This window comes from Micromonospora sp. ATLC16, assembly GCF_057196645.1.
In genome coordinates this window covers 1-56,229 of record NZ_JBXUOW010000004.1, presented here as the reverse complement: position 1 = coordinate 56,229, position 56,229 = coordinate 1, and the positions used below count along the sequence as shown (strand labels likewise).

The 56,229-nt window shown below is 71.8% G+C and carries 56 protein-coding genes and 1 pseudogene (1 of these 57 only partly in view); 33 read left to right on the top strand and 24 right to left on the bottom strand.

Annotated features, from left to right (window positions below; all coding sequences use genetic code 11):
* A protein-coding gene (locus AC2CHE_RS03070; protein ID WP_484503345.1) for an FAD-binding oxidoreductase crosses the window boundary here: on the bottom strand, positions 1–499 show its 5' portion. 902 nt of this gene lie to the left of the window's left edge; only the first 499 of its 1,401 coding nucleotides appear in the window; the start codon lies at positions 497–499; its stop codon lies beyond the left edge, outside the window.
* A 66-nt stretch (positions 500–565) separates the two neighbouring features.
* Here AC2CHE_RS03070 and AC2CHE_RS03065 point away from each other — a divergent pair, with 66 nt between their 5' ends.
* Complete coding sequence (locus tag AC2CHE_RS03065; protein WP_484503344.1) at positions 566–937, top strand: DUF4031 domain-containing protein; 372 nt, start codon at positions 566–568, stop codon at positions 935–937.
* A gap of 12 nt (positions 938–949) precedes the next feature.
* Here AC2CHE_RS03065 and AC2CHE_RS03060 read toward each other — a convergent pair whose 3' ends face one another.
* Positions 950–1,588, bottom strand: coding sequence for an HD domain-containing protein (locus AC2CHE_RS03060; RefSeq protein ID WP_484503343.1), 639 nt, complete (start codon positions 1,586–1,588; stop codon positions 950–952).
* Positions 1,589–1,703: 115 nt separating this feature from the next.
* Here AC2CHE_RS03060 and AC2CHE_RS03055 point away from each other — a divergent pair, with 115 nt between their 5' ends.
* Complete coding sequence (locus tag AC2CHE_RS03055; protein ID WP_484503422.1) at positions 1,704–2,921, top strand: FUSC family protein; 1,218 nt, start codon at positions 1,704–1,706, stop codon at positions 2,919–2,921.
* A gap of 56 nt (positions 2,922–2,977) precedes the next feature.
* On the top strand, positions 2,978–4,465 hold the full coding sequence (locus AC2CHE_RS03050) for a PrsW family intramembrane metalloprotease (RefSeq protein ID WP_484503342.1): 1,488 nt from the start codon (positions 2,978–2,980) through the stop codon (positions 4,463–4,465).
* A gap of 75 nt (positions 4,466–4,540) precedes the next feature.
* Here the strand turns inward: AC2CHE_RS03050 and AC2CHE_RS03045 are convergent, their stop codons facing one another.
* Positions 4,541–4,708 (bottom strand): hypothetical protein, encoded by a 168-nt coding sequence (locus AC2CHE_RS03045; protein WP_484503341.1) that lies wholly within the window; start codon positions 4,706–4,708, stop codon positions 4,541–4,543.
* Positions 4,709–4,796: 88 nt separating this feature from the next.
* Positions 4,797–5,135, bottom strand: a complete 339-nt coding sequence (locus AC2CHE_RS03040) for a GroES family chaperonin (RefSeq protein ID WP_484503340.1) — start codon at positions 5,133–5,135, stop codon at positions 4,797–4,799.
* A gap of 165 nt (positions 5,136–5,300) precedes the next feature.
* Between AC2CHE_RS03040 and AC2CHE_RS03035 the strand changes: the two genes are divergently transcribed.
* Positions 5,301–6,599 carry an AI-2E family transporter gene (locus AC2CHE_RS03035; protein ID WP_484503339.1) on the top strand — a complete coding sequence of 433 codons (1,299 nt, stop codon included), beginning with the start codon at positions 5,301–5,303 and terminating at the stop codon, positions 6,597–6,599.
* Between the two features lie 33 nt (positions 6,600–6,632).
* Here the strand turns inward: AC2CHE_RS03035 and AC2CHE_RS03030 are convergent, their stop codons facing one another.
* Positions 6,633–8,783, bottom strand: coding sequence for an ATP-dependent DNA helicase (locus AC2CHE_RS03030; protein ID WP_484503338.1), 2,151 nt, complete (start codon positions 8,781–8,783; stop codon positions 6,633–6,635).
* 139 nt (positions 8,784–8,922) lie between these two features.
* On the opposite strand from AC2CHE_RS03030, the gene AC2CHE_RS03025 reads away from it, so the two are divergent.
* The 4 genes from AC2CHE_RS03025 (at position 8,923) to AC2CHE_RS03010 (ending at position 12,212) form a co-directional block, all read left to right on the top strand.
* On the top strand, positions 8,923–9,429 hold the full coding sequence (locus tag AC2CHE_RS03025) for a DUF402 domain-containing protein (RefSeq protein WP_484503337.1): 507 nt from the start codon (positions 8,923–8,925) through the stop codon (positions 9,427–9,429).
* An 82-nt stretch (positions 9,430–9,511) separates the two neighbouring features.
* Complete coding sequence (locus AC2CHE_RS03020; RefSeq protein ID WP_484503336.1) at positions 9,512–10,426, top strand: PPK2 family polyphosphate kinase; 915 nt, start codon at positions 9,512–9,514, stop codon at positions 10,424–10,426.
* Positions 10,427–10,576: 150 nt separating this feature from the next.
* Positions 10,577–11,203: a DUF47 domain-containing protein gene (locus tag AC2CHE_RS03015; protein ID WP_093403380.1), complete on the top strand. Its 627-nt coding sequence runs from the start codon at positions 10,577–10,579 to the stop codon at positions 11,201–11,203.
* Between the two features lie 4 nt (positions 11,204–11,207).
* Entirely contained in the window at positions 11,208–12,212 is a 1,005-nt protein-coding gene (locus tag AC2CHE_RS03010) for an anion permease (RefSeq protein WP_484503335.1), read from the top strand.
* A gap of 44 nt (positions 12,213–12,256) precedes the next feature.
* Here the strand turns inward: AC2CHE_RS03010 and AC2CHE_RS03005 are convergent, their stop codons facing one another.
* Positions 12,257–13,225 (bottom strand): Gfo/Idh/MocA family protein, encoded by a 969-nt coding sequence (locus AC2CHE_RS03005; RefSeq protein ID WP_484503334.1) that lies wholly within the window; start codon positions 13,223–13,225, stop codon positions 12,257–12,259.
* A 68-nt stretch (positions 13,226–13,293) separates the two neighbouring features.
* Here AC2CHE_RS03005 and AC2CHE_RS03000 point away from each other — a divergent pair, with 68 nt between their 5' ends.
* A complete protein-coding gene (locus tag AC2CHE_RS03000; RefSeq protein ID WP_484503333.1) occupies positions 13,294–14,124 on the top strand; it encodes an NUDIX hydrolase in 831 nt (276 codons plus the stop codon).
* Between the two features lie 5 nt (positions 14,125–14,129).
* Here AC2CHE_RS03000 and mshD read toward each other — a convergent pair whose 3' ends face one another.
* From mshD to AC2CHE_RS02985, 3 genes are all read right to left on the bottom strand, one after another.
* Complete coding sequence (gene mshD, locus AC2CHE_RS02995) at positions 14,130–15,056, bottom strand: mycothiol synthase (protein ID WP_484503332.1); 927 nt, start codon at positions 15,054–15,056, stop codon at positions 14,130–14,132.
* A gap of 57 nt (positions 15,057–15,113) precedes the next feature.
* Entirely contained in the window at positions 15,114–15,989 is an 876-nt protein-coding gene (locus tag AC2CHE_RS02990; protein ID WP_484503331.1) for a polysaccharide deacetylase family protein, read from the bottom strand.
* A 68-nt stretch (positions 15,990–16,057) separates the two neighbouring features.
* Positions 16,058–16,795 (bottom strand): winged helix-turn-helix transcriptional regulator, encoded by a 738-nt coding sequence (locus AC2CHE_RS02985; protein ID WP_484503330.1) that lies wholly within the window; start codon positions 16,793–16,795, stop codon positions 16,058–16,060.
* A 253-nt stretch (positions 16,796–17,048) separates the two neighbouring features.
* On the opposite strand from AC2CHE_RS02985, the gene AC2CHE_RS02980 reads away from it, so the two are divergent.
* From AC2CHE_RS02980 to AC2CHE_RS02960, 5 genes are all read left to right on the top strand, one after another.
* Positions 17,049–18,077: a hypothetical protein gene (locus tag AC2CHE_RS02980; RefSeq protein WP_484503329.1), complete on the top strand. Its 1,029-nt coding sequence runs from the start codon at positions 17,049–17,051 to the stop codon at positions 18,075–18,077.
* A 107-nt stretch (positions 18,078–18,184) separates the two neighbouring features.
* Positions 18,185–18,970: an LmeA family phospholipid-binding protein gene (locus AC2CHE_RS02975; RefSeq protein ID WP_484503328.1), complete on the top strand. Its 786-nt coding sequence runs from the start codon at positions 18,185–18,187 to the stop codon at positions 18,968–18,970.
* A gap of 72 nt (positions 18,971–19,042) precedes the next feature.
* Positions 19,043–19,120 (top strand): Ms5788A family Cys-rich leader peptide, encoded by a 78-nt coding sequence (locus AC2CHE_RS02970; protein ID WP_311202345.1) that lies wholly within the window; start codon positions 19,043–19,045, stop codon positions 19,118–19,120.
* A gap of 209 nt (positions 19,121–19,329) precedes the next feature.
* Positions 19,330–20,178, top strand: a complete 849-nt coding sequence (locus AC2CHE_RS02965) for a sulfurtransferase (RefSeq protein WP_484503327.1) — start codon at positions 19,330–19,332, stop codon at positions 20,176–20,178.
* A gap of 1 nt (position 20,179) precedes the next feature.
* Complete coding sequence (locus tag AC2CHE_RS02960; protein WP_484503326.1) at positions 20,180–20,515, top strand: DUF1416 domain-containing protein; 336 nt, start codon at positions 20,180–20,182, stop codon at positions 20,513–20,515.
* 128 nt (positions 20,516–20,643) lie between these two features.
* Here the strand turns inward: AC2CHE_RS02960 and AC2CHE_RS02955 are convergent, their stop codons facing one another.
* Complete coding sequence (locus AC2CHE_RS02955; RefSeq protein WP_484503325.1) at positions 20,644–25,023, bottom strand: S8 family serine peptidase; 4,380 nt, start codon at positions 25,021–25,023, stop codon at positions 20,644–20,646.
* A gap of 289 nt (positions 25,024–25,312) precedes the next feature.
* On the opposite strand from AC2CHE_RS02955, the gene AC2CHE_RS02950 reads away from it, so the two are divergent.
* Both AC2CHE_RS02950 and AC2CHE_RS02945 read left to right on the top strand, forming a co-directional pair.
* Entirely contained in the window at positions 25,313–25,852 is a 540-nt protein-coding gene (locus AC2CHE_RS02950; protein WP_484503324.1) for a winged helix-turn-helix domain-containing protein, read from the top strand.
* A 12-nt stretch (positions 25,853–25,864) separates the two neighbouring features.
* A complete protein-coding gene (locus tag AC2CHE_RS02945; protein ID WP_484503323.1) occupies positions 25,865–26,725 on the top strand; it encodes a hypothetical protein in 861 nt (286 codons plus the stop codon).
* Between the two features lie 36 nt (positions 26,726–26,761).
* Here AC2CHE_RS02945 and AC2CHE_RS02940 read toward each other — a convergent pair whose 3' ends face one another.
* The 3 genes from AC2CHE_RS02940 to AC2CHE_RS02930 form a co-directional block, all read right to left on the bottom strand.
* Complete coding sequence (locus tag AC2CHE_RS02940; RefSeq protein ID WP_484503322.1) at positions 26,762–28,813, bottom strand: amylo-alpha-1,6-glucosidase; 2,052 nt, start codon at positions 28,811–28,813, stop codon at positions 26,762–26,764.
* Positions 28,810–29,190, bottom strand: coding sequence for an SCP2 sterol-binding domain-containing protein (locus AC2CHE_RS02935; protein WP_484503321.1), 381 nt, complete (start codon positions 29,188–29,190; stop codon positions 28,810–28,812). The genes AC2CHE_RS02940 and AC2CHE_RS02935 overlap by 4 nt, the downstream gene beginning before the upstream one ends.
* A gap of 94 nt (positions 29,191–29,284) precedes the next feature.
* Positions 29,285–29,659 (bottom strand): DsrE family protein, encoded by a 375-nt coding sequence (locus AC2CHE_RS02930; RefSeq protein ID WP_484503320.1) that lies wholly within the window; start codon positions 29,657–29,659, stop codon positions 29,285–29,287.
* Between the two features lie 12 nt (positions 29,660–29,671).
* Between AC2CHE_RS02930 and mtfM the strand changes: the two genes are divergently transcribed.
* Both mtfM and AC2CHE_RS02920 read left to right on the top strand, forming a co-directional pair.
* Positions 29,672–29,776: a small membrane protein MtfM gene (gene mtfM, locus AC2CHE_RS02925; protein WP_046570768.1), complete on the top strand. Its 105-nt coding sequence runs from the start codon at positions 29,672–29,674 to the stop codon at positions 29,774–29,776.
* Positions 29,777–29,898: 122 nt separating this feature from the next.
* Entirely contained in the window at positions 29,899–30,501 is a 603-nt protein-coding gene (locus AC2CHE_RS02920) for a heme-binding beta-barrel domain-containing protein (protein WP_282236701.1), read from the top strand.
* A 74-nt stretch (positions 30,502–30,575) separates the two neighbouring features.
* Here the strand turns inward: AC2CHE_RS02920 and AC2CHE_RS02915 are convergent, their stop codons facing one another.
* Entirely contained in the window at positions 30,576–31,424 is an 849-nt protein-coding gene (locus AC2CHE_RS02915; RefSeq protein WP_484503319.1) for an aminotransferase class IV, read from the bottom strand.
* A gap of 68 nt (positions 31,425–31,492) precedes the next feature.
* Here AC2CHE_RS02915 and AC2CHE_RS02910 point away from each other — a divergent pair, with 68 nt between their 5' ends.
* The 4 genes from AC2CHE_RS02910 to AC2CHE_RS02895 are packed head-to-tail and all read left to right on the top strand — an operon-like array spanning position 31,493 to position 34,907.
* A complete protein-coding gene (locus AC2CHE_RS02910) occupies positions 31,493–31,921 on the top strand; it encodes a Fur family transcriptional regulator (protein WP_210941211.1) in 429 nt (142 codons plus the stop codon).
* On the top strand, positions 31,918–33,030 hold the full coding sequence (gene ygfZ, locus AC2CHE_RS02905; RefSeq protein WP_484503318.1) for a CAF17-like 4Fe-4S cluster assembly/insertion protein YgfZ: 1,113 nt from the start codon (positions 31,918–31,920) through the stop codon (positions 33,028–33,030). Before AC2CHE_RS02910 ends, ygfZ begins: the two co-directional genes overlap by 4 nt.
* A gap of 39 nt (positions 33,031–33,069) precedes the next feature.
* Positions 33,070–33,897 (top strand): beta-keto acid cleavage family enzyme, encoded by an 828-nt coding sequence (locus tag AC2CHE_RS02900; RefSeq protein ID WP_484503317.1) that lies wholly within the window; start codon positions 33,070–33,072, stop codon positions 33,895–33,897.
* 50 nt (positions 33,898–33,947) lie between these two features.
* Positions 33,948–34,907 (top strand): asparaginase, encoded by a 960-nt coding sequence (locus tag AC2CHE_RS02895; RefSeq protein ID WP_484503316.1) that lies wholly within the window; start codon positions 33,948–33,950, stop codon positions 34,905–34,907.
* A 156-nt stretch (positions 34,908–35,063) separates the two neighbouring features.
* On the opposite strand, the gene AC2CHE_RS02890 is transcribed toward AC2CHE_RS02895, so the two are convergent.
* Entirely contained in the window at positions 35,064–35,861 is a 798-nt protein-coding gene (locus AC2CHE_RS02890; protein ID WP_484503315.1) for an alpha/beta fold hydrolase, read from the bottom strand.
* 111 nt (positions 35,862–35,972) lie between these two features.
* Here AC2CHE_RS02890 and AC2CHE_RS02885 point away from each other — a divergent pair, with 111 nt between their 5' ends.
* The 5 genes from AC2CHE_RS02885 to AC2CHE_RS02865 all read left to right on the top strand — a co-directional run bounded on the left by AC2CHE_RS02885 (position 35,973) and on the right by AC2CHE_RS02865 (position 39,897).
* A complete protein-coding gene (locus tag AC2CHE_RS02885; protein WP_484503314.1) occupies positions 35,973–36,683 on the top strand; it encodes a helix-turn-helix domain-containing protein in 711 nt (236 codons plus the stop codon).
* Between the two features lie 2 nt (positions 36,684–36,685).
* Positions 36,686–37,534, top strand: coding sequence for a hypothetical protein (locus tag AC2CHE_RS02880; protein WP_484503313.1), 849 nt, complete (start codon positions 36,686–36,688; stop codon positions 37,532–37,534).
* Positions 37,535–37,604: 70 nt separating this feature from the next.
* Positions 37,605–37,919 (top strand): DUF2516 family protein, encoded by a 315-nt coding sequence (locus AC2CHE_RS02875; protein WP_484503312.1) that lies wholly within the window; start codon positions 37,605–37,607, stop codon positions 37,917–37,919.
* Positions 37,916–38,803 (top strand): alpha/beta fold hydrolase, encoded by an 888-nt coding sequence (locus tag AC2CHE_RS02870; RefSeq protein ID WP_484503311.1) that lies wholly within the window; start codon positions 37,916–37,918, stop codon positions 38,801–38,803. The genes AC2CHE_RS02875 and AC2CHE_RS02870 overlap by 4 nt, the downstream gene beginning before the upstream one ends.
* A 179-nt stretch (positions 38,804–38,982) precedes the next feature.
* A complete protein-coding gene (locus AC2CHE_RS02865; protein ID WP_484503310.1) occupies positions 38,983–39,897 on the top strand; it encodes an SDR family oxidoreductase in 915 nt (304 codons plus the stop codon).
* Positions 39,898–39,955: 58 nt separating this feature from the next.
* Here AC2CHE_RS02865 and AC2CHE_RS02860 read toward each other — a convergent pair whose 3' ends face one another.
* The 6 genes and pseudogenes from AC2CHE_RS02860 to AC2CHE_RS02835 all read right to left on the bottom strand — a co-directional run bounded on the left by AC2CHE_RS02860 (position 39,956) and on the right by AC2CHE_RS02835 (position 44,238).
* A complete protein-coding gene (locus AC2CHE_RS02860; RefSeq protein WP_484503309.1) occupies positions 39,956–40,336 on the bottom strand; it encodes a WYL domain-containing protein in 381 nt (126 codons plus the stop codon).
* Between the two features lie 148 nt (positions 40,337–40,484).
* Positions 40,485–40,553, bottom strand: a pseudogene (locus tag AC2CHE_RS02855) (HTH domain-containing protein); the annotation flags it as partial.
* 57 nt (positions 40,554–40,610) lie between these two features.
* Positions 40,611–41,261 carry a response regulator gene (locus tag AC2CHE_RS02850; protein WP_484503308.1) on the bottom strand — a complete coding sequence of 217 codons (651 nt, stop codon included), beginning with the start codon at positions 41,259–41,261 and terminating at the stop codon, positions 40,611–40,613.
* The gene (locus AC2CHE_RS02845) at positions 41,258–42,580 is read right to left on the bottom strand and encodes a sensor histidine kinase (RefSeq protein WP_484503307.1); all 1,323 of its coding nucleotides are present in this window, start codon (positions 42,578–42,580) and stop codon (positions 41,258–41,260) included. Before AC2CHE_RS02845 ends, AC2CHE_RS02850 begins: the two co-directional genes overlap by 4 nt.
* Before the next feature lie 4 nt (positions 42,581–42,584).
* Complete coding sequence (locus tag AC2CHE_RS02840; protein ID WP_484503306.1) at positions 42,585–43,319, bottom strand: ABC transporter permease; 735 nt, start codon at positions 43,317–43,319, stop codon at positions 42,585–42,587.
* Positions 43,320–43,329: 10 nt separating this feature from the next.
* Positions 43,330–44,238: an ABC transporter ATP-binding protein gene (locus AC2CHE_RS02835; protein WP_484503305.1), complete on the bottom strand. Its 909-nt coding sequence runs from the start codon at positions 44,236–44,238 to the stop codon at positions 43,330–43,332.
* 161 nt (positions 44,239–44,399) lie between these two features.
* On the opposite strand from AC2CHE_RS02835, the gene AC2CHE_RS02830 reads away from it, so the two are divergent.
* Positions 44,400–45,191 carry an EI24 domain-containing protein gene (locus AC2CHE_RS02830; RefSeq protein ID WP_484503304.1) on the top strand — a complete coding sequence of 264 codons (792 nt, stop codon included), beginning with the start codon at positions 44,400–44,402 and terminating at the stop codon, positions 45,189–45,191.
* Positions 45,192–45,248: 57 nt separating this feature from the next.
* Here AC2CHE_RS02830 and AC2CHE_RS02825 read toward each other — a convergent pair whose 3' ends face one another.
* The gene (locus AC2CHE_RS02825; protein WP_484503303.1) at positions 45,249–46,178 is read right to left on the bottom strand and encodes a GNAT family N-acetyltransferase; all 930 of its coding nucleotides are present in this window, start codon (positions 46,176–46,178) and stop codon (positions 45,249–45,251) included.
* Between the two features lie 307 nt (positions 46,179–46,485).
* Here AC2CHE_RS02825 and AC2CHE_RS02820 point away from each other — a divergent pair, with 307 nt between their 5' ends.
* Positions 46,486–47,715: a ricin-type beta-trefoil lectin domain protein gene (locus tag AC2CHE_RS02820; protein WP_484503302.1), complete on the top strand. Its 1,230-nt coding sequence runs from the start codon at positions 46,486–46,488 to the stop codon at positions 47,713–47,715.
* A 97-nt stretch (positions 47,716–47,812) separates the two neighbouring features.
* Positions 47,813–49,417: a hypothetical protein gene (locus AC2CHE_RS02815; protein ID WP_484503301.1), complete on the top strand. Its 1,605-nt coding sequence runs from the start codon at positions 47,813–47,815 to the stop codon at positions 49,415–49,417.
* Here the strand turns inward: AC2CHE_RS02815 and AC2CHE_RS02810 are convergent.
* Positions 49,390–51,354, bottom strand: a complete 1,965-nt coding sequence (locus tag AC2CHE_RS02810; RefSeq protein WP_484503300.1) for a hypothetical protein — start codon at positions 51,352–51,354, stop codon at positions 49,390–49,392. The two genes, AC2CHE_RS02815 and AC2CHE_RS02810, sit on opposite strands and share 28 nt — an antisense overlap.
* 244 nt (positions 51,355–51,598) lie before the next feature.
* Between AC2CHE_RS02810 and AC2CHE_RS02805 the strand changes: the two genes are divergently transcribed.
* The gene (locus AC2CHE_RS02805) at positions 51,599–53,086 is read left to right on the top strand and encodes a S8 family serine peptidase (protein ID WP_484503299.1); all 1,488 of its coding nucleotides are present in this window, start codon (positions 51,599–51,601) and stop codon (positions 53,084–53,086) included.
* A gap of 81 nt (positions 53,087–53,167) precedes the next feature.
* On the opposite strand, the gene AC2CHE_RS02800 is transcribed toward AC2CHE_RS02805, so the two are convergent.
* Entirely contained in the window at positions 53,168–54,814 is a 1,647-nt protein-coding gene (locus AC2CHE_RS02800; RefSeq protein WP_484503298.1) for a ricin-type beta-trefoil lectin domain protein, read from the bottom strand.
* A gap of 391 nt (positions 54,815–55,205) precedes the next feature.
* Between AC2CHE_RS02800 and AC2CHE_RS02795 the strand changes: the two genes are divergently transcribed.
* A complete protein-coding gene (locus tag AC2CHE_RS02795; RefSeq protein WP_484503297.1) occupies positions 55,206–55,772 on the top strand; it encodes a sigma-70 family RNA polymerase sigma factor in 567 nt (188 codons plus the stop codon).
* 71 nt (positions 55,773–55,843) lie between these two features.
* Positions 55,844–56,229 (top strand): zf-HC2 domain-containing protein (locus AC2CHE_RS02790; RefSeq protein WP_484503296.1); only part of this gene is annotated, 386 nt, incomplete at its 3' end.

Here is a 56,229-nt window from a genome sequence, read left to right as displayed (position 1 = left end):
CGAGCACGTACTCGCTGGTCACGCCGTACTTGACGCAGCACATGCCGCCCGCGTTGGTGGCGACGTTGCCGCCGATGGTGGACGACTCCCAGGAACCGGGGTCGGGCGGGTACCACAGACCGTGCTCACCCACTGCGACGGTGAGCACGGCGTTGATCACCCCCGGCTGGACGACCGCGATCCGACTGACCGGATCGATCTCCAGGATCGCGTCCATCGCGGTGGTGCTGATCACCACCGCGCCGGCGACGGCGTTCGCAGCGCCCGCCAGCCCGGTGCGGGCACCCTGCGGCACCACCGGTACGCCGTGCTGCCCGGCCGCCCGGACCACCGCGACGACCTCTGCGGTGCTGCGCGGGCGGGTCACCACCAGCGGCGTCGCCGAGGCACAGAGGTCGGCCTCGTCCCGCTCGTGCCCACGCAGCAGGTCAGGATCGGTGAGCACCGCGTCCCGCCCGAGGGCGGCACGCAGGTCGTCGAGGAGCGGGGAGGTGGCCATGGGGCCGAGGTTACGACCGGCCACTTGTGATCATCAACCTGGGTCGACGCCCGGTACGGTGGCTGAGTGATCTACGTGGACCGGCCGTCCTGGCCGAGGCGCGGCCGGCTCTGGTCGCACCTGATCAGTGACGTCTCCCTCACCGAACTGCACGCCTTCGCCGAGATGCTGGGTGCCCCCGCGAGAGGCTTCGACCGGGACCACTACGACATTCCCGCCGAGCGCTTCCCGATGGCCGTCTGGCTCGGTGCGCAGGTCGTACCCAGCCGCGACATCGTCCGCCTCCTGCGCGCCGCCAACCTCCGCCGCCCCAAACACCTCTTCCGCCCCTCCCGCGCCCTCCCGCCTCGACCCCCGATCTCCCCCACCGCCGATCAGGCAGTAGTGGCCCGTATCAAAGCGGATAAGAGGCCCGTGACGCCTGGCACAACTGCATGATCGCCGGGCATGTCAGGAAGTGATGCGGGTCAGCTCGCGGGTGAGGTTGGTGTGGGCGGGGTGGGTCCAGCGGGTGGCCAGGGCGGGGATGCGGTACAGGGAGGGCAGGGCGAGCAGGCCGGCGAGCACCCGGGCCCGGCCGGCCCGGTAGTCCGGCTCGGGCACGTGGGCGTACTCCCGGCGGATCGCGGCGGCATACCTGTCGTACTCCGGTGGTGACGCGGCCAGCACGGCCAGGTCGGCGTCGCAGAGCAGCGCGCCGTCGGCGTCCGCCGGATCCACCAGGTGACCGGCGGTGAGCAGGACCAGTCGATTCACCTCGGCCACCTCGGCCGGAGGCAGCCCCAACCTGGTGAGCAGGTCGTCGGCGAGCGCCGCGCTGTCGCGCTCGTTCCGGTCACCCGCCGCGCGGGGGTCGTACACCGCGTCGTGGCACCACGCCGCGAGTCGCACCAGATCGGGTCGTGACGCGGTCGAGGCGTACCGGTCGATCACGTCGAGCACGGCGCCTAGGTGCGCGATCGTGTGATAGTGCCGGTGCGGCTCCCGCCACCGTTCGAGCAACTCCGCGCCGGCGGCGTCGACCGACGCCGGGTCACCTGCTCCGGCTGCCCGGGCGGCGGTACGCCATCGTGCGATCAACCCCGTCACCGGCCCGAGTCTGCCTGATCCGGCGACGAGCCGTGATCCGGTGCCGGCCGCCCGCAGCGATGTGCCGCTTCGGCGGGAATGTCCGGGCGTCAGGTGGGTAGTCCCGGCCATGGCGGTGGCCCGGCGCGGACTTACCCGGCTGCTGCGCCGAGACGGCGAGCGCGACGGCCGGTCCGACGTGGACAAGGCCCGGATCGCCGGGACGGTGGCGCAGCTGCATGACCGGAGCAAGGCGACCCTGCGCGACCGCCTGCACCGGGTGCGCCTGTCACTCGGCCTGGCCGCCCAGGCGGGTCTGGCCGCCGGGTTGTCCTGGGTGGCGGCGCATGAGCTGCTGGGAAATCCGCAACCGGTCTTCGCCCCGATCTCCGCCGTCGGCACCCTGGCCGTCTCGGTGGGTCAGCGGTTACGCCGGACCGTCGAGCTGATCCTCGGGGTGGGCGTCGGGGTGTTCGTCGGCGACCTGCTGATCTATCTCCTCGGTACCGGGCCGTGGCAGCTCGGGCTGGTGGTGACCTCCGCCATCGTGCTGACCGTCTTCGCCGGGGGCAGCGTCGCCATCGTCATCCAGGCTGCGGCGACCGCGGTGCTGATCGCGACGCTCAGCCCGTCGGTGGAGGACCTGGAGATACCTCGGTTCATCGATGCACTCGTCGGCGGCAGCGTCGCGCTGCTGGTCACCGCGATCCTGCTGCCGCTCAACCCGCTGCGGGTGCTCAACCGGGCGGCCCGGCCGGCGCTGGACCTGCTCGCCGGCCAGCTCGATCTCGCCGCCGTCGGGCTGCGGGAACGCGATGCGGGCAAGATCCAGAGTGCGTTGGACCGGCTACGCGACAACAAGGAGGAGTTGGCCGCCTTCTCCGAGGCGATCGAGGGTGCCAAGGAGACCGCGCTGCTCTCCCCGGCGCGGTGGCATCGGCGCAGCGAGCTCACCCACTACGCGGAGGCGGCCGACCCGATCGACCGGGCGATGCGCAACAGCGGCACCCTGATCCGGCGGGCGGTGACCCTGGTGGAGGACGACGAGCCGATCCCGGAACCGATGTTGGACGCGGTCGTTCACCTGGCCGAGGCGGTGCGCCAGCTCCAGACGGAGTTCGCTCTGGGCAAGGAGCCCGAACAGGCCCGGCAACGGCCGCTGCGCGCCGTGAGCGAGGCCGGCCGGGCGTACGCCGAGGGGGTCGGGTTCTCCGGCAGTGTGGTGGTGGCTCAGGTGCGTACCACCGCCAGTGATCTGCTGGTGGCCTCCGGCATCAGTCAGGAGGAGGCGAACCGGCTGGTGCGCCGCTCCTTCGGTGAGCTGGACCGGCCGGCGACACCGGCCAAGCCGTAACCGGCTGTGCAGCGGCCCACCGCACCCCCGGTCGGCTGAGTCCTCCGGGGCGGCCCATGCGCCCGGCCGGGCGGGCCGGGCATGACTACGCTGACCGCATGGCCGTCACCCCGTCCGGCGGATCGCCGCCGCCGTCGCCGTCCGTGCCCGTCGCCCCCGGCGCGGGTGACGGCGTACCCGGAATGCCGCGACGCCGTCTCAGCTGGCGACGGGCGCTGGTGCTGATCGGGGTGATCATTCTGATCGCGGCCTGCGCGATCTTCATGCTCTTCACGCTCGGCACCAGCCTCGGTCCGGAGGCGCTGCTGGTCGGTACGGCCGCGGCGGTGCTGCCGGTCCCGGTGCTGGTGGCCTGCTTCCTCTGGCTCGACCGCTACGAGCCCGAGCCGTTGAAGTATCTGGTCTTCTGCTTCGCCTGGGGCGCCTTCGTCTCCACCGCGGCGTCCCTGACGGTGAACGAGACGGCGGCCGGCTGGTTCGAGGACCAGGGCCTGCCCGTTGCGCTCACCGCCGTGCTGGTCGCGCCCTTCATCGAGGAACTGACCAAGACTCTCGGCCCGATCCTGCTGCTGATCTTCCGACGGCGGGAATGGTCGGGCATCACCGACGGCCTCGTCTACTGCGGGCTGTCCGCGATCGGCTTCGCCATGGTGGAGAACATCCTCTACCTGGGCGGGTACGGATACGCCTCGGGGGTCGAGCAGTACGGGCCGGCGACCGGGACGCAACAGGTCATCGCCATCTTCATCGTCCGGATCCTGCTCTTCGGGTTCGCCCATCCGTTGTTCACCTCGATGGCCGGTATCGGGCTCGGTATCGCCGCACGGTCGGCGGACCGTCGGGTGCGGTTCTTCGCCCCGGTCGCCGGCCTGCTGCTGGCGATGATGCTGCACGGCACGTGGAACCTGCTGCCGACGCTGACCCAGGCCACCGGTCAGGTGCTGATCTCACTCTTCGGCTTCGTCGGCGTGATGGTCCCGATCTTCTTCGGCATGGTCGGCCTGGCGGTGTGGCTACGGGCCTGGGAGGGACGGCTCACCGAGCGGGTGCTGCCGGACTACGTCCGGGCCGGGTGGCTCACGCCGCCGGAGGTGGCCGCGTTGAGCAGCCTCGGCCGCCGACACGCGGCCCGGGCGTGGGCCCGGCGGGTGGCCGGCGACGCCGGTCTGCGGGCGATGCGTGGTTATCAGTTCGCGGCGACCCGGTTGGCGCTGCTGCGGGACGGCGCCACCCGAGGTCTGGACCGCCGCCCCGCCGACCGGGACCGGACGGCCCGGGAGGAACAGGAACTGCTGCACTCCATCGCCGCGTACCGGTCGTACTTCGTGGGCCGGGATCCGCAGTCGCCGGTAGGCGTCTGGGACGGGCACCGCTACCACCTGCGGTTCCCGGACGGCTCGCAGCGGGCGGTGGCGGCCCCCGAGGAGCCGGTGGTCCCGATTCCGGTGGTGCTCACCCCGCCACCCGGATATCCCGCCGGCTACGGCCAGCCCGGCTGGTACGGCCCACGTCCCGCCGCCCCCTGGCCACCCGGTCACCGCTGACCGCTCCGGCCACCGGTCACCGTTGATCCCGACCCGACCAGCCAGCCGGCGACCGGAAGCGGCCGGCCAGTGGGCTCAGGTCATCAGGCTGGTGAGGAAGTCCCCGAGCCCCTGGGCCATCATCATCAGGGCCGCACCGATCGACTTGAACATCTGTGCGGCGCCCTCCGGCCGGAACGCCACGAAGTAGATCAGAAACGCGAGGCTTCCCCAGGCCAGCACCTTTTTCACGAATACCGGCATCGTCCCTCCCCAGGCCGGTGGTGCGGCTGGCTTCCCGTCGGGGAGCGCGACAAACGAGGCGCGGACCGGTCGAGCGTCCCGAAGCCGGTCAGAGATAGAGGCCGGTGGCGTTCTCCTCGATCCGCTCGGCGGCCACCGCGTGCACGTCGCGTTCGCGCAGCAGCACGTAGCCCTCGCCGTGCAGCTCGACCTCGGATCGGTCATCGGGGTCGAAGAGCACCCGGTCGCCGGAGACGATGGAGCGTACGTTGGGGCCGACCCCGACAGCGGTGGCCCACGCCAGGCGTTTGCCCACCGCCGCGGTGGCGGGAATCACGATGCCGGCGCTGGAACGCCGCTCGCCGTCGCTGCCCTCCATCCGCACCAGCACGCGGTCGTGCAGCAGCCGGATGGGCAGGCCGAAGTCGAGGTTCGGATCGGCGGTCACGCCGCAGACGCTACCGTGTCGTCCCTGCCGGGCCGCCGGTGGTCACCGGGTTAGCGACCGGTCGGGCGGGGCACTGTGGGTGGCGAATCCGTCCTACCGTTGCCTGGTCGGGCGTATCCTGTCCGACCTGACGCAGTGCGCAGGCCGATCTGCCGGGAGGTGCGCTTGAGCCGCTTCGAGCGGATACGCGGACGGCTGCGTCGCGCGTACGAGTCGGGCAAGGCATCGGTCAACGCGGGTCGTCAGACTCCCGCCGATGCCGTGGAGCCGCCCGGCCTGGCCTCGCCGTCGAGCCCTGGGCCGGTGGCACCGGAGGCGGCGACCGTGGTCGGTGTCGACACACCCACCCCACTGCACAACTCCACCTCCAGTCGCGACGACGCCGACGTGCCGCACGCGCTGCGGATCGCCGCCGCCTGGTGCTGGCGGCTGATCGTCATCGGCATCGTCTTCTGGGCGCTGCTGAAGCTCGTCGGCACGATCAGCATCGTGATCATCCCGTTGGCGGTGGCGCTGCTGCTGTCGGCGCTGCTGGCACCCGCGGTCGGCTGGCTGTTACGGGCCCGCCTGCCGCGATCACTGGCAACCGCGGTGGTACTGGTCGCGGGCCTGGCCGCGGTGATCGGCACGTTCACCCTGGTGGTCAACGAGTTCATCAAGGGCGTTCCGGAACTGACCGCGAAGTCAACCCAGGGCCTACAGCAGATCCAGCAGTGGCTCAAGACCGGGCCGCTGCACCTGTCGGACAACGACCTCGACCGGTACATCGAGGAGACCCAGCGGTGGGTCGACAACAACACCGAGCGGTTCACCAGCGGCGCTCTCTCCACCGCAGCCACCCTGGCCGAGGTGCTGACCGGCACGGTGCTGGTCCTCTTCGCCACCTTCTTCTTCCTGCGCGACGGCAGCATCATCTGGCGGTTCCTGGTCCGGCTGCTGCCCGTCGCCGCGCGCTGGAAGGTCGACGACGCCGGCCGGGCCGCCTGGGCGACGCTTGGCGCCTACGTCCGGGCGACGGTGCTGGTCGCCTTCATCGACGCCGTCGGCATCGGCATCTTCCTGGTCATCTTCGACATCCCGTTCGCCTTCCCGCTGGCCGCCCTGGTCTTCCTCGGCGCGTTCATCCCGATCGTCGGCGCGACCCTCTCCGGGGGCGTGGCGGTGCTGGTGGCGTTGGTCGACAGCGGCCCGGTGACCGCGTTGATCATCTTGGGCGTGGTGATCGGCGTACAACAGGTGGAGGGCCACATCCTCCAGCCGTTGATCATGGGTAGGGCGGTCGCGATCCACCCGCTCGCAGTGATCATCGGTCTGGCGGCCGGCGTGGTGCTCGCCGGGATCACCGGCGCGCTGGTCGCGGTGCCCATCATCGCGGTGCTCAACACGGCCGTGCGCCGCCTCGCCGCCCGGCGCGTTCCGGACACCCCGCCCGACGCCGTCGTCGTCGCCTCCCGGGCACCCTGAGCCGGACCGCCTGCCCGTGGGACGCCAGCCGGCTCAGCCCGCGGCGAGGCGGGCCAGCGCGCCTCGGGCCACCTCCGGACGGGTCGTGTACCAGAACGGAGGCAGCGAGCGACGGAGGAACGAGCCGTAGCTGCGGGCCGTCTCCAGCCGGGAGTCGAGTACCGCCACCACGCCCCGGTCACCGCTGGCCCGGATCAACCGGCCCACGCCCTGTGCCAGCCGAACCGCCGCGATCGGGACGCTCACCGCGGCGAAGCCGGAGCCGCCCTGCGCGTCGACCGCCGCAGCCCGGGCCGCGGCGAGCGGTTCGTCGGGGCGGGGAAACGGAAGCCGGTCGATCACCACGAGTTGGCAGGCGTCGCCCGGCACGTCGACGCCCTGCCACAACGACATCACCCCGAATAGGCAGCTCGACCGCTCCTCGCGGAAACGTCGGACCAGCAGTGGCAGCGTCTCCTCACCCTGGAGCAGCACCGGCAGGTCGGTCCGGGCGCGCAGCAGCTCCGCCGCCTGCTGCGCGGCCCGGCGGGAGGAGAAGAGCCCGAGCGTACGCCCGCCGAGCGCGGTGACCAGCGCGAGCAGTTCCTCCCCGGCGGCCTCGGGCAGCCCGGAGGCCCCCGGGCGGGGCAGGTGCGCGGCCACGTAGAGGATGCCCTGCCGGGGATAGTCGAACGGCGAGCCGACGTCCAGTGAACGCCACCCGAGCCCGGAGTCCGTCAACCCGCCCGCGTCGTCCGGCCGGGGCGGTGCGGTGCCACCGGCCACCTCATCGGGACCGGACGGCCGCCGGGTGGCCTCGGCGAGGGCGGCGGCGGCCGGTGACGGTGGGCCGGGCGGGGGCGAGTCGAGGCCCAGTGCCCGGGCGACCGTGTCGAACCGCCCACCGAGCGCGAGCGTGGCCGAGGTGGCCACCACGGTCCGCTCGTCGTAGAGGTGGGTGGCCAGGGTGCTGGCGACCGAGAGCGGCGCCACCACAAGTGCCCGCCGTCCGGTCACGTCGTTGCGCTCCACCCAGGCCACGTCGTGCTCGGCCTCCTCCAGCAGCCGCTGAACGGTGGTGGACAACTCGTCGAGGACGGCCTTGGCCTGCTGCTTGCGTACCGGGTCGGTGTCGTCGGCCTTGACGTCGCCGATGCTGTCCAGGGCGGTACGGGTGGCGGCGTCCAACAGCGTGCACGCCTCCCGCAGCGGGCCGGGCAGCCCGCTCGTGATCCGTCCCGCCGGGGCCTCGGCCAACCCGACCGCGAGGGCGTCACCCGACGCGGTCAGCGCTTCGGCCGTCTCCGGGCGCAGCAGTGGCCGGGCCCGCCGGGCGGACCTGTCGATCAGCTCCGGGGTCAACTCCGCCTGGGCTGCCGAGGAGACCCGGTCCGCCAGTTCGTGGGCCTCGTCGACGACCAACAGCCGGTGGGGCGGGACGATGTGTCGGCCGGCGAGCATGTCGACCGCGAGGAGGCTGTGGTTGGTCACCACGATGTCCGCCTCCCGGGCCCGGGCCCGGGACGCCTCGGCGAAGCACTCCGCACCGTACGGGCAGCGGGAGGCGCCGACACACTCGCGGGCGGGCATTGAGGCCAGCCGCCATGTCTGGTCGTCGACGCCCGGGTCCAACTCGTCGCGGTCACCGGTGTCGGTCTCCAGGGCCCAGTCCCGCAGACGCTGGATCTGCTTGCCCAGCCGGCCGGCCTCACCGAGCCAGCGGGTGCCGCCGGGACGCTCGGCCGGGGCGTCGAAGAGGGTGTCCTCCGGTTCGTCCGCCGTGGAGTTCTCCAGCCGGGCCAGACAGAGGTAGTGGTGGCGGCCCTTCAGCACGGCGAACGTGGGGCGGCGGCGGAGCAGCGGTTCGACGGCGTCGGCCAGCCGGGGCAGGTCGTGCTCCACCAGCTGGGACTGCAACGCCAGGGTGGCGGTGGAGACCACCACAGGTCCGTCCACCGTCAACGCCGGGGCGAGGTACGCCAGGGACTTGCCGGTGCCCGTGCCGGCCTGCACCAGCAGGTGGTCCCCGGTACCGACGCATTCCTCGATCGCCGTGGTCATCCGTTGCTGGCCCGGACGGGCCGTACCGCCGGGCACGGCACCGACCGCAGCGGACAACAGCTCGGCTCCGCCCGGCCGGTCGCCCCGCCGACGTGCCTTGTCGCGGGCGGTGCCGGTGCCGATGGCGGTGCGGGGCGGGGTCACCGTGGCACGGTACCCGCCCGGGCGGACGTGGTCGGTACCGAGCGGGCCGTGTCGCGGGTCGCGCGGCGCGGAATATCGCCCTGTCGTCCGGTAACTTCCCGACGGCGAGCCGTGGGCGGAATCGGCTAGGGTGCGACTCATGCCGAGCGACGTGATCCGTGTGATCTACCGCAAGTTCGACGGCAGCGCCCACCGCGACTACCCGGCCCGCCGGTTGGCCGAGGACGACCTCGGCATCTGGCTCGGCGTGTCGGCCGGCACCAGCTCGGTCTATCACGGCCGACCGTCGGTCGAGCAGATTCCCTTCGTGTTGCTGGTGCCCCACCACGCCTGGTGGACCGGCATGTTCAACCCGCCGCCCCGCACCAGCGAGGTCTACTGCGACATCGCCAGCCCGGCCCGCTGGGAGGGTGAGGACACCGTTCATCTGATCGACCTCGACCTGGACGTGGTCCGTCGTCGCGAGACCGGCCTGGTCGAGCTGCGCGACGAGGACGAGTTCGCCGAGCACCGGGTCCGCTTCGGGTATCCCGACGACCTGGTGGTGGAGGCCGAGGCGGCGGCGCGCTGGTTGTTCGGCGCGCTCGGCGACGGCACCGAGCCGTTCGCCACCTCGTACCGCAAGTGGCTGGCCCTGGTGGTCTGACGCTGCCCGCGCCCGCGGGCCTCAGCCCGGTCTGATGCAGCTCCGTCGCGCGGACCGGCGGCGGACGGGTGATGATGCTCCGATGGTGGACGACTATGGCTTCGACGTGGTGGCGCCGAACGGCGGCGCGGTACGCGACCTGCTCCGGGTACGGCCCGGTGGACCGGTGGACCTCGCGGAGATCGATCCCCGCTCGACTCCGGGGCTGCCCGGCCCGGAGGTGACCTGGCCGGACCGCAAGACCTGGGCCCGCCGGCAGCTGACCCGGCTGGGTGCGGGGCTGGCCGGGCAACAGGAGATGCTGTTCGCGGGCGCGAAGGCCGAACCCGGTGCCGGCCGGCGGGTGCTGCTGGTGCTCCAGGCGATGGACTGCGGCGGCAAGGACGGCACGGTCAAGCGGGTGGTCGGGGCGATGAATCCGCTCGGCGTGCACATCCGGGCGTTCGGTCCGCCGACCGCCGAGGAGCTGCGGCACCACTTCCTGTGGCGGATCCGCCGGGCCCTGCCGCCGCCGGGCAACCTGGGGGTCTTCAACCGCTCGCACTACGAGGACGTGCTGGTGCCCCGGGTCCAGGAGCGGGCGCCGGAGGACCTCTGGCGGCCCCGGTACGCGGAGATCGACGAGTTCGAGCGGGAGTTGACCGACGCCGGGGTGACCCTGGTCAAGGTCTTCCTGCACATCTCCAACTCCGAGCAGGCGAAGCGGCTGCTGGCCCGCCTGGACGATCCGACCAAGCACTGGAAGTACCACCCGTCCGACGTCGACGCCCGGGCCCGGTGGGACGACTACCAGGCCGCGTACGCCGAGGTGCTCGCCACGTGCGGTACGGACCAGGCACCGTGGTACGTGGTGCCGGCGGACCGCAAGTGGTACCGCGACTGGGCGGTGGCGCACCTGCTGCGTGAGACGTTCGACACTCTTGGTCTGGGGTATCCGCCAGCCGACTTCGACATCGAGCGGGAACGGGAGCGGCTGATGGGAACCACGGGACGGTGAAGGTGAACGGAAGTTGAACGAGCGGTGAATGCCATCTGGCCAGGGGTGGGCCGAATAATCGCCGATCTGACGGTTCCCTAGCATTCCCCTCAGCAGTGCGCCGGAGCTACGGCCGCCACCCCTTCCACCCGACACGACGAGGTCCGTGCTGTGAGGTTTTCCTTCCGCCCCAACGAGGGCGCTTTCTACGAGCTCTTCACCAGGGCCGCGCAGAATCTGGTCCGGGGTACCGAGCTGCTCAACGAGCTGGCCCTGCCCGATGTCGAGGTGCAGTCGGTGAGCGAGCGACTCACCGAGGTGGAGCACGACAGCGACCAGATCACCCACGACCTGTACAAGAAGATCAACTCTACCTTCGTCACCCCCTTCGACCGAGAGGACATCTACCGGCTCGGTTCCCTCCTGGACGACGTGATGGACCACCTGGAGGCGGTGGGAAACCTGCTCTACCTCTACGGGCTGACCAAGCTGCCGTCGCTGCCCCGGGAGATGCACGAGCTGGTGCACGTACTCGACCAGCAGGCGAAGCTGACCGCCGACGCGATGCCTCGACTCAAGTCGATGAAGGATCTCGAGGACTACTGGATCGAGATCAACCGGCTGGAGAACGACGGCGACCAGGCCTACCGGATGCTGCTGGTACGGCTCTTCTCCGGTGAGTACGACGCGTTGACCGTGCTGAAGATGAAGGAGGTCGCCGACGAGCTGGAGGCCGCCTGCGACGCCTTCGAGCACGTCGCCAACACGGTCGAGACCATCGCGGTCAAGGAGTCCTGATCCTGTGAGTCCCGAGCTCATCGCCGTGCTGGCGGTGATCGGGGTGGCCCTGGTGTTCGACTACACCAACGGCTTCCACGACGCCGCCAACGCGATCGCGACCAGTATCTCCACCCGGGCGCTGACACCCCGGGTCGCCCTGGCCATGGCGGCGGTCGGCAACTTCATCGGCGCCCACTTCGGCGCCGAGGTCGCCAAGACCGTCGGCAGCGGCCTGGTCGAGCTGCCCACCGGTGTCTCCAGCCTCGGCATCGTCTTCGCCGGGGTGATCGGCGCGATCACCTGGAACCTCGTCACCTGGTACTTCGGCCTGCCGTCGTCGTCCTCGCACGCCCTGATCGGTGGCCTGGTCGGCTCGACCGTCGCCGCCTCCGGCACCGTGCTCTGGAGCGGCATCGGCAAGAGCGTGATCATTCCGATGATCCTGTCGCCGATGGTCGGCTTCATCCTCGGCTACATCGTGATGATCGCGGTGCAGTGGATCTTCCGGAACGGGCACCCGGGCAAGCTCAACCGCGGCTTCCGCTGGGCCCAGACCGCCTCGGCGGCGGCCATGTCGGTCGGCCACGGCATGCAGGACGCCGCCAAGACCATCGGCATCGTGGTGCTCGCCCTCTTCGTCGGTGGCTACCAGGACGATGCCACCTACATCCCGGAGTGGGCGTTCTGGACCTCGGCGGCCGTGCTGGCGGCCGGCACCTACGCCGGCGGCTGGCGGATCATCCGGACCTTGGGCCGGAAGATCATCGACCTGCGTCCGCCGGAGGGTTTCGCGGCCGAGACCGTGGCCAGCGGCGTGCTCTACTTCAACGCCCTGGTGCTCGGTGCGCCGATCTCGACCACGCACACGATCACCTCAGCGATCATGGGTGTCGGCGCCACCAAGCGGCTCTCCGCCGTGCGCTGGAGCGTGGCCGGCAACATCATCGGTGCCTGGATCCTGACCTTCCCGGCGGCCGGCTCGATCGGTGCCCTGATGTACTTCCTGGTCCGTCCGGTGTTCAGCTGACCTGTGTCGAAGGGCCCCCGGCGTCCCAGGGGCCCTTCGACCTGTCAGATGTAGGAGACGCCGATCTGGGCGCGGATGGCGTCCAGCAGGCCCATGATCTCCAGGGTGGCCGAGTGCGGTACCAACGGGCTCTCGGTCAGCCCCTCGGCCAGGCACCGCTGCACCTCGATGGCCTCGTGCTGGTAGCCCGAGCCGACCAGCTCCTCGCTGATCGTCTCCGGTGCCGCGTCGGCGCGGTACAGGGTGAACCGGTCGGGTCGGAAGAACGGCTCGGGTAGCTCGATCCGCCCGGTGCTGCCGGTGATCGAGGCGGTGAGCCCGGTGGCGCCCACCATGCCGCAGCTCAACGTGGCCACGGCACCGGAGTCGTAGCCGAGGATCAGGCCGGTGTTCTCGTCCGTGCCCTCCGGGCCCAGCTTCGCCCACGACCGTACGTGCTGCGGCGTGCCCAGCAGCAGGTGGGCCAGGCTGATCGGGTAGACGCCGAGATCCAGCAGCGCGCCACCGCCCAGCGCCCGGTCGCGCATCCGGTGCTCGGGCGGGAAGGGGCCGGCGACGCCGAAGTCGGCCCGGACCCCGGTCAGGGCGCCGATCGCGCCATCGGCGATCAGCTGGCAGACCCGCCGGATGAGTGGGTTGCACCGCATCCACATCGCCTCCATGAGGAAGACGTCGGCGGCGCGGGCGGTGTCGACGAGTTCGGTGCTGGTGGTCAGGTCGAGGGTGAACGGCTTCTCCACCAGCACCGGCCGGCCGGCGGTGAGGCAGGTCAGGGCCGCCTCGTGGTGGGCGGCGTGCGGGGTGGCGACGTAGATCACATCGACGTCGGCGTCCGCAGCCAGTTCCGGCCAGGAGCCGTACGCCCGTGGTACGCCGTGCCGTTCCGCGAAGCGTTCCGCGGTCTCGGCGGTGCGGGAGCCGACCGCGACGAGTTCGGCCCCCGGCACCAGCCGGAGGTCCTCGGCGAAGCGGGCGGCGATGTGGCCGGTGGCCAGGATGCCCCAACGAGTCATGGCGCGACGCTACCGAAGGTCAGCTGAGGGCTGTACTGGGCATCCAGGATCGGGACTAGTCTCGGCGCATGACGATCGACCGTGACTTCTCGGCGCCGCCCGCGCTGGTGGAGCACGCCCGCCGGTTCCGGGAATCCGGCGCGGTGCCGGCGGTGCCCAGGGTGGCCGCCACCGTGCTGCTGCTCCGCCCGGCCGACGACGGCTTCGAGGTCTACCTGATCCGCCGGGTCGCGGCGATGGCGTTCGGTGGCATGTACGCCTTCCCAGGTGGTGGAGTGGACCCCTCGGACTCCACGACCCACCTGGACTGGGCCGGCCCGACACCGACGGACTGGGGGGTACGCCTCGGGCTGGCCCCGAGCGCGGCGCAGGCGGTGGTCTGCGCGGCGGCCCGCGAGGTCTTCGAGGAGGCGGGAGTGCTGCTCGCCGGGCCGGACGCGACGCGGGTCGTCGGCGATGTCAGCGACGACGGCTGGGAGGCTGCCCGGGTCGACCTGGAACAGCGGCGGACCGGGTTCGCCGACCTGCTCGCCGGGCGGGGGCTCACGCTCCGGTCGGACCTGCTGCTGCCGTGGAGCCGATGGGTGACCCCGGAATTCGAGCCGCGTCGGTTCGACACGTACTTCTTCGTGGCGCTGCTGCCCGAGGGACAGCGGACCCGCGACGTCTCCGGTGAGGCCGACCACACGCTGTGGATCCGGCCCGTCGAGGCGGGCCGGCAGGCAGCGGCCGGGGACCTGACCATGCTCCCGCCGACCCTGGTCACCCTCGGCGAGGTGGCCGCCTGCACCGACCTCACCGCGGTGGCAGCGGGGGCGGCGGACCGCGATGCGGTCACCCCGATCACGCCCCGGCTGGATCTGTCCGACCCCGACCGGCCCCGGTTCTACCTGCCCTGACCGGATCAGCCGAGCTGGTAGTTGACGTGGGCGGACCAGCGGGCGAAGCCGAGCCGCTCGTAGAGCGCCACCGCGCCGGTGTTCGACTCGTCGACGTAGAGCATCACCCGGTCCAGCCCGCGTCGGTCGCGTAGGTACGCGAGGCCGGCCATGGTCAGGGCCCGGCCGAGCCCGCCGCCGTGCGCGGCGGGCTCCACCCCGAGCACGTACACCTCACCGATGCGGGCGGAGCCGGGTCGCTCGTGCACCTTGGTCCAGTGGAACCCGAGCAGCCGGCCGGTCGCCGACTCGACGGCGAGCAGGAAACCGGCCGGGTCGAACCACGGTTCGGTGAGACGTGGCCGCAGGTCCTCTGTGGTCCATCGGCCCTGCTCCGGATGGTCGGCGAAGGCTCGTGCGTTCAGCGTCAACCAGGCTTCGTCGTCGCTGCCGGGGCGGAATGCGCGCAGCGTCACCCCCTCGGGCAGGCGCGGCTCGGGCAAGGGGGCGGCGAGCGGTCGACGTAGCTGCCAGAGGACCCGGGCGCGATGGAATCCGAGGTCGACCGCGAGGGCGGCGGCCGAGGGGTGGTCGCCGTGCGCCCACGCCCGCAGTGGCCCGGCGGCGGTGGCCAGCACCCCCCGGGCCAGCGCCCGTCCGGTACCGCGCCGACGGTACGCCGGGTGCACCATCAGCTCCACGCCGACGCCGCTGTCCGGGTCGGTCGTGTCGAGGTGCGCGTACCCGGTGAGCTTGCCGTCGGCGGAGCGGGCAACCAGGTGGCTCGCCGCGGCGCGGTCGTCGCGCAGGCGGAGCAGCACGTGCTCGTCCATCGGGTCCGCCCCGTCGGCGTCGCCGGCCGTCCGGGCGAGCGCCAGAACTTCGGTGATCTCCGCCGGGCCGAGTCGGTCGACGCGGCTGACCTGGTCGATGCCCGCCTGGGTGCTGCTCATCGCATCACCGTAACCGTGCCGAAGGTGAGCCGCGCGGAGGGACGGTTGCTGCCCCCGTCACAGTCCGCTCGGTGGCAACGCCTGAACGTCGAACCGGCCCGCCAGTTCGGGGAGGATCCGGTACAGCGAGTTGACGGTGCCCTGACGGTCGCCGCCCGCGTCGTGCAGCAGGACGATCGAGCCGGGCCGTATCCCGTTGATCACGGAGTTGGCGATCCGGGTCGCGCCCGGCGCTCGCCAGTCGGACGGGTCCAGCGTCCAGTGCAGCGGTGCCATGCCGAGGTCGCGGGAGACGGAGATGACCGAGTAGGTCCAGGCGCCGCCGGGCTGCCGGTACCAGGCGATCGGCGCGTCGGGCACCGCGGCGCGGATCGCCTCGCTGGTTCGCATCAGGTCGGCGCGGATCCAGTCGGACGACCGGGCACCCAGGGCGACATCGTGGTCCCAGCTGTGGTTGCACAGGGTGTGGCCCTCGGCGACGATCTGCTCGACGAGCCAGGGGTACGCCCGGGCGTTCTTGCCGACCACGCAGAAGGTGGCCGTGACGTGGTGCTCCCGCAGGATCGCGAGGACCTGCGGGGTGTAGTCAGGGTGTGGTCCGTCGTCGAAGGTGAGCGCGACATCGGCGGTGCCGGTGCTCACCCGGGTGCCCATCGGGCCGACGTTCGGGTCCTGCTCCTGTTCGTCGCTGCGCTGCGACCCGTTCGGTCCGGTGTCCGGTGCGCGGGTAACGTCGGGCTCGGCGTCGATGGGGGCCGACTGGTCCGCGTACTCGGGGTGTTCGACGCCGGTCGCGGTGACGGCGTTGTCGGTCCGCGACGCGTCCGGCACCAGGCTTCGTCCGAGCAGGTACGCCGAGCCGAGGACCGCCGTCACCACGAGCGTGATGATCCCGACGGCCCGTGCCGCCCCCACCTGGTTACCGCCCACCAATGCCCCCCGCTGGTCAACTGGCAGTCACGATAGAACGCGCTAGTCGACCAAAAAGGGCATATCGGTAATTAGCCTTCGATGGTGAGTGCCCGCATCGGTAGCGGCGCGTGCTCGGTGGCCTCCGACATGGTCCGCGACGACGGCACCACGAACTTGTAACCCACCTGCCGGACGGTGCCGATCATCGACTCGTACTCGGAGCCGAGCTTGGCGCGCAGGCGACGCACGTGCACGTCGACCGTTCGGGTCCCGCCGAAGTAGTCGTAACCCCACACCTCACGCAGCAACTGGTCGCGGGTGAACACCCGACCCGGGTGCTGGGCGAGGAACTTCAGCAGCTCGAACTCCTTGTAGGTGAGGTCCAGCGGGCGACCCTTGAGCTTCGCCGCGTAGGTGTCCGGATCGATCATCAGCTCGCCGGCCCGGATGGAACCGCCGGCGCCGGCGGTCGCGTTGCTCAGCCTGCCGACCGCGAGCCGCAGCCGGGCCTCCACCTCGGCGGGGCCGGCGGAGGCGAGGATGACGTCGTCGACGCCCCAGTCGGCGTTGAGCGCGATCAGGCCAGCCTCGGTGACCACCGCGACCAGCGGTACGCCGAGCCCGGTGGCGTGCAGCATTCGGCAGGTGGCCCGGGCCTCGCTCAGCTCGGAGCGGGCGTCGACCAGCACGGCGTCCGGACTGGGGCCGGCGACCAGGGTGCGGACATCGCGAGGTGCGGTGCGCACCGAGTGCGGCAGCAGGTCCAGTGCAGGTAGCACTGCGGATGGTTCGCCTGCCCGTGCGGTCACCAACAGCAGGATCTCCACGATCACCTCCGTCCCGGCGGCCCGTTGCGGCCGCGCGCGACCAGCGGCACTCCTGCGGGGCGTGGCGCTGGGAACTTCCGTGGGTCCCGGCGTCGCTGACGGGCGGGTTTCGCCGTTGAGCGTAACCGATTGCTCGCGTACGACCTTGGCGCGGTTTCCTCTTTGCCCTATCTGCCCCTGATTGCGGCCCAGGTTTTAACGTCGCGGAAACGCTGACACCCGCGATGTGAGGTTGGTCTGGCACGATCGGTGGGTGTTTCCCTCCAACTCGCCCGAGACCGGCCGTGACCCGTGGGCCGAGGATCCGTCCGCCCCGGGAGGATCGCCGCCGCGTACCGGTCCGGCCGTGGAGACCGACGAGCGGCCCTCACGGGGCCCTCGCCGTCTGCGCCGGGGCGGTTCGGCCCGCCGCGCCGACGACGACGCGGATGTCGACGACGAGGAGGAGGAACCACCGGTCGAGGTACGCCGGCAGCTCTCCCTCGCCATCGGCGGGTTTGCCGCGCTGCTCGGTCTCGGCCTGGTCGTCGCCGCGCAGACGTCCAGTCCCGGGTACCGGCTGCCCTTCACCCTCGTGGTGCTCGCCGTGCAGGTGCTCTTCGTGCTCGTCTGGACCATGGTCACCCGGCCGCCGGCACTGGCGGTCGTCCTCGGGGTCGGCGCGGTGTCCGCGGTGGCGGCCGACGTGGTGGCCGTACGGTCGGCTGAGGCACGGTTGGCGCCGCTGCTCTACATCGCGGTCGGCGGGGTGCTCGCCGCGGTGCTCGGTCAACTGGTCCGACGGGTGGACCGGGTCCGGGTGACCGACTCGCTGCGGACCACCGCCACCATCGTGTCCGGAGTGGTCGCGTTGGCCACGCTCATCGTGCTCAGCCGGATCCCGGCGGGCACCCAGACGATCGCCGTCTGCCTGACGGCAGCCGGCGCGGCGCTCACCGTCGCCCGGGTGACCGACGCCGTCGCGGCCTGGCCGAGGCTCGCGCCCCAGGTGCCCAGGGGTGCGGCGGGGGTGGTCGGCGGCGCGATGGTCGGCACGCTGATCAGCGCGCTTCTCGGCGGTTACCTGGTCACCCCGTTCACCCCTACCCGGGCCGCGATCATCGGCCTGGTGGCGGCCGTCGTCGCCGTGCTGGCCGACCTCGCCGGCAGCTACGCGGAGGCGGGCCGGTTGATGGCCGGTGAAACGCCGTCGGTCTGGGCCGTACGGCACGTGCAGGGGCCACTCGGTGGCTTCGCGATGGCGGCGCCGGCCGCATACCTGATGTGTCGGCTGGTGCTCTGACCGTCCGCGCGTGGCCGCCCGCCCGGCCACGCGATTGAGAAATCCGGACCACGGGTACCACCGGTCCACCGCTGGCGGCATCGAGATACGACGAGACAGGAGACGGCGTGGAGCAGGAACAGACGTACGGGCGGCGGCCGCGGCGACGCGGACGCAAGGTGCTGATCGGGTTCGTCGTCCTGCTGCTCGTGCTCGCCGGACTGATCGCCATCGCCGACCGGGTGGCGGCGGGCATGGCCGAGCGCACCATCGCCGACGAGGTGCGCCAGCAGATCGCCGAACAGGACGCGCAATCCTCGCCGCCCGAGGTCGAGGTGGGTGGCTTCCCGTTCCTCACCCAGGTGCTCGACGGCCGGTACGAGCGCATCTCGATCAAGCTGCGGGACGTGCGGGCCTCGGTGCAGGGCGACGCCGTCGCGCTGCCCAGTCTGGATGTCGACGCCCGAAACGTGCGGGCCTCGCTGGACACCCTGCGCACCGGCCAGGGTGAGGTCGTGGCCGAAACGGTCAACGGCACCGGCACCATCGGCTACCAGAGCCTGTCGGCCCTGCTCGACCGGGAGGGGCTGACCCTCGGGGAGCGGGACGGGCAGCTCGCCGTCACCGCTCCGGTCGACGTCCTCGGCCAACGACTGACCGTCACCGGCACCGCCGACATCATCGTCGGTGAGCAGGGGGAGGTGGCCTTGAAGTTCGACGACCTGGACGCCGAGGGGTTGCCGGAGTTGCCGTTGGCCCGCGCCCTGGTGAGCAACTTCGCCCGCAGCATCTCGGTCGACGTGCCCCTGCCGGAGTTGCCGTTCCAGCTCACCGTTCGGGAGGTTCAGCCGCAGCCGCAGGGGTTGACGGTGACCGCCGACGCACGGGACGTGCCGATCAACTCGGTCGGCTGACCGCCGGCTCGGCGTCCCGGATGCTGGTCGGACCGATAGAGTTGTCTGGGATCGCTGGTAGGCTCCCTGCTCATGGGGACGCTCCTCACCAAACGGCGCGCGGTCGACCTGTGCCGCGTGGCCACCTGCCTGTGTCGCCCCGTCATCTGACGGCGGGGCTGGCTCGGGCCGCCTAGCGGCCAAGGCACCAGGGGCACGCGTACCTCGTTCCCGGTGCACCCCACCGGACGCCCGGCAGCGGCGCCGTCGCACGAACCCGTGATCCGTTTCGAGCTATGGGTCCCGCGCGTGGTGCGACACCTCGACATCCCGATCTCCGCGCGCTGGCTCACCATCCATCCTCACCAGGGAGTGATCTGATGAGTCGCGACACCGCAATCGTCTCGGCCGAGTGGGCCGAGAAGAACCTCGACGCCCCGGGCGTCGTCTTCGTCGAGGTTGACGAGGACACCTCGGCCTACGACTCCGGCCACATCGCCGGCGCCATCAAGCTGGACTGGAAGAACGACCTCCAGGATCCGATCCGCCGGGACTTCGTCAACAAGACCCAGTTCGAGGCGCTGCTCTCCGAGCGGGGGATCAGCAACGACGACACCGTCATCCTGTACGGCGGCAACAACAACTGGTTCGCCGCGTACGCGTACTGGTACTTCAAGCTCTACGGCCACCGCGACGTCAAGCTGCTCGACGGTGGTCGCAAGAAGTGGGAGCTGGACGCCCGGCCGTTGGTCGCCGACGTCGTGACCCGCCCGGCCACGCAGTACGTCGCCAGCGAGCCGGACACCGGCATCCGGGCCTTCCGGGACGAGGTCGTCGACGCGATCGGCACCAAGAACCTGGTCGACGTGCGTAGCCCCGACGAGTACGCCGGCCGCCTGCTGGCCCCCGCCCACCTGCCGCAGGAGCAGGCACAGCGTGGCGGCCACATCCCGACCGCGATCAGCGTGCCGTGGTCGAAGGCGGCCAACGAGGACGGCACCTTCAAGTCCGACGACGAGCTGCGCAAGATCTACGGCGAGGCCGGGCTGAACGACAGCAAGGAAACCATCGCCTACTGCCGCATCGGCGAGCGCTCCTCGCACACCTGGTTCGTGCTCCAGGAGCTGCTCGGCCACCGCAACGTTAAGAACTACGACGGATCGTGGACCGAGTACGGCTCGCTGGTCGGTGTGCCGGTGGCGCTCGGCGATGAGCCGGGGGAGGCCTGAGATGACCGCAAGCACCGCCGCAAGCACCGCCGCCGGCTGCGCGGCCCCCGACCAGTCCGCCCCGCTGCCTGCCGGCCTCGACCTGGAGCGGGAGACCGTCATCACCGGTGTCGTCCGCTCTGCGGAGGGCGAAGCGGTGCCGGGCGCGTACGTCCGCCTGCTCGACTCGACAGGTGAGTTCACCGCCGAGGTGGTGACCTCGCCGGCCGGTCAGTTCCGCTTCTTCGCCGCGCCGGGCGCCTGGACGTTGCGGGCGCTCTCCCGCCAGGGCAACGGAGACACCACCGTGACCGCCGGTCGCGGCATCAACGAGGTGGCCGTCACCGTCACCGCCTGACAGCTCTGATCGGCCTCGTGGCCCGCGTCCCTCCCAAGAGGAATGCGGGCCACCCGTCATCTACACCCCGCCCTACGCTGTGCACCGCCCCGCCCTGCGCTGCGCACCGCCCCGCCCTGCGAGAGGGGTCAGATTCCGGTGGCTCTGGTGCAGGTGGAGGTGGGTTCCAGGGCGAAGTCGAGCGTGCCGACGATGCCCGCCCCGATGCGGTGGCGCTGCACCTGCGGTACCCAGCCGTCCTTGGCCACGATCACCTCGTAGCGGCCCTTCGGCAGCCACCAGGCGTAGCGGCCGTCGGCGCCGGCGGTGAGGGTGGTTCCGGTACCGGCCGAGATCGGGTTCACCCGTACCGTCGCCGGGATACCGACCGTGACGCCACCGCAGGTGGTGCCGGTGACGGTGCCCCGGATCTTGCCCCAGTTGGCCGGCGGCGACACGTTCATCTCCACCGAGACCGGGGTCACCGGGTAGGGGCTGTCGGAGGCGATGGCGAGTTCGCCCGCGTACCGGCCGGGTTGGGCGACGCCCGCCGCCTCGGTGGCCGTCAGGGTGACGGTCACCGTCCTCGACTCACCCGGCGCGAGAGTGAAGGCGGTCGGGGACCCATCCAGCCAGGGCAGGTCGGCCTCGGCTGCGCAGTGTTCCAGGCCACCGAGCCGCTCACTGTCCGCGCTGCCCACGAAGGAACTGGGCGACCCGCCGATCTTGTACGCGCCGCAGGCGGCGGCCCCGCGGTACCGGCTGAACCGGACGTTGGGCAGGTCACGCCAGGCTCCGGTGACCGGGTCGAAGCCGACCGTGCGGTTGGTGACCGCAGTCGATCCGTCGGTCACCCCGCCGGCCAGCACCAGCAGCCCGCCGGCCGCCGCGTACTGCGAGCCCCACAGCTCCACCGGCAGCTCCGGCAGCGGACTCCAACTGTCGGCAGCGGGGTCGTACCGGTAGGCGTCGGTGTACTCGGTGCTGCCCGTGCCACCGGCACAGTAGACCGAGGCGCCGATCCCGCCGCAGGCCAGCCACGAGACCGAATGTGGGTAGGCGGCACCGGTGCTGAACGAGCCGGTGGCCGGGTCGAACACCACCAGTTTGTCGCTGTCGGTGCAGGTGGTGTCGGCGCAGCCACCCACCAGGTACACCTTCCCGCCGACCACGGCCGAGCCGCCCGCCGCGACCGGGGCCGGGTTGGTCGCTCCCGACAGGGTGCTCCATGTTCCGGTGGCCGGGTCGAAGACGTCGACCGTGGCGACGGTGGCGTCGTCAGCGCCCCAACCGCCGATCACATAGAGCTTGCCGCCGACCGCCGCCGCAGCTGGTTTGGACCGTACCGTCGGCATGTCGGGCAGGGCGGTCCAGGCACCCGGCGCAGGGTCGTACACCCATGCCTTGCGCTCGGTGCCGGTACCACCGCCACCACCGACCGAGTAGATCTTTTCGTCCAGCCACACGGCGGCGTTGTCGAAGATCGACGCCGGCAGCCTGGCGATCTCGGTCCACGCCTCGTCCTCGGCGGGAGCGGCCTGTGGTGCCGCCCCGCCGTACGCGGTGCCGGTGCGAGCCTTGCTGATCCCCTTGATCTTCTGCTGCCGCAGCGGCGCGCCGTCGCGCCTGAGCAGTTCGAACTGGCCGGCGCGTTCCAGCAGGTCGACGCTGGCCGGCGCGGTGCCGGTGTTGCTGACCGTCACCCGGGTGGTGCGGGTGCTGCCGTACGGCTGATGTGACTCGATCGACGTCGGGCTGACCGTCAGCCGGCCGGCGGCGAGGGCGAAGTTCGCCCGCCTGACCCGGTCGGCGGTGACCGTCACCTCCTTGGTCACCGGTGCGTACGGGGTGTGCTCGGCGGTGAACGGGTGGGTGCCGGTGAGCCCGGAGAAGAGCCAGTAGAAGCCGTCCGGCTCGGCCGGGTCCTCGGGGGTGGCCGCCGAGACAGCCCGGTCGTCGGGACGGTGATCGCTGGTCACCGTCACGCCGTTGAGCGGGTCACCGGTGTTGCGGTCGGTGGTGGTGCCGACCACCAACCCGCCGGGCACCGGCGAGCACTCGCGGTTGACCACCGCCACGTCGTCCACCTGCCACCACCAGGCGAAGGTGCCCTTGAACCGGAAACGGAACAGCGCGGAAGCGGCGTTCGCGGCCGGGTCGAGCGGTACCTCCTCGACCCGGGGACCACGCCGGCTGTCGGTCTGGTGCCAGACGTTGGTCCAGGTCGTACCGCCGTCGGTGGACACGTCGATGTCGGCGGTGTCGCTGATGCCGACGGCCCGCCAGTCGCTGCGGAACCGCAGCACCGGTGCGGCCGTCGTGGACAGGTCGACCGGCGGGGCGATCAGGTCCGTGTCCTGGGTGTTGCCGGAGCCGAGAGCGTCGCTGTCGATGATGGCGAAGCCACCGGTGCCGCCGGTGAGATTGCCCCGCGAGTCCGGATCGTCGAAGACCCAGCCGCCGGAGTCGGTGCGGTTCTCCACCCTCCAGCCGGGCGGCGCGCTCGTGCCGTCGAAGCTCTCGGTGAGCAGTGGCGCACCGAACTGTCCCGTGTAGCCGGCGGCGGTGCAGGCGGCGTCGACGGGTACCGCCACGTTGACCGTGGTGGCGTCGTCGCCCACGGCCACCTCGCGGGTGACGGTGCGGTAGCCCGGGTACTCGGCGGTCACGGTCAGCCGGTACGAGGTGTTGCCGGGCAGCGTGACGGAGTAGCGGCCGGTCACCGGATCGGTGAAGACCGGATCGCCGGGCCGACCCGCCACCTCGATCTTGGCGTACAGCGGCCAGCCGTGGCCGGAACCGTCGGTGACCTTTCCGCGCACCGTGACCGCCGGGGTGGCCAGCAGGGCGAAGTCCAGGCTGACGGTGTCACCGTCGGGCACCGTGACGGTCGCCGACTCCGCGGCGTAGCCGTAGGCGCTGGCCGTGAGCGTGGTCTCGCCGGCCGGCAGGGTGAGCGCGTACCGCCCGTCGGCGTCGGTGGTGGTGCTGCGGGTGCCGTCGGTCACCGTCGCGCCGGACAACGGTTCGTCGTCACCGGAGTCGGTGACCACCCCGGTGACCCGGCCGACCGCTCCCCGGGGTGCGTCCCGCACCGCCGCGTACGCGTCGAGCCGTCCCTCACCGAAGACGTTGTTGTCGGCCGGCGTGCCACCGCAGGTGGTGGCGTCGACATCGCGGGCCGTACCGTCCAGTAGCTCCTCGGTCGCGGCGAGGTCTCCGCGCAGTCCGGGCGCTGCCGCCCAGAGCAGTGCCACCGTGCCGGCCACGTGCGGCGCGGCCATCGACGTGCCGCTGAACGAGGCGTACCCGCCGTTGCGGACGCTGGAACGGACGCTGCTGCCGGGCGCGGCGATGTTCGGCTTGAGCGGGTCGGTGCCGGATCCGCGTCCGGAGAATCCGGCGATCACGTTGTTCACGTCGTACGCGCCGACGGCGTACGCGTCGGTGTAGTCACCCGGTGAGCCGGCGCTGCCACAGGCCGGACCGTCGTTGCCGGAGGAGAAGACCGGGAACATCCCGGCGGCCCGCCAGGCGGCCACGGTCTGCTGGTACCAGGGGTCACCACCGTCGCCGCCCCAGGAGTTGTTCACGATGTCGGCCCGCAGGTCGGGCCGGGGGTTCTGGCCGTCGGCGTCGGTGGGCGCGAGCACCCACTGACCGGCGGCGAGCAGCGAGGTGTCGGAGCAGTTGTTCGACTCGCAGCCCTTGGCGGCGATCCACTTCGCGCCGGGTGCGACGCCGATCTGGTTGCCCGCGCCGTCGTCGCCGACCATGGTGCCCATGGTGTGCGTGCCGTGGTCGTTGTTGTCGCAGGGCGCGGTGCCGGCGCACACGGCGGCCGGATCGAACCAGTTGTACGCGTGGTCGAAGCTGCCGCCGCCGAGGTTGCCCCGGTACGAGCCGACGAGGGCGGCGTGGTCGTAGCGCACCCCACTGTCGATGTTCGCCACCACGACGCCCTCACCGCGGGCACCGAACTCGTCCCACACCCGCGGGGCCCCGATGTTGGTCAGTCCCCATTCGACGGCGGCCGTGCGCGCCCGAGTGGTCTCGGTCGCGGTGGGCCGGATCAGCGGGTAGCTGCGGCTCGGTTCGATCCGGGCCACCTCGGGCCGGCGGGCGATCTCGTCGAGCAGTGCCTTGTCGCCCTCGACCCGCAGCGCGTTGGCGATCCAGTACGCGGTGTGCGGCACCTTGCGATCGTCCAGCAGCGTACGCAGGTCGCGTTGGGTGCGGGTGGCCGTGGTGGTGAGCAGGCGGTGCACCTCGCCGGCCCGGGCGTCGGGGTCACGCAGTCGACTGGCCTGCGCCAGCGGCGCGGTGTCGGCCAGGTAGACCAGGAACGGCGCGGTCGACGTGGTACCGAGCTGGTCCAGCAGCGCCGGGTCGACGGCGGCCCGGTGCGCCACCGGCGGTTGAGCCGGCGCGGCGAGCGCGGGCTGGCCGGTGACGCCCAGCACGGCAGCGGCCAACACCGCCACCAGCCGCCATCGTGGCGACCGGGTGGATGGTCGTCGTGTGAACAATGTTCCTCCCCACGTCGTCGGTCCCGATCCGTTCGGGTCCGCACACCCGCGCGCCGCGATGCGGCTGCGCGCAGCGGCCGGGGCGATGTGGGTGGCCGGTGGTGGTGCCTCCGCCCGCTGAAAGTCATGCTCTTGCCCGGACCGTCGGTGATCAATGGACGGCGTCGGTCAGTACTCGGTCAGTGACGAGGCGCGATTCTGACCGTTAGGCTGAGACCGGGTGTCATCGGTGACCGTCACTGGCGAACGGTGGGAGTCGCACGTCATGGACGCCCCGGGGGGAGGCGTCGTGTCCGGTCCAGAGTTCCCGATCCTGGTCTGCGTCAGCTCCGATGCCACCGTGCGGCAGCGCGTGGTGCAGCGGCTGGAAGGTGTCGGGCCGGTGGTGATCTGCGCGGACCTCGCCCAACTGCGGGCGGTGTTCCCCGCCCCGTCGGCTGAGCCGGAAGGGACCCACGACGAGCCCGTCGAGCGTCCCACGGAGCGGCCGGCCACCTGGGGGGACCTGACGGTCGACCGGACGGGGCACCTGGTCACCTGGCGCGGTGCACCGCTGGGACTGACCCGTACCGAGCGGGAGTTGTTGGCCCGCCTGGTCAGTCCGCCCATGACGTTGTGGAGCTACGAGCGGCTGTTCGCCTCGGTCTGGGGCGGCGCCTACCTCGGCGACACCGCGATCCTGCACTCCGCGGTGAAGCGACTGCGCCGCAAGCTGAGGATGCTGCCCGACGGGCCGCAGGTGCAGACCGTACGCGGTGTCGGTTACCGGTTGAGCGTGCCGCCGGAGGCCGGCGACGGGCGTCCCGACGGGCGGTCGCACCAGGCGTGACACGATGACCGGGTGAGCAATGCCGTCCACACCCGGTACCCGCCACCGACCGGTCCCCGATCGCCGGCCGCCGGCTCCCGGTGGCCGCGCTGGCTGATCGCGGTGACGGCGGTCTGGGCGGTACTGCTGGCCGGCCTCACCTGGATATCGTCGGCCGAGGACCCGCCGACCGTCCGGGAACAACGCACCCTCACACAGGCCGGACCGGTGGTCGACGGTGCGATCGGCGAGATTGTCGCGGCCGCTGACGCCGGTGTGCCGGCGCTGGTCCCAGCCGAGGTCGACCGGGGCTGCCGGATCAGCCCGTTCGCGGACGGTGTGACGCTGACCCGCGTGGTCGACCTGGCCGCGCCGGTCGGTGAGGAGCGGGCCGTGTTGCAGCGGGTCGCCGACCGGCTGCCCGCCCGGTGGCGGGCCGGTGTCCGACTCACCCCGGACGGCCCTCGCCTGCGCGCCGACGCGGGCGAGTTCGTCACCGTGACCGGACGGCCGGCGACCGACGGCCGGATCCGGTTCACTGTCGACACCGGGTGCCGCCCGGTGGGCGACGACTACGACAGCGCCGTGGCCGCTTCGGCCGGCCCCGAGGCGGGCGCGCTGGCCGAGGCGGTGCGGGCGCTCGACGGCCGCGTCAGCGACCGGGAGTCGGTGGTGAGCGCACCGTGCCCCGATGGCGGGACGGCCCGTACCATCCGCTCGGTCGTCGACCCGGTGGCCACGGCACCGCAGGCCGCGCTCGCGCCGTTGGCCGGCGGCACGCCGGTGGTGGAGACCACCGAGGTGTACGCCTACCGGCGCGACGGCGTCGCGGTGCTGGTCGATTTTCAGCCGGAACAGGTCGTGGTCGCCGCGACGACGGGGTGCGCCGGCTGAGCCTCGCCCCCCCGGGCTGCCGAAGCTGAGGGTCGCTCAGTCCGGTCGGCGCGGTCCCTCGTCGCGGCTGCGACCCAGCGCGTCCACCCGGCCCCACCGGCCGGGAATGTCGAACAGCTCCACCCGGCCCTTCCCGAGTGGCACGTACGGGTCGATGATCAGGTGCTCGCCCTGCGGTTCGAGTCCGAGTAACACCCGCAGCAACAGCAGCGGGGTGCCCGCCGACCAGGCCTGTGGGCTACACGCGGTCGGATACTCCACCGGGTAGTCGGTCAGGTCGCGTTCGTAGCCGGCGAAGGCCTCCGGAAGCCGGCCCAAGAAGTAGCGGGACGCCTCGAACATCGACTCGCAGATCCGACCCGCCTCCTCGCGCAGACCGTACTTCCACAGACCCCACGCGATGATCGAGTTGTCGAACGGCCAGACGGTGCCGACGTGGTAGCCGATCGGGTTGTAACGTGCCTGGTCGTCGGCGAGGGTACGGACGCCCCAGCCGGAGAAGAGCCGGGGACCGAGCAGGTGCTCGGCGACCTGCTGAGCGCGGGAATCGTCGACGATGCCGCTCCAGAGCAGGTGCCCGATGTTCGACGTGAGCGCGTCGACCGGGCTGCCGTCGGAGTCCAGGGCCAGCGCGTAGTACTCCTTGTCCGGCAGCCAGAAGTCCCGGTTGAAGCGTTCCTTCAACTCGGCGGCCTCACGTTCGAGCCGGTCGGCGTAGGCCGGGTCGTTCCAGCACAGTCGGGCCATCCGGGCACCGCGCAGCTTGGCGTCGTAGGCGTAGCCCTGCAACTCACAGGTCGCCCGGGGGGAGCTCGGCAACCGGCCGTCGGAGTAGCAGATGGCGTCCCAGGAGTCCTTCCAGCACTGGTTCTCCAGGCCGGCCCGGGGGCTGCGGGTCTGGTACCAGACGTAGCCGGTGCCGAGCAGGTCGCCGTAGGTGTCGATCCAGTTCAGTGCGGCTCGCGCCGAGAACTCCAACCGCTTGACCAGCTCCACGTCGCCGGTCCATCGCTCGTACTCGTCGAGCAGGATCACGAACAGGGCGGTCGAGTCGGCCGAACCGTAGTACGGCGAGTGCGGCTGCTCCTCGAAGCCGGCGGACTCGCCGTAGCGCAACTCGTGCAGGATCTTGCCCGGCTCCTCGTCGCGGAAGTCGTCCACCCGATGGCCCTGGAGACCCGCCAGCATGGTCAACGTCGGCGGGATCAGCTCCGGCACGAACGGCAGCACCTGGAGCGAGGTGAAGATGCTGTCCCGGCCGAACAGCGTCATGAACCACGGCAGGCCGGCGGCCATCAGGCGTACGCCGAGCGCGATCGACTCGTACCGCAGCGCGGCCAGGTCGGTCAGGCTGCGCCGGTACGCCCCGGCCATCGGTTCGTGGTCGCAGCCCAGCTTGGGTGCCCGAGCGACGAATTCGGCGTGCTCCGCCTCGATCGCCGACGTCGTCCGGCTGCCCGCGAAGGGCAGCAGGGCGCGGACGTCCTGACCGCGGGCGCCGTAGATGACGACGTTGACCTTCAACCGGGTGGTCCACTCGCCGTGCGGCCCGATCCGGATCGGAAAGGTCATGCCCCGGCGGTCGACCTGGGCGGTGGCACTGCTCTCGATCGTCGTCTCGCGGTGGAACGCATCCCGCCGGTAGGTCAGCCGCAGCGAGTTCTCCCCGGGTGCGGCGGTGTTGTGCCCCTTCTTGCGCTGGGTGTCCTTGATCTCGAAGATGTCCGCGAAGTCGGAGGCCATCTCCATCCGGACGGTGAAGCTCATCTCCTGCCCGGAGTGGTTCAGCACGGTCAGTTCCTCGGACAGGTCACCGCTGATCGCCCGACTCCTGATCACCGAGACCTTCGCGTCCAGGAAGTGGGTCGGCTCGCCCGGCACCAGGAAGTAGCGGGTCCGGTGGGACTCGGCGTCGTCAATGGAGAGGGCGTGCAGCCGCTCGCCGTCGATCAGCAGCAGCCAGGTGCAGAGGAAGCGGGTGTCGAAGGCGAACAACCCGGTGGGAAAGTCCAACGAGGGCTCGACGTCTCCACGGCGGTCGCTGACCAGGAACGTGTTGCCGTCGAGGATGCTGACCAGTTCCTTCACCGGGTCCACCTGGCGTGCTCGCGGGCGACCTCGCGCGGGTCGCGGGTACCGGGTGTGGACGGGAAGAACAGACGGAAGGCGAGAAACAGCACCACGTCGCCGCGAAAGGTGCTCTCGTTGCGAAACACCGCGGCGATGGCGTGCGCGCGTCCGGTGACCAGCCGGTCGAAGAGATCGACCCCGCAGTACCAGGTCGCGTCGCCCGGCTCCGCACCCTGGTCGACCTCTGCCGCGCCGGGCCGCATCCGGACCAGCCAGTGTTCGGTGCGGTGTCCCTCGGACAGGTCGATCCGCAGCGTTCCCGCGACCGGAGTGCGGAGGACTTCCGGGGCGCGGACCGGCAGGGTCGCGAAGAACTGCTGGGTGGCCTCGGTCACACCCGAATCGTAGGCATTCGCCCGCCTTGTCGGGCGGGTTCCGACGCCTTCCCACGCAGTACCAGGCGAGCCCTGCCAGACACTGAACGGCGAGTCAGTAGACGAGCGCCTGCGCGCCCTCGGCCATCGTCTCCTCGACGAAGACGGCCGCCCCGGCGATCCGTACTCCGGGGATCACGTCGCCGGAGTCGATGTCCCGGCGTGCGGCGCACTGGGTACAGGCCGTCACCGTGCCGGTGGCGAGGATCACGTGCAGCAGCTCGCCCAGCGGGGCGGAGTGCGGCAGTTCGAAGCTCTGCGCCCGGCCGGGCAGCGCGAACCAGGTCGACTCCCCGGTCAGCCAGAGGGAGACGGGCACCCCGGCGGCTGCTGCGGTGGCCGCGACGGTGAACGCTTGGGCGCACCGTTCCGGTGCGTCGGCGCCGGCGGTGGCCTTGACGACGAGAGAACGGGCCATGACCGCCAGCATAGGATGACCCGGATGGTCACCGAGATCGGGTTCGTCAGCCTGCTGGTCGCCGGCCTGGGCGCGCTCGCCGGTGGCCTGGTCTACCTGGCGGTACGCATATCGAGAGGCAAGTGGTGATTCGGTGAGTGCGAGGAGTGAGCCGGTTTTGCGAGCCCCGCAGTCGCGAACGAGGGTGATCCGGTGAGTGCGAGGAGTGAGCCGGTTTTGCGAGCCCCGCAGTCGCGAACGAGGGTGATCCGGTGAGTGCGAGGAGTGACGACAACCCGTTGGCGCCGCCGCCCTGGCTGAACGCGCCGCCGGTGGAGGCGTACCCCTTCGAGGAGAGCCACGACCTGCGGGTCGGCCCGAAGCTGCACCCCACGCTCGACGGCCTGCTGCCGTACATCGGTGTGTGGCGCGGCCGGGGGCGGGGCGGGTTCCCCACCATCGAGGATTTCGACTTCGCCCAGGAGATCCGGATCAGCCATGACGGGCGGCCGTTCCTGCACTACGAGTCGCGGGCGTGGATCCTCGACGAGCAGAGCCGCCCGGTGCGGCCGGCCGGCCGGGAGGTCGGTTGGTGGCGTCCGGTGCTGAACGGCGACCGGGCGACCGACGAGCTGGAGGCCCTGCTGACCACCCCGACCGGGGTGATGGAGCTGCACGTCGGCCGGCGCAAGGGCACCCAGGTGGAGTTCGTCACCGACGCGGTGGTGCGCACCTCCACCGCGAAGGAGGTCACCGCCGGCCACCGTCTCTTCGGCATCGTCGAGGGCGCCCTGCTCTACGCGCAGGACATGGCCGCCGTCGGTCAGCCGTTGTCTCCGCACCTGTCGGCCCGCCTCATCCGGGTCGCCGGCTGATCCGCCTCGACCGGGCCCATCCGGCTGCCCGGGCAGGGACCTGGTCCGCTCCGGGGAGCCTCGGGAAACGTGGCCTACGGCAGCGGGAAGCCGAGCAGTTCCTGCAACGCGCGGGTTAGCGGGCTGGGCGGCAGCGGCTCAGCGTCGAGGGTGTGCACCGCGACCAGGCCGCGTACCGACGAGGTGAGCCACACTCCGTCGGCCTCGCGCAGACCCGTCGGGGTGACCATGCGTTCGGCGGCCCCGCAGCCGACGTCGGCGGCGTGGGCGAGCAGCCAGGCGGCGGTGGTGCCGGGCAGGATGCCGGTGCGATCGGCGGGCACCGTGCACAGCGTCTCCCCGGCCAGCCAGACGAGGTTGGCGGTCGGTCCTTCCAGGGCGTACCCGTCGGAGGAGATCCAGAGCACGTCGTCCACGCCGGCCCGGGCGGCCCAGCGCCGGGCGGCGCTGCTGGCCCCGTACGACGTGGACTTGATGCCCGCCGGCAGCCAGTCCAGTTCCGGCCGGGCCTCGGCGGAAACCCCGAGGGAGAGAGTGGCGACGCTCACCCCCTCGTGCCGGTCCCGCCGGGCTGTGGGGTTGACCTCCGACAGGGTTGCGTAAACGGTGGGCGGGCCGCCGTGCTCGGGCCCCCGGGTGCAGATCAGCCGCAGCGCGCCCTCCACCTCGGCCGGCCAGTCGGCGGCGACCTCGTCCAGCAGCTCGACCAGGGCGGCGTCCGCCGGCAGGGTCAGCTCCACGGCGGCCGCGCCGGTCCGCAGCCGGGTCAGGTGCTCCTGGCGCAGCCAGGGCCGGCCGTCGCGCAGGTGCATGGTCTCGAAGAGCCCGTCACCGCGCAGTACGCCGAGATCGTCGGCGCGCAGCACCGGCTCATCTGCCGGCAGCCGCCCGCGACCCAGTATGCCGATCCGCGAGGCCACCACGGGGGCCGAGCATAGTGCGGTGCCGGTCGTGCCGGCAGGTACGCGCGCGGCCGAACTATGATCGGGGGGTGTCCGAATCCTCCCTCGCGGAACTGCTCCGCGCCCGTGGGCTGCGGCTGACGGCGCAACGACAGCTGATCCTCCAGGCGGTGCTGGACCTGGGGCACGCCACCCCTGAGCAGGTGCACACCGCGGTACGCGAGGTCGCCGCCGGGGTCAACATCACCACTATCTACCGCACGCTGGAGCTGCTGGAGCGGCTCGGCCTGGTCACCCACACCCACCTCTCGCACGGGTCGCCGACCTACCACGCCGCCGGCGAGGATCAGCACGTGCACCTGGTCTGCCGCGAGTGCGGCGCGATCGACGAGATGGATCCGGAACTGATGCGTCCGCTCTCCGACCAACTGGCCGGGGAACGGGGCTTTCGGGTGGACATCGGGCACGTCTCCTTCTTCGGCTTGTGCGCGCGGTGCGGAGACGGGGAACAAACATGATCGACAATGCGGGCGCGGTGGCCGTGGAAAGTATCGACGAGGCCAGCCGGGACCAGCCGGAGCCGGCGCACGCCGCTTCCGGGGTGCGGGGCGTGGCCGCGCACTACGGCGACCCGATGCGCGAGCAGCGCCAGTTGGACACCGAGGTCGGCCTGGTCGACCGGTCCCACCGGGGCGTCGTCGCGGTGCCGGGCGCGGAGCGCATCTCCTGGCTGCACACCCTCACCACCCAGCACCTGGCCGAGCTGGGCCCGTGGCAGGGCACCGAACTCCTCGTGCTCTCGCCGCACGGCCATGTCGAACAGCACGCCATGGTGGCCGAGGACGGTGACACCACCTGGCTCGACACCGAGCCGGGGGCGACCACGGGGCTGCTGACCTACCTGGAGAAGATGCGGTTCTTCAGCCAGGTCGACCCCCGTGACGCCACCGCAGAGCACGCGCTGCTGTCGCTCGTCGGGCCGAAGGCCGCCGAAGCGGTGGCCCTGCTCGACGTGCCGCCGCTCACCGAGCCGGACGTGGTGGGACTGCCCGGTCCGAAGTTCCGGGCCGGTGAGCTGCCGCCCCGCCCGACCGCCCGCTACGACGTGCAGCCGCTGCCGCAGGGCGGCTGGACCCGGCGCGGTCCGCTCGGTGTGGACCTGCTGGTTCCCCGGCCCGCGATGGACCAGGTGGTCACGCGGCTGCGGGAAAACGGCGTGCCCCCGGTCGGGCTGTGGGCGTACGAGGCGGTGCGGGTGGCTGCCCGGCGGCCCCGCGTCGGCGTCGACACCGACCACCGGACGATTGCCGCCGAGGTGAACCTGATCGCCCCGGCCGTGCACCTCGACAAGGGCTGCTACCGGGGGCAGGAGACGGTCGCCCGGGTGCACAACATGGGCCGTCCGCCACGCCGACTGGTGCTGCTGCACTTCGACGGGGTGGCCTCGGACCAGCTGCCGGTCGCCGGCAGCCCGGTGACCCTGGACGGCCGTACGGTCGGTTTCGTCGGTACCGCGGTGCTTCATCACGAGCTGGGGCAGGTCGCGCTCGCGGTGATCAAGCGCTCGGTGCGGGACGACGCCGCGCTCCGGGTGGGCGACAGCGCCGCCGCCATCGACCCCTCGTAGACACGCCCTGGTGGCCGGGGGCGCTCTAGGATCGCCGGCATGACGACAGGGACGTTGATCACGGTTGCCCCCACCGGTGCGGAGTCGGCGAAGACGGAGGTGCCGGCGCTGCCGGTGACCCTCGACGAACTGCTGCTCACCGCCAAGGAGTGCGAGGCGCTGGGTGCCTCCGTGATCCACGTGCACATCCGCGACGACCAGGCCCGGCCGACCCTGGACCCGGGTCGGCTGCGGGCGACCGTGGCGGCGCTGCGGGAGAGCACCGACCTGATCGTGCAGCTGTCCACCGGCGGCGCGGTCACCGACCCGGAGGCCGACCGGCTCGCCGTGCTGGACGCGGCCCCGGACATGGCCTCCTGCACCATGGGTACGGTCAACTTCGGTGACGAGGTGTTCCTCAACCGCTGGGAGTTCGTCGTCGACCTGCACACCCGGATGCAGGAGCGGGGCATCGTGCCGGAGTACGAGATCTTCGACCTGGGTCACCTCGGCGCCCTCCAGCGCCTGTTGGGGAGGTACGGCCTGCCGTACGGCGGCCACGTCCACGTCGACTTCGTGATGGGTGTGCCGGGAGGCATGCCCGGAACCACGGCGACGCTCGTGGCGGCCCAGCAGATGCTCCGGGATCTACCGGAGGGCACCACGTTCTCGGCGACCGGCATCGGCCGTACCAGCCTTCCGGTGCTGCTCGCCGCGCTCTCGGCCGGCGGTCACCTGCGGGTCGGGATGGAGGACACGGTCACGTACGCCAAGGGCCGCCCGGTGGAGTCGAACATGCAACTGGTCGCGCGGGCGGTCGGCTTCACCCAACTCGCGCAGCGCCCGCCGCTGAACACCGCCCAGGCCCGCGAGCTGCTCGGCCTGTGAGAGCGACCGGCAATAGGGCGGTGGAGGCGAGGCACGGTACCGTCCACGTTGTGGGAAAGACGTACGAGGGCGGCGTACCGCTCGCCGAGGTGGTCCGGTCCGGTTTCGTAGAGGGCGTGCACCGTGGCTCGGTGGTGGTGCTCGACAGCGTCGGTGCGCCGCTGGCCGCCGCGGGCGACGTCACCTCGCCGATCTTTCCGCGCTCGTCGAACAAGCCGATGCAGGCGGTCGGGATGCTTCGCGCCGGGCTGTCGCTCACCGAGCCGGCCGACCTGGCCATGGTCTCGGCCAGCCATGCGGGGGAGGAGTTCCACCTGGCCCGGGTCGCCGGGCTGCTCGCGGGTGCCGGGCTCGGCGAGGACGCCCTGCACTGCCCGCCGGACCTGCCGGCGGGCGATCTCGCACGGATCACGGCGCTGCAGGCCGGGGGCGGTCCGGCGCGGATCCAGATGAACTGCTCCGGCAAGCACGCCGGGATGCTGCTGACCTGCCGTGCCGCCGGCTGGCCGATGGAGGGCTACTGGCGGATCGACCACCCCCTCCAGCGGCGGCTGCGCGAGACAGTGGAGGAGTTCACCGGCGAGGAGGCGGTGGCTGTCGGCGTCGACGGCTGCGGCGCCCCGGTGCTGTCCGCGTCGTTGACCGGACTGGCCACGGCGTACCTGCGGTTGGTCGCGGCCGAAGGCGACACCGGAGCGGGTCTGGTGGCCGACGCGATGCGGGCCCACCCGGAGGTGGTAGGCGGTACGCAGGCGGACGACACCCGGCTGATGCGTGGCGTACCCGGGCTGCTGGCGAAGATCGGCGTGGAGGGTGTCATCGCCGCGGCCCTGCCCGGCGTCGGTGCCGTGGCGCTGAAAATTGACGACGGCGCCGGCCGGGCCCGGATGCCGGTCCTGGTCTCGGCCCTGCGCCGGCTCGGTGTCGACGCGCCGGTGCTGGCGGAGTTCGCCGAGGCGCCGATCTTCGGCGGCACCCTCCCCGTCGGCGCCACCCGTCCCCTCTGGTAACCCACCCCACCCCACCCCACCCACCCACCCACCCACCCACCCCACCCCGCCGCGGCGATCATGCAGTCGTGGCGCCTGTTACGTACCGAAAGTGGCCTTTGTCCAGTGCCACAACTGCATGATCGGCGGCGGCGGCGGTGGCGGCGGTGGGTGGGGTCAGGGGAGGAAGGCGAGGAGTTGCTGGTTGATCTGGGCGGGTTGTTCCAGGGGGAGCAGGTGGGCGGCGTTCGGCACGTCGGGCGGGCGCACCGCGTGGGGCGCCTCGGCCGCGATCCGATCGGCCAGATGACGGATGTCGGGCACGTCCGCCACACCTGCCGCGACCAGTACGGGCATGGTCAGTTCGGCGAGTCGTCCGATGGCCGGTGGGTCGAGTTCGGCCACGTCCACGGCACTGAGAGCCAACTCGGCGGCGAGCGCGCGTTCGTCCATCACCGTGGCGAAGGCAACCAGCTCAGGGTCGACGTCCGCGGGTTCGCGGTCCGGACCGACCACCCAGAACCGCACCTCACCCGCGGCCGTCGCGGCGAAGTCCTCCGGGTCGACGTCGCCGACCAGGTTCTCCCACAGGTCGTTCGTCTGCTCCGACCATTCGTGCCCAGAAACCGCAGTACCGAGCAGGGCGAGCGCGCTCACCCGGTGCGGGTGGGCGAGCGCGGTGTCGATCGCCACCGCCCCACCGAAGGAGCAGCCGATCAGTGCCGCGCTGGCCAGTCCGAGGGCGTCGAGCAGGCCGACCACGTCATCGTGGTGGGCGAAGGCGCTCGGTGGCAGCTCGGACTCCCCGTACCCGCGTAGGTCGAGAGCGATCACCCGGTGTCGGGTCGCGAGCGGGGCGATCTGGTCCCGCCACATCCGGCGGTCGGCGATACCGGCGTGTAGCAGGACGACCGGCGATCCGCTGCCCGCCTCGTCGTACGCCAGCAGCGCGCCGTTTACCTGGATCTTGGTCATCGCAGGACGGTACGGCCGGGCGGGAACGGTTCGCAAGCCGGCAATGAGACATCGCTAACTTTGGCTAGCACTTTGCTTGCAGCTGCTAGCGGCGCGGGCTAGCGTTGAGTCATGGCCACTCCCAAGGACCTTCCCGACGTCGGTGGGTTCATTCGTGACCTGCGGCGGAACGCGAAGATTTCGCTCCGGCAACTGGCCGAGCAGGCGGGGGTCAGCAACCCCTACCTCAGCCAGATCGAGCGCGGCCTGCGCCGGCCGAGCGCGGAGGTGCTCCAGCAACTCGCCAGCGCGCTGCGGGTCTCCACTCCGGCGATGTACCTGCGGGCCGGCCTGCTCGACGACAAGGAGGGGCAGGGTGTACTTGCCGCCATCGCCGTCGATCCGGACCTGACGATGGCGCAGAAACAGTCCCTTACCCAGATCTACGAGACATTTCGCCGAGAGAATGCGCGGCTGGCCGAAGCGACCGGAACCACGACCGGCGCGAGCGGTGAGGCCGGCGGTCCGGCCGGTGGGGTCCAAACCGGCGGATCCGGCACCAGCGGTGAGACCGACGTTGCGAACGTCGCTGGTCGAACCGGCGGATCCACCGGGAGCGGTGAGACCAGCCCCTCGAACGCGGCTAACTCGACCGCCCCCGACCTGGCGAATCTGGCCGCGACCGGGCCCACCACCGCGGCCGGCACCCCGACCGAGGCGGTGCTCGAGTCGGTGGCCGTGACCGAAGCCGGTTCCGCTCCCGCCCCGAACAGCACCCCAGCCAGGAAGGCCGCCCGCAAGGTGGTCCGAAAGACCGCGACGGCGGTCCAGGAGGAGAAGTAACGATGACCCAGCCGAAGACCAATCGCATCCCTGCCCCGCTCTACGCTGCCGCCGGCGCCGGTGAGCTGGCCCTGCAGCAGCTGCGCAACCTGCCCAACGTGGTCGGTGAGCTGCGTGACCGCGTCGTCGCCGACGGTGGGCGGGTCGTCAACGAACTCGGCGGCAAGGCCGTCGTCACCGGCTTCGAGCTGCGGCAGAAGGCCAACGACACGCTGCGCAACGCCAACCGGACGGCCGAGTCGCTGCGGCAGAAGGCCGCCCCGACGGCCGATCTCAACCGGCTGCGTGAGCACGCCGACCTGGCCAGGCTCCGCGAGGCTGCGGATCTCACCAAGCTCCGCGAGACGGCTGACCTGAACAAGCTCCGGGAGGCGGCCGACCTGGACCGACTGCGCGAGTTGGCCAGCCGCAACGCGGCGGTCGTCGTCGCCGGCGCCCAGGCCGCTCAGGTGCGGGCGCTGGCCGCGTACGGTGCGCTGGTGGCTCGGGGCGAGCGAGTCGTGGGTGCCGGTGTGCTGGAGGCCGCCGACTCGGTGAACGCCGACATCGAGGCGACGGCGACGACCACGCCGACGGCGACGACCACGCCGACGGCCACGACCACGCCGACGGCCACGACCACGGCGTCGGCCACGGCGACGGCGACGACCACGCCGACGGCGTCGGCGTCGGCCGAGGAGACCGCGTCGGCCGAGGTGCCGAGCCCGGCGGAGGTGGCCGAGATCGTGGAGGCCAAGCCGGCCGCCGCGAAGAAGACCACCCGGGCGAAGTCGACCACCCGGCAGGCCGCCGCCAAGCGGACCGACAGCCCGTCGGCGAAGCTGCCCCGGGGGACCAAGCGGAGCGAGTGAGTCGGCAGCCGGCGTTCCCGGGACCGTCCTGTCGCCACGGATCCGGGGTCGCCGGCATAAGCTTGCCGTCATGGCCAACGCCGCGCCGATCTTCGTAGACGACGTCCGCTACGTGATCGAACTGATCCTGTTCGTCTTCGCACTGATCGTGCAGGGGGTGGCTCTCGTGCACGCCGTCACGCAACGCTCCGATGCCTTCCCGGCCATCGGGACCCTGCCGAAGGGCGGCTGGATCGCGATCCTGGCGGTCACTCTCCTGCTCACCCTGCTCACCCGCTCCACCCTCAGCATCTTCGGGCTGATCGGTGTGGCGGCGGCGCTGATCTACCTGCTCGACGTCCGGGTCGGGCTACGTGACCTTGGCGACAACAGAGGGTCCTGGTGAGAGCTTTCCGCTGGCCACCACCACCGGACGGCGGGCCACGCAGCTGGGGTCCCGGCCCGGGTGCCCCGCGGACCGGCCGGCCTCCGTTACCCGATCCGGAAACGGAACTGGTCGCCACCCCGCACGGCGTACGTCTGGAGCGGCTGGTCACCGGCGTTGGTGACCCGGTCACCGTCTTCGCGCACGGGCTGGCCAACGGCATCGCCACCACCCGACCCTTCGGCAGCGGTGTCACCGGTCGCCGGGTCTTCTTCCAGTTCCGTGGTCACGGCCGCTCCGACGCCCCCGACGGGCCGTGGAGCTACCTGGACCTGGCCCGCGACCTGCGGGCGATCGCCGATCTCAGCGGCGCGACGCGCGCCTTCGGGGCCAGCCTGGGCGCCGGTGCGTTGTGCCGCCTGCTCGCCGAGAGCCCGGAGCGGTTCGAGCGGCTCGTCTTCTTCCTTCCCGCCGCGCTCGACCAGCCGCGCGGACCGGTCGCCCGGGCGCGGCTGAGCGAGTTGCTGTCGGCCGTGGAGAGCGGCGACGCCTCGGCGGTGGCGGAAGCAGTCTCCACCGAGCTGCCGCCGGCGGTACGCAACACGCCGGCCGGCTGGGCATATCTGCGGCAACGGCTGGACCATCTGCTGCGCGACGGCCTCGCCGCCGGGCTGATCGATCTGCCCGAGCAGGCGCCGCTGCCCGATGCCGGCGTGCTCGCCCGGGTGACCGCGCCGGCACTGGTCATCGCCGTAGAGGGCGACGAGCTGCACCCGGTGGAGGTGGCCGAACAGCTCGCCACCACACTGCCCCGAGCCACCCTGCACCGCTACGACCGCCCCGGTGTCCTCTGGACGGAGCGCGCCGATCTCCGCAGCCGAATCTCCGACTTCCTCAACGGCTAGCCCCTCGCGTGCTGCCGCGCGAGTTGCGGTATGTCGCGGTATCCGGCGCGCGGGAGGACCCGACATACCGCAACTCGCGAGCCAGATCGTGGCCCTTCCGGGTCGATCAGCCGGCGCTCCTGCGACGAGTCAGCAATACCTGCCAGCAGATGGCAGGTATTGCTGGCAGCGTGGGGCGCATGACGAAACCGCTGATCGGAAAGGTGGCGTTGGTCGCCGGGGCCACTCGGGGTGCCGGCCGGCAGATCGCCGTGCAGCTCGGCGCCGCAGGTGCCACCGTGTACGCGACCGGCCGGAGCAGCCGCGCCGGCCGCTCCGAACTGGACCGCCCGGAAACCATCGAGGAGACCGCCGAACTGGTCACCGCCGCCGGCGGTACCGGCATCCCGGTCCGGGTCGACCACCTGGTACCCGACGAGGTGCAGGCCCTGGTCGCGCAGATCGACGCCGAGCAGGGCCAGCTTGACGTGCTGGTGAACGACGTGTGGGGGGCCGACCCACTGATCATCTGGGACAAGCCGGTCTGGGAGCAGCCGCTCGACGCCGGCTTCCGGATGCTGCGGCTGGCGGTCGACACCCACGTGATCACCAGCCACTTCGCGTTGCCCCTGCTGATCCGCCGGCCCGGCGGACTGGTGGTGGAGATCGGTGACGGTACGAAGGCGTACAACGAGGAGAACTACCGGCTGTCGGTCTTCTACGACCTGGCCAAGACCTCGGTCAACCGGCTCGCCTTCAGCTGGGCCCACGAAGTCAGGCCGCACGGCGGCACGGCGGTCGCGCTCACCCCGGGCTGGATCCGCTCCGAGGCGATGCTGGAGCACTTCGGCGTCACCGAGGACAACTGGCGCGATGGCGCGGCCAAGGACCCGCACTTCCTCATCTCGGAGACTCCGGCGTTCGTGGGCCGAGCCGTCGCCGGGCTCGCCGCCGACCCGGACCGGGCACGCTGGAGCGGTCGGTCCGTCTCCGCCGGAGAACTGGCCAAGGTGTACGGCTTCACCGACGTCGACGGCTCCCAACCGGACGCCTTCCGCTACCTCAGCGAGGTGGTCGACGCCGGCAGACCCGCGGACGTCACGGGTTATCGCTGATCCTTACGCCCCGGCGTCCGTCCGAGCGGCCCGATCGGCATTCACCCGACCGGCCGTACTACGCCGGCCGGTCGGGAGACCGGTCGTCAGCGGTGGAGTACAGCGCGGCGGCCCTGATGGCCGCCTCGGCCAGCCGCGACCGTAGCTCCGACGGCTCGATCACCTCCACCTCCGGCCCCAGCGCGAGCAGTTGGGTGTACGCCACCTCGACGGACTCGACGGGCAGGCGGGTGCGCACCCAGCCCTGCCCGTCGGGTTCGCCTGCGGCGGCGACCGCCGCCTCGTACCCGAACGGGATCTCGGTGAGGTGACGGAGTCGGCGCAGGCCGGCGGGGCTCAGCCGGATCGTCACCTCGGCCCGCAGCATGCCGCGCAGGAACGCCTCGGCCTGAGCCCGCCAGTTCCGCCGCCGCGACGGCGTCGGCGAGTCCCATGTCACCGGCCGGGCCGGGCAACCCGGCCAGGAAGAGCGCCTCCGCCTCGTCCCGGGTCATCCCGGTCAACCTGGTCCGGTAGCCGCCGAGCAACCGGTAGCCGCCGGCCCGCCCCCGGTCGGCGTAGATCGGCACCCCAGCGGCGGAGAGCGCCAGCACGTCCCGGTAGACCGTCCGCTCGGAGACCTCCAGCTCGCGGGCCAGCTCCGCCGCCGTCAGCACCTCACGGGCCTGCAACAACAGCAGCAGGGAGAGCAACCGGGACGCCCGCACCGACGCTCACCGTCCGCCGGGGGTCAACAACCCCCGGTCGTACGCGACCGCGACGGCGGCGGCCCGGTCGTTGACGCCGAGCTTGGCGTAGACGTGCAGCAGGTGGGTCTTCACCGTGGCCTCGCTGATGAACAGGCGCGCGGCGGCCTCGCGGTTCGACGATCCCCGGGCGACCAGGGTGAGCACCTCCAACTCGCGTTGGCTCAGCGGTTCCCCGGCCGGCTGAGGGGGCGTCCGCAGGCGACCCATCAGCCGGCCGGCCACGCTTGGCGAGAGCACCGACTCGCCTCGGGCGGCGGCGCGTACCGCCCGGACCAGTTCGTCGCGGGGCGCGTCCTTGAGCAGGTAGCCGGTGGCGCCGGCCTCGATCGCCGGGAGCACGTCCGCGTCCGTGTCGTACGTGGTCAGTACCAGCACCCTCGCCGGGCTGTCCGTCGCGACGAGACGGGCGATCGCGGTCACCCCGTCCATCCCCGGCATTCGCAGGTCCATCAGCACCACGTCGGGGCGGCTGCGGGCGGCCATCGTCAGGGCCTCGGCACCGTCCGCCGCCTCGCCGACCACCTCGAACCCGGGATCGCCGGCGAACATGCCGCGCAGCCCGTCGCGCACCACCGGATGATCATCGACGATGAGCAGGCGTACCGGATCGGTCATGCGGCGGCTCCGGGCAGGGCCGGTACGGAGGCCGAGACGGCCGTCCCGCCACCCGGCTCGGACTCGACGGCGAGCTGGCCACCGACCCGGCCGACCCGCTGCCGCATCGCGGTCAGGCCGTAGCTTCCGTGCTGATCCGGGCTGGTCGACCGGTTGGTCACGTCGAATCCCGATCCGTCGTCGCGGACGTCCAGGGTGACCACGTCCGACATGTACGACAGGGTGAGCCCGACCCGGGACGCGGCGGCGTGCCGGGCCACGTTGCTCAGCGCCTCCTGCGCGGCTCGCAGCAGCGTCACCTCGATCTCCGGGTGCAGTGGGCGGGGCGTCCCGGTGGTGCTGACGCTGGCCGCCACCCCGTGCACGGCCGACCAGCGTTCACCCAGCTCGGAGAGGGCGTCGGGCAGGCGGGCCGTCTCCAGCGGCTCGGGGCGCAGCGCCCGGACCGACCGGCGGGCTTCGGTGAGGCTCTCCCGGGCCAGTGCCAACGCGTTGTCCACGTGCCGTCGCCAGTCGGCGGAGCGGTCGCGGGTCTGCTCGGCCGCCTCCAGCTGGGTGATGATGCCGGTCAGGCCCTGGGCCAGGGTGTCGTGGATCTCCTGCGCCATCCGCTGTCGCTCGTCCAGTACGCCGGCCTCGCGGGCCTGGGCGATGAGCTGGGCGTGCAGCCCCTCGTTCTCCCGTGCCGTCTCGGTGAGTTGGCGGTTGGTGGCGGCGAGTTCCGCCACCAACCGCTTGCGCCGGGCGTCCTCCCGTTCACCGACGAGGTTGAACCAGCTCACCGCACTGGCCAGGACCAGGTTGACAAGCACCAGCGTCAGCCACAGCGGCCGGTTCGACCACGAGGCCGGCAGGCCGCCGCCCTGCGCGGTGGCGACCAGCACGGCGGTCGCGGCCATCCCGACGAAGCGCCATCGCCCGTCGAGCACGAGGAAGGCGTGCAGGTAGCCGACCCAGGCGAAGAAGCCGTACCACGGGCTCGCGGTCACCAGCACGGCGGCGGAGGCCAGTAGCCCGACGTAGTAGACGGTCATCGGGCCCCGTCGTCCCGGCCACTGCGGACGCAGGACGACAAACCAGGTGACCCAGCAGGCGGTCAGCCCGGCGACGACCAGGGTGGGCAGCATCGGCAGCCCGCGCGGCGCCGGTGCGAAGGCGGCCAGCAGCGAGCCTACGAGCAGTCCGCAGTAGGGCAGGAGGCGGTGCAGCCGCGCCTCCCGCGCCCGCCAGTTCGTCAGTTGGTGATCCTGGGTGGGCACGGCGTCGTCGCGGCAGGCGGTCCGGTCCCCGCCGCCGCTCGTCCCGTCGCCGCTCATCATGCGCTCACTCCCAGCGGAACAGCTTCGCCGCTGCGGCGCCGGCCGCCACGGCGATGACCGCCATTATCCCCAGGTGCAGCGGATGCGGTGCGGTGCCGGTCCAGGCGTCGAGCAGCGCCTGGACCCCGGGTGGCGTGTAGGCGCCGAGGTCGGCCAGGAAATCGGGCAGCAGGAACCGGGGCAGGTACGCCCCACCGAAGAACATGATCACCATGAACGGCGGTACGGCCAGCGCCTGAGCCGATTTCGCGGTGGGCGCGACCGCCGCCACCAGCAGCCCCACCGCGAGCAGCGCGGCCGTACCCAGGACGAGTGCCGCCGCGAACCCGAGCGGGTGCTGTGGCAACGGGGTGCCGAACGCCAGCCGGGCGACGACCGTGAGGAGCACCGCGCTGGCCAGGATGCCCGTCAGGGCCAGTACGAGCTGGGCGGCCAGCAGTGCCAGCGGACTCGCCGGTGTGGTGGCCAGCCGGCGCAGGATGCCGCGCTCCCGATAGGTCGCCAGCACGGTGGGCAGGGCGTTGATGCCGACCATGGCCAGTGTGACCACCAGCAGCGAGGGGGTGAAGTACGTGACGAAGGACTGGTTGCCGAATTCCGGGTTGGGTTCCCGGAGCGTGGGAATCAGCCCGAGCACCACCAGGATCAGGGTGGGCAGGGCGACGGTGAGCACCAGCGTCGGGATGTCCCGCAGGTGCAGCTTGGCCTCAGTCTTGAGGATCTGGCCGAAGGCGTGCATCGTGTCTCCTTCAGTCGGTCAGCCGGCGTCCGGTCAGCTCGACGAACGCGTCGTCGAGCGTGGCCTGCTCCAGCCGTAGGTCGGCGGCGACGATCTGGTGGCGGGCGAGCACCGAGGTGACCGCGTGCAGCACCTCGCCGGTGCCGGTCGCCACGACCTGGCTGCCGCTGCGTGTCACGGCCGTGACCTGAGGCAGGTCGGTCAGCAACCGGTCGTCGAACGGTGCGGACGGGCGGAACCGGACGCGCTGTTCCGGGGCCACGGCCGAGACCAGCCCGGCGGGGCTGTCCAGCGCCACCACCCGTCCCTTGTCGATCACGGCCAAGCGGTCGCAGAGCCGCTCGGCCTCCTCCATGAAGTGGGTGACCAGCAGGATGGTCACGCCGCGGTCCCGCACCCTCTCGATCAGATCCCAGGTGTCCCGGCGGGCCTGCGGATCCAGCCCGGTGGTCAGCTCGTCCAGGATGGCGATCCGCGGGTTGCCGACCAGCGCCAGCGCAACGGAGAGGCGCTGCTTCTGACCACCGGAGAGCTTCTCGTACGCGGTGTTCCGCTTCCTGTCGAGGCCCAGCTCGTCGATCAGCTGCGCCGGGTCGGCGGGGTCGCGGTAGAACGAGGCGTAGAGCTCCAACGCCTCAGCGACCCGGAGCCGATCGGGCAGCTGGCTCTCCTGAAGTTGCACCCCCACCAGTTGGCGCAGCCGGGCGGCGTCCCGGCGGGGGTCGAGCCCGAGGACCGACACCCCGCCCCCGTCTGGGACACGCAACCCGGCGACACACTCCACAGTGGTGGTCTTGCCGGCGCCGTTCGGCCCGAGTACGCCGAAGATCTCGCCGGCCTCGACGTCGAAGGACACGTCCGCCACCGCCACCGTCTCGCCGTAGCGCTTGTGCAGGCTGGTCGCCTCGATGACCGGCATGGCCACCGCCTCTCGCCGTCGGGGTCTCGGGTTACGACTCAAGGGTCGCGAGAGCAGGCCGGCGACGAATCGACCGGCTGTAGGTGACCTTGGTCGGCTCCGGCTGATTCCGGCGATCCGCCAACCGGTGGATGCGCCGACAAGTGACTACGCTCCTGGACGTGCACGCATCCGAGATTCCCGTCACCGCCGTGGGCGCGGGCCGCCGCTTCGTCAGCGGGGCCAGGCTGCTCCTGCGGGGCGTCGGTCTGTACGTACGCAACCCGGGCCTGATGCTGCTCGGCGTCATCCCGGCGCTGATCTCCGGGGCGGTCTTCGTGTCCGCGTACGCTCTGCTGGTCTTTTTCGTCGACGACCTGGCCGCCGCGGCCACCCCGTTCGCCGACGACTGGGCGACGACGCCGCGCAGCGCGGTCCGGGTGATCGCCGGGCTGGCCTTCCTCGGTCTCGGCGGCCTGCTCACCGTCCTCACCTTCACGGCGGTCACCCTGGCCATCGGCGATCCGTTCTACGAGAAGATCTCGGAGCGGGTGGAGCGACGCTACGGCGGCACGCCGGACGCGGTCGAGGCGCCGTTCTGGCCGTCGCTGCGGCGCAGCGTCGCCGACTCACTCCGACTGGTCGCCCTGGCGGTGTTGTTCGGCGTGCCGCTGTTCGCCGCCGGTTTCATTCCGGTGATCGGGCAGACCGTGGTGCCGGTCATCGGCGCGGCGGTGGGCGGCTGGCTGCTCGCCGTGGAACTGACCGGCGCGCCCTTCTCCCGGCGTGGCAAGCGACTGCCACACCGGCGCGCCGCGCTCAAGGCGGACCGCCCCACCGCACTCGGTTTCGGGGTCGCGGTCTTCGTCTGCTTCCTGATCCCACTCGGCGCGGTACTGCTGATGCCGGCCGCAGTGGCCGGTGCCACCCTGCTGGCCCGCCGCTCGCTCGGCCAACCCATCACGGAGAGCTGACATGGACATCGCCCTGGTCGCGGGGGACATCACCGCCGAGTGGGCGTACGCGGAGGATTAGCCGGCCGGGCGCAGCTCGCGTACGCAGGACCACTGGCTGGCCACCTGTCGGTAGCCGAGCCGGTCGTTGACCGCCAGCATCGGCGCGTTCGCCGCGTCGTTCCCGGTGTACGCGACGGTGACGCCGCGTCCCGCCGCCCGGTGCAGCGCGGCCAGCTTCACCAGCCGGGCCAGTCCTCGGCCACGGAAGTCCGGCACGGTGCCGGTGTAGTCCGACCACATCCGCGCGCCGTCCCGCTTCACCAGGCTGATCGCCACCAACTCGCCGTCGACCTCGACGCCCGTGCTGGCGTCCCGGTCCAACCCGACGTTGTCCCAGGTGTCCGCGCGCCAGGTGGCGTAGCTGATGGCGTCGGACGGCACGTCGCCAGGTTCGTCGGCGCTGGCCAGCACCTCCACCCGGTGGACCTGGCGACTGTCGACCTCGGCCAGCGGAACCAGCCGGACGTTGTCGGGGGTGGCCGGCAGCGGAGGCAGCGCGTGCAGCTCCAGGGCCGAGAAGTGCTCCTGCCGACTCGGGGTGAAGCCGTGCCGGCGGGCGAACGGCAGCGCCTCCGGCAGCGTCCGCCCACGTAGCCGGGCCAGCCCGAGCGGCGCTAGATGCTCAAGCGCCCGGCCCAGCAGCGCCCCGCCGATGCCGCGTCGCCGCTGGTCGGGGTGTACGTGCAGTAGGGACACCTCGCCGACGGCGGCGCTGGTTTTGGTGTTGCGGGACGCCGACACCCAGCCGACGACCTGCCCGTCGACCTCGGCGACGAAACCGCACCAGTGCTGCTCCACCGGTGGCGTCGAGATCAGTTGCCGGGTGGACGCGACCCCACGGATGAGGAAGGGGAACACGAGCGTACGCAACGCCACCACGGGTGCGGCGTCGTCGAGATGCGCCGGACGGATCAACGTGGACGACCGTCTTCTGGAATCCGACATGCGCGGCAGGGTAGCCGCTGTGACTCTCGTACCGCAGCTTAGTTTGGCGCGCCTGTCGTCACCGCCCCACCTGATCGTCGGTCCGGCTGAACACGGCAGTGTGCGGCAGCGTTGTGGGACGGGGCAGCCCTGCGTGCCCGCGAGCGGATCGTGACCGGAAGGCGGACTGAGGTGAGGACCTGCCGATACCTGGTTTTTCCAATCCGACCCGGGCGCGGGTGAACCAGCGACGTCCTCGCACCGTCATGCGCGTGCCGTACTCGCGCGCGGACGAGTGCGTGCGGCTGACCGGCCATTGGAGGGCTGCATGACTGTGGATACTGGTTCGTTCTCGTTCCGCCGCATATGGACGAGCACCCGAGCGGCGTTGGTCGTCGTGACGGTGCTCGCCGCAGGTCTGATCGTCGTGATGTCGAGTAGTTCCGACGCCGTCGCGGGCGAACGCGTCACGTTCGTCAACCGTACCGGGGAGACGTTGTGGGTCGGTGCGGGCGAGAGTGGGGACGGCTCGCGTCGGATCACCGGGCTACCGGTGCTGCGCCCGGGGGAGTCGAAGAGCATCATCGTCCCGGACAGCGGACAGCCTGGTCACTGGCGAGGCAGGTTCTTCGCCCGGCAGCGGTGTAGTGGAGACTCCGGCAGCACCTTCAAGTGCCTCGTCGGCGACTGCGGCCCCCACGTGGGTCACTGCGAGCGGGGCGCGGAACCGGTGAGCCTGGCCGAGTTCAACTTCGACCAGAACAACCCGGCGGCACCCTGGTACAACATCAGCTACGTCGACGCGTTGTCGGTGGTGATCACGATCGAAGCCCCCGGCGCGCCGAACCCGGCCCTTGCCGGAAGTTGTGTCAGGTCGGCCTGCGGCGGTGGCCAGATGCTCGCCGCCTGCCCCGAGGCGCACGCCGTACGCGATCCGCAGCGCGGCGACCGGATCAACTGCGTCAACCCTGCGCGGGACGCGGAGAGTGCCTACACCGCCGCGCTGCGTCCCTTCGGCCCGCGGGCCTATCTGTGGTCGACCCATGACAAGGTGCCGGGCAACGAGACTGTCTTCAACTGCCCCGGTTGCGCGGACTTCACTGTCACCTTCCGCAACGGAGGTGCCTCGGCGGCTCCGCCCGCCCCACGGCCCGACACTCCGGACTCAGCCGACTTCGCGCTGCGGGGGTACGCCGGCAAGTGCATCGACGTGCCGGGCGGCATCTCGGCCGACGGGGCGCAGTTGCAGCTCTGGCGGTGCAACGGCACCACCCCCGCGCAGCGGTTCACCCGCGGCCCGAACGGCTCGTTGGTGGCGCTGGACAAGTGCATGGATGTCGCCTGGGCGGCGCGTGACAACGGAACCAAGGTGCAGCTCGCGCACTGCAACGGCGGGCCGGCCCAGATCTGGGTCGTCGAGCAGGGCATGGTGCGTAATCCGCATTCCGGCAAGTGCGTGGACGTGCGCAACCGGAATGCCGCAGACGGCGCCCCGTTGCAGATCTGGGAGTGCAACCCCGGCCAGGACAACCAGACCTGGCGGGTCGTCAGACGCTGAGCGTCGCAACGGGGGGCTCCACGGCGACGGCCCCCCGTCACGTCATGAGCGGCCGCGCGGATGAACGACGGAACCGACCGGGAACGAAGGGGTGCGGATGGAGTCAGGGCGAGGCCGACCGGCCGCGAGGTTCTGGTGGGCGTCAGCGTTGCTGCTGGCCGCCCTTCTCGTGCCGCTCGTTCCGGCGGCTCCGGCCGTCGCGGCGCCCGAGGAGACCGGCAAATACTACGTCGTCAGACCTCCGGTCAACGGTCAGCGGGAGTACCTGTACAGCATCGCCCTGGTCACCCTCGGCAACGGCAACCGGTTCCGCGAGATCATTGATCTCAACCGAGGCCGCAAGCAGCCGGACGGCGCGACCTTCACCGACGGCGTCGAGTTGGGCCCCGGCTGGATCCTGATGTTGCCGCCCGACGCCGACGGCCCGGGGGTCCGTACCGGCGCGCTTCCGGCGCTCGGGCCTCCGACGCGCCGGCCCTCGCCGAGCACGGTGCCGCCGAGTACGCCGGCACCGTCACCCTCGCCGCGCGAGACGACTCGGCAACCCTCCGCGAGCGCGGGTCCATCGTCCTCGACGGCGGGCCCGACCCCGGTGGTCGCCGCTCCCGGGCCGCGGTCCGGGCCGGCGCCCATCAGTCCCAACCTGGTCCGGATCGGCGCGGGTGCGTTCGCCGTGCTCCTCGCCGTCGTCGCGCTCCTGGTGCTGCCCCGGCGGATACATCAGATGCGCTCAACAACCCTCGACGACGGGCCGTGGCCGCCGGAACGGCATCGCACGCCGACGCCGGCGGAACTGGCTGGCGTCACGACGCCAGCCCCACCGCACCCGGACCCAGGCACGGGCCTGGGCCCCGACCCGGACCCAGGCACGGGCCGGGGTAAGGGCCTCGACCCGGACCCAGGGCCGGAGGCGGGCAAGCACCCGGACCCAGGGCCGGAGGCGGGCCTCGACCCGGACCCAGGGCCGGAGGCGGGCAAGCACCTGGACCACGACCAGGCTGTGCTGCCGGAGCCGTCCGAGCCCCGGACGCCGCGCGCATCGCCGCCCGAGTGGCCACCCCGGGCCGGTGCGCTACCCATGTCGGCTGGCGGCGCTGACCCGACCGAGGCGGTACGCGAAGGGACACGGACGGATGCCGTCGACCCGCCGCGGCCTGCGCTGCCGGCCGACGGTGACGTGCCCTACGTGCGGGCGGAGTTGCGTACCGACGCCGGGCCCGTCCGGGTCCGCCTGGTCGGTGTCACGACCGGCCCGACGACTCCCGCCTACGCCTGGCTCGCCGACCACGAGCCGGAACCTGCGGCGGCGGTGCCGCTGGTGCTGGGGCGACACGGTCCGTGGCGGCTGCGAGTTGACCTCGGCCGTGTCCCCGACGTGTTCACCCTGGTCGGCGACCTGGATGAATGCCGTCGACTGGCCGCCGCCTACGCCCGCCAGTTGCAAGCCGGTGGCGTCGGAGTCGGGGTCGTCGGTGACGCGCTCGGTGCGGAGAGTCTCGCCGGGTGCCGCAGCTTCGCCGGGCTCCCCGAGCCCAGTGAGTTGGATTCCGACCGTTACGTCGTCTTCAGCGCCGGCCCGTTGAGCGGTGTCGGTATTCGTGGGCTCGCCGCCACCACCGGCGGTCGGTGCGTGCCGGTGCTGATCGGTCCGGTCCCGGACGGCCGGTGGTCGGCTCAGCTTGGCGCGGGGGACCGAAGCTGAGGCACGACCGACGGTAGCGCCCCCTTCGGCAGCCCTGACACGCGCCGCCAGGTGCCCGATTCGACGCGGTAGGCCTGGCGTACCCGAACCCGAGAATAGGAGCGGCTCGCCAGGATCAGGTCCACCTGCGCCGCGCGCAGCGGTTCGGCCTGGGAGCGTACCCGGGTGAGTGGCGCGAGCAGGTCGGCCGTTGACACCACGTCGACCGCCCGCCTCCTCGGCACCTGAAGTTCCAGCAGCAGCCGTCCGGGCTGTACCGGTGGCTGGCGCCGGTACAGCCGCAGCCAGTTGCGCGGCAGACGGAGGCGTTCCGTCGGCAGCAGAGCGTACGCCCGCCGGGTGCCGAAGGCCGGCCAGCGTCGCACCTCGTTGGGCAGGCCGGCGATCGAGCCGGCCTGCGCGGTGCAGCGGATCCTCAGCGGTTCGCCGGCGCATTCACCGGCCGGCGTCAGGCGACCGGTGTGATCCACCTCGAAGGCGTCCACCGGGGAGGTCCGGTCCAGACGCGCGGCCGGCAGGAGATACGCCTCGCGGAGGCCGCGCAGGTGTTGTAGGCGGGCGGGCAGGGCTGCCCGGAGCACCGCCATCGGGATCGCGCCGCCCGGTTCCACCCGGACCCGTAGCAGCCGACTGCCGCCCGGCACCGACCTGGCGTCCAGGAAGGCGAGCAGGAAGAGTTCGGCACCGGGCAGTCCGTCGGCGATCGACCGACCGTCGACCGGCGCGGCGACGAACGCCTCGAACTGCTCGGCGTTGACCTGCTGCGCCGCCGACAGCCACGCGGGGCCGTACGCCGTCCGGCGGTTCTCGGTGACCAGCGGGGGGCGGGGGAGCGGCAGTATCGGAACGGCGGGCGGCGGCTCATCCGTCCCCGACGGTCCGACGGTCGGCGGCGGGGCCGCTCCCGGCGGTCCGGCGTCCGGCGGGGTGCCGATCGTGCCGACGACCTCGGCGCAGACCGGCACCAGCAGGCCGGTCGAGGTCGCGCGCGACGCCGGCGGTCCGAGGGCGTAACGGGGCCGGAACGCCTCCCACCGGGTGGGCTTTCCCGCCTGGTCGAGCGCGCGTAGATCCTGCCGGCCGTCCACCAACTCCGCGCTGCCGCCCGGCGGCGGAGTCCACACGGTGGCACCGGTCGTCTCGGCCAACTCCTGCGCCTGCGTACGGAGACGTTGCTGCTCGTCCGGATCGGACGGCCAGGTGAGCCAGAGTCGTAGCTCGCTGCCGTAGAGCGGAAGGTCACCGAGCAGAGCGGCGAGCTGGGCGCCGTCGTACACCCGCTGGGTTCCGCCGTAGTCGCCGACCAGGAAGCCGCCCGATCGTGCGGTGACCGCGATGGTCACCAGCCCGTCCGAGGCCGTGCCGAGCCGGTGTGCGGTGGCGCGCCGGGTGACGAAGTCGGCCCGGGTCGCCAGGACGACCCCGCCGTGCAGAGGCAGGCCCACCACGCCGGTGCGGGGACGGACCAGGCCACGATCCACGGTGAACCAGCCGGGGAGCGGGGTGGCCAGCTCGGGTGGCTGGATCATCATCCAGTCTCGGACCTGGCGGGTGGTCCGGTCCAGCGGTACCGCGTGCAACGGTCCCGTCCCGGTCGGCCGGTCGTGGTGCCGGATCACCGCGCCGTCCGGACTCACCAGGACGTCGTGGGCGAGCAGGCCGGCCACCTCGCTGAACAACTCCGTGTGCCGGGCACCGTCCTGGGTCAGGATGCGTACGTCGTTCGCGGTCTCGCCGGAGCGCCGGACCAGGTCGGCGATGGCCGACGCGGTCAGCGGCTTGTCGGGTTTGTGGGGCACCACCAGACCGCCGTGTACGCCGGGTTCCAGCCAGAGATCGAACAGCCCGGCCACCCGTCGATGCCGGCTGAGGTCGAAGCGGCGAGTGGCCGGCGAAGCGTCACTGATCGCGTCTGTCGCAGCGCGGATGGCATTCATGCGCTCTCACCACCGTCCGTTCGGATCGACGCTCACCGAGTCGCCCTTGGGGCCCGAGCCCGCACCCGGCAGATGCCGAGGGCCGGACGCCGGGCTTCACGTCTTCACGACGGAGATCCGCGGAGGCTGGTTCAGCCCAACCGGAACGTTTCTGCCGTTCGGATTGAACGCAGCCGGCGCACATCCGCTGTAGAGGGTGTCGGCCGGGCCGATCGGCCGCAGGCTACTCAAGGAGGCAAGATCAGTGGTGGCGAACGTTGGACGCCTGCTCGCGGGCGTGGCGGTTGCCTGCTGCCTGGTCATGGCGATGGCCGGCACCTCGGCGGCCCGGCAGGCACCGCCGGACCCGCAGGCCTACGTCAAGTACTACGTCGTCGCTGCGGCGTACCAGGATCAGCCGGAGACCCTCACCGCGATCGCGACCCGGTTGCTCGGCAGCGGCGAGCGGTCCGCGGAGATCTACAACCTGAATGCCGGACGGGTGCAGCCGGACGGGGCGAGCCTGACCGATCCGGCCCGACTCAACCGTGGCTGGTACCTGGTGCTGCCCTGGGACGCGGCCGGCGAGGGAGTGAAGTACGGACAGGTCCCGTCCGGCCCGAAACCGACCACCAAGGCACCCACGCCCACCGGCACCACGGGTCCGCCGGCCAGCCCGAGTTCCGGTCCGAGCCCGAGTCGCAGCCCCAGCCCGTCGCCGACCGGCACGAAGGGCACCGCCGGCTGCACCGCCGTCGCCGCGTCGAGCAGTCGGTCGGACTGGGCCCAACTGCGGATGGCGGCCGACGGCGCGTGGGACCTCAGCCGTGGCAACGGTGTCATGGTCGCCGTGGTCGACTCCGGAGTAGACGGTGATCTCGAACAGCTCAGTGGTCGAATCGCGGTCGGTGCCGACGTCACCGTCGGAAACGGACGCGGCGACACCGACTGCCACGGCACCGGTACCGCGATGGCGAGCATCATCGCCGCGAACGCCAGCAACGCGCGAACCCCGGCCGGTCTCGCACCGGACGCCACGATCTTGCCGGTACGGATGGTGGGCGCGTCCGGTAAGAGCCGGGCCACGGACGCGGCGAACGCCATCGAGGTGGCGGTGAGCGCGGGCGCCTCGGTGGTGGCGCTCGGCTCCCATGTCGACCTGTCCGCCCCGGCGGTCGTCACCTCCCTCACCACCGCGCTCAACCACGACGTACTCGTGGTGGCGGGCGCACCGACCCGGCCCGTCACGCTCCCGTCGCCCGGCGAACCCGCCGCCACCGGAGCCCTGCTGCTGGTCGGTGGGGTCGGCGCGGACAACCAGTTCGTGGAGGAGTACCAGCCGGACGCCGTGGACGTGGTCGCGCCCGGCGCGGACGTGACAAGCCTTGGGCCGGACGATGCCGGCCCGCTGAGCTACACGGGCACCCGCTTCGCCGTCGCCTTCGCCGCCGGACAGGCGGCGCTCGTCCGGGCCGCCTATCCGGAGCTGGACGCCACCCAGGTCGAGCGGCGGATCCGGGACACCGCCGACGCACTGGGCGGCGACACCCCCGACGACAGGTACGGCGCGGGGATGATCAATCCGGCCGCGTCGGTCGCCCGACCGGTGGAGGACGAGCGGCCGGTCGGAGTGGGTACGGACGACGGCGGCGGAGGTGGCGGCATGGGTGCGCTCGTCCTCCTCGGCCTGGCACTCCTCGGCGGCGGTGCGTTCCTGACGCTGCACCTTCGCCGCCGCCGCGCCCTCGGCTGACCGGCACCTGACGAAACAGACGAACCGGGGGTACGGGCGCTTCGCCCGTACCCCCGGTTCGTTGGAGCGGAATCTCGAGCGCTACCGCTTGCGCCAGGTCTGCTCGGCGTTGCCGACGTAGATCCACAGCTCGAGTGGCTTGTCCGCGCTCTTGACGTTCATGTTGACGTCGACGGACTTGCCGTGGAGCTTGCTGATGATGCCGCCCTTGTCATTGAACTGCCAGGACTGGGCCTTGTTGCCACTACAGACGGCCACCTGGATGGCGGTGCCGTCGGTGGAACCGGCCCAGGCGATGTCCATGCAGAGCCCCCGGGCGCGGATCGTGCCGTCCGAGCGGAAGTCCCACCACTGAGCCGGGTCCTCCGTGCAGGGCTTCAGCAACAGCCGGGTCCCGTCACCGGTCTTGCCGGAGCTGACGCACCGTCCGGTTCGCGGGTGGAAGATCTGCTTCATCCCGGCCGGCCGGACCGGCTTGGGTGCGGCGGTGGTCGGCTTCGGATCGCTGGCGGGTGGTTTCGGATCGCTGGCCGGCGGATCCGGCTGGTCGGCCGGCGGTTTCGGTTCGCTGGCCAGTGGGGGCGGCCCGCTCGTCGGCGCGGCGGACGACTCACTCTCCGACGGCTCGGGAGCCGTGGTCGTCGGTGCCGGTGGAACCGGCGCGGGACGGCCGAGCCGGGTGTCGAGCACGTACAGGTCGGTGAGCGCCTTCACCGCACGGATGAACGTCTCGGTCGGCTGGTCGAGCCGGCCGGCGGTCTGCCGCACGGCGGTCGGCCCGTTGCGGTAGGCGGCCAGCGCCAGCAGGTACGGGTCGCCGTCGAGGCCGGACAACCCGGAGACCAGATCACACATCGCGATGCCGACCGTCGGCACCGCCACCGTCGGCTCCCAGGCCGAGCCGCCCTCCGGTCCGTACGCCTGCCACACCTCGGGAAGGAACTGCGCGATGCCTCGTTGCCCGGTCGGGCCGAGCAGGTTGGCGTCGAGGCCGGAGAGCGCCATCAGTTGGGCGGCGACCATCGGCGGCGTCACCTGATCGCATACCGACCCGGCCTGCACGACGAGCGGGACGTACTCGGCGGGTACGCCCTTCGCGTCGTTGGCCGGAGGGGGCGTCGGGGTGAGCACGCCGTCACCGCCGAACTGCCGCAACCGCCCGTAGTACCCGGCGTAGCCGCTGACCAGGTCGACGTACTCGACGGCCTCGGCGGGCACCCCCTTGGCCTCGGTGACGGCGGGCAGGCCGCCGTGGAAGGCGGCCACCGAGAGACGCCAGTGGTCACCCGGAGTGCCGGCCAGCCGGAGGCGACCGCTGAAGTCGCACATCTGGTGGGCGAGCGCCAGGATGCTCGCGGCGATGTCCGAGCGCCGTGCGTCCGGCCACGGCTTCCAGCTCGTCCAGTCGTCGTCGTCGAGGCCGGCGATGCCCCGGCCGCCGGAGGCCGTCTGCCGCTCGCGGTTGTTCAGGCCCGACTCGGCCATGAGCTGACCGGCGATCCGCGCCGGATCCAGCATCGGACAGGAGTGAGCGGCGGTGACGATCGCCGTCATCTGCTTCTCGGTCACCGGATCACCGACCACCGTGTCGTCCCGAGCGGAGGCGACACTCCAGTTGATGGTGGCCAGGACGGCGGCGAGCACCGCCAGTGCGGCAAGCACCGCCGCCAGCGCCTGGCGCGGCGTACGGCCGAAGGTGAACCTGGTGGACAGGAAATTGGTTGTCACGGGAGCCATCCCTTTCGGCGTGGCGACACTGTCGTGACGGATTTCCCGCGCCCGGCGTTCAGATCCAGCGCGGATTTCTCTGGCGATCCGGTGGTCGGGTTGAACCAGCCGGGCCGGTCGGCCGTTGATCGGGCAGCGCTGGCTCCGCCAGGGTGTCGGGTCGGCCTCCCGGGCTGCACCGTCCACGAAGGAGGATCGTGACGTTGACCAGGTGTGACCTGCGCGATGTGGCCCAGGCCGGCTGGGCGGGGACTGGTCGGCGCACAGTCGACCGGCGGGCGATCTGCGAGCCGTACGTGGTGCGGCTATGCTGCGTGCCAGGGCCGTGGGGGCGGAAGTGCCTCGTTCACCCGGCCGTCAGGGTGCGATCCGTCCGTCAGGGAGGCGGTCTGTGTCGGCGGTGCCCAACGAGTCGGCTGGACCGTGTCTATCGGACGCCGCCGCCGATCCGACCGCCGCCGAGACCCTGCTGCGGCAGGTCGTCGCGGAATACCACCGGCCGCTGCACCGCTTTCTCACCCGGCTGCTGCTCGGGCAGCAGGACCTTGCCGAGGACCTGGTGCAGGAGACGTTTCTCCGCGCCTGGCGGCACGCGGACAAGCTCGCCGCCGACCCGTCGAAGATCGCGCCCTGGCTCTACACGGTCGCCCGGCACGTGGCGATCGACGCGATGCGAGCCCGGCAGGCCCGACCGCCGGAGGTCAGCCTGCCGGACCTCAACCGGGTGCCTGCCACGGACGACGAGATGGACCGGGTGGTGAACGTCCACGCCGTGCGGCTCGCGTTGAAGACGATCAGCCCGGAACACCGTGCGGTGCTCCACGAGATGTACTACCGGAACGCCTCCGTGGCCGAGGCGGCGGTGCGACTGGGAATACCCGAGGGTACGGTGAAGTCCAGAGCCTTCTACGCGGTGCGCGCCCTGCACGCCGCGCTCGGCTCTACCGAGCCGCCCTGACGCCAGGGTCGCCTCGTACCCCTGGACCAGACGAACACCGCGTGGTGCCTACCCGTTGAGGAGAGGGCTGGATGCGCGCAGGCGGGGATCACACCACGGCCGAGCGGGAGAGGCTGACTCTCTACCTGCTGGGGGCCTTGGACGACGCTGAGCGCGAGGCGTTCGAGGACCATCTCGCCGGTTGCTGGTCCTGCCTGGACGAGGCGGCCGCGATCGGCCCCTCGATCGGCGGTCTGGCCGGGCTGGGCGACGCGGACTGGTCGCCTGCCCCCACCGAGGCAGTGACGCCTGCGCCTCCCGCCGCCGGGGATCCCGTGCCGTCCGCGTCCGCTTCGGCGGCACCGAAGGACGCTGTCGACGCGACGTCCGCCGGTTCGGTGCGCCCGTCCGGCAGCCGCCCGTCCGGCAGCCGTGCGGCGGGTAGCCGTCCGGCCGGCGGGCGTCCGCCGTCGGCGGC

What these genes read in the sequence shown, in the direction of transcription:
- AC2CHE_RS02810 (WP_484503300.1), bottom strand. Translation starts at nt 51,354, where the DNA reads ATGAATGCCATCCGCGCTGCGACAGACGCGATCAGTGACGCTTCGCCG.
- AC2CHE_RS03045 (WP_484503341.1), bottom strand. Translation starts at nt 4,708, where the DNA reads ATGCCGGTATTCGTGAAAAAGGTGCTGGCCTGGGGAAGCCTCGCGTTT.
- mshD (WP_484503332.1), bottom strand. Translation starts at nt 15,056, where the DNA reads ATGAGCAGCACCCAGGCGGGCATCGACCAGGTCAGCCGCGTCGACCGA.
- AC2CHE_RS02825 (WP_484503303.1), bottom strand. Translation starts at nt 46,178, where the DNA reads ATGTCGGATTCCAGAAGACGGTCGTCCACGTTGATCCGTCCGGCGCAT.
- AC2CHE_RS02960 (WP_484503326.1), top strand. Translation starts at nt 20,180, where the DNA reads ATGACCGCAAGCACCGCCGCAAGCACCGCCGCCGGCTGCGCGGCCCCC.
- AC2CHE_RS02845 (WP_484503307.1), bottom strand. Translation starts at nt 42,580, where the DNA reads ATGATGAGCGGCGACGGGACGAGCGGCGGCGGGGACCGGACCGCCTGC.
- AC2CHE_RS02835 (WP_484503305.1), bottom strand. Translation starts at nt 44,238, where the DNA reads ATGCCGGTCATCGAGGCGACCAGCCTGCACAAGCGCTACGGCGAGACG.
- mtfM (WP_046570768.1), top strand. Translation starts at nt 29,672, where the DNA reads ATGGTCACCGAGATCGGGTTCGTCAGCCTGCTGGTCGCCGGCCTGGGC.
- AC2CHE_RS02850 (WP_484503308.1), bottom strand. Translation starts at nt 41,261, where the DNA reads ATGACCGATCCGGTACGCCTGCTCATCGTCGATGATCATCCGGTGGTG.
- AC2CHE_RS02885 (WP_484503314.1), top strand. Translation starts at nt 35,973, where the DNA reads ATGGCCACTCCCAAGGACCTTCCCGACGTCGGTGGGTTCATTCGTGAC.
- AC2CHE_RS02865 (WP_484503310.1), top strand. Translation starts at nt 38,983, where the DNA reads ATGACGAAACCGCTGATCGGAAAGGTGGCGTTGGTCGCCGGGGCCACT.
- AC2CHE_RS03025 (WP_484503337.1), top strand. Translation starts at nt 8,923, where the DNA reads ATGCCGAGCGACGTGATCCGTGTGATCTACCGCAAGTTCGACGGCAGC.
- AC2CHE_RS02890 (WP_484503315.1), bottom strand. Translation starts at nt 35,861, where the DNA reads ATGACCAAGATCCAGGTAAACGGCGCGCTGCTGGCGTACGACGAGGCG.
- ygfZ (WP_484503318.1), top strand. Translation starts at nt 31,918, where the DNA reads ATGATCGACAATGCGGGCGCGGTGGCCGTGGAAAGTATCGACGAGGCC.
- AC2CHE_RS03005 (WP_484503334.1), bottom strand. Translation starts at nt 13,225, where the DNA reads ATGACTCGTTGGGGCATCCTGGCCACCGGCCACATCGCCGCCCGCTTC.
- AC2CHE_RS02900 (WP_484503317.1), top strand. Translation starts at nt 33,070, where the DNA reads ATGACGACAGGGACGTTGATCACGGTTGCCCCCACCGGTGCGGAGTCG.
- AC2CHE_RS03000 (WP_484503333.1), top strand. Translation starts at nt 13,294, where the DNA reads ATGACGATCGACCGTGACTTCTCGGCGCCGCCCGCGCTGGTGGAGCAC.
- AC2CHE_RS03020 (WP_484503336.1), top strand. Translation starts at nt 9,512, where the DNA reads ATGGTGGACGACTATGGCTTCGACGTGGTGGCGCCGAACGGCGGCGCG.
- AC2CHE_RS02815 (WP_484503301.1), top strand. Translation starts at nt 47,813, where the DNA reads ATGGAGTCAGGGCGAGGCCGACCGGCCGCGAGGTTCTGGTGGGCGTCA.
- AC2CHE_RS02965 (WP_484503327.1), top strand. Translation starts at nt 19,330, where the DNA reads ATGAGTCGCGACACCGCAATCGTCTCGGCCGAGTGGGCCGAGAAGAAC.
- AC2CHE_RS02970 (WP_311202345.1), top strand. Translation starts at nt 19,043, where the DNA reads ATGGGGACGCTCCTCACCAAACGGCGCGCGGTCGACCTGTGCCGCGTG.
- AC2CHE_RS02840 (WP_484503306.1), bottom strand. Translation starts at nt 43,319, where the DNA reads ATGCACGCCTTCGGCCAGATCCTCAAGACTGAGGCCAAGCTGCACCTG.
- AC2CHE_RS02875 (WP_484503312.1), top strand. Translation starts at nt 37,605, where the DNA reads ATGGCCAACGCCGCGCCGATCTTCGTAGACGACGTCCGCTACGTGATC.
- AC2CHE_RS02930 (WP_484503320.1), bottom strand. Translation starts at nt 29,659, where the DNA reads ATGCTGGCGGTCATGGCCCGTTCTCTCGTCGTCAAGGCCACCGCCGGC.
- AC2CHE_RS03050 (WP_484503342.1), top strand. Translation starts at nt 2,978, where the DNA reads ATGCGCCCGGCCGGGCGGGCCGGGCATGACTACGCTGACCGCATGGCC.
- AC2CHE_RS02880 (WP_484503313.1), top strand. Translation starts at nt 36,686, where the DNA reads ATGACCCAGCCGAAGACCAATCGCATCCCTGCCCCGCTCTACGCTGCC.
- AC2CHE_RS02820 (WP_484503302.1), top strand. Translation starts at nt 46,486, where the DNA reads ATGACTGTGGATACTGGTTCGTTCTCGTTCCGCCGCATATGGACGAGC.